At 64.1% G+C, this 56,493-nt stretch carries 57 protein-coding genes and 1 riboswitch (1 of these 58 only partly in view); of the genes, 13 read left to right on the top strand and 44 right to left on the bottom strand.

The window, feature by feature from the left end:
• On the top strand, nt 1–489 hold the 3' portion of the coding sequence (locus PQR32_RS28950) for a Do family serine endopeptidase (RefSeq protein WP_408235036.1). It extends 738 nt beyond the left edge of the window; 489 of the gene's 1,227 nt are visible here — the last part of the coding sequence; the start codon falls outside the window, past its left edge; it ends in the stop codon at nt 487–489.
• A 164-nt stretch (nt 490–653) separates the two neighbouring features.
• Here PQR32_RS28950 and tatC read toward each other — a convergent pair whose 3' ends face one another.
• The 29 genes from tatC to PQR32_RS28805 all read right to left on the bottom strand — a co-directional run bounded on the left by tatC (nt 654) and on the right by PQR32_RS28805 (nt 22,994).
• The gene (gene tatC, locus PQR32_RS28945; protein WP_408235033.1) at nt 654–1,433 is read right to left on the bottom strand and encodes a twin-arginine translocase subunit TatC; all 780 of its coding nucleotides are present in this window, start codon (nt 1,431–1,433) and stop codon (nt 654–656) included.
• 34 nt (nt 1,434–1,467) lie between these two features.
• Complete coding sequence (gene tatB, locus PQR32_RS28940; protein ID WP_408235030.1) at nt 1,468–1,995, bottom strand: Sec-independent protein translocase protein TatB; 528 nt, start codon at nt 1,993–1,995, stop codon at nt 1,468–1,470.
• A 39-nt stretch (nt 1,996–2,034) separates the two neighbouring features.
• A complete protein-coding gene (gene tatA / locus PQR32_RS28935) occupies nt 2,035–2,274 on the bottom strand; it encodes a Sec-independent protein translocase subunit TatA (protein WP_132376752.1) in 240 nt (79 codons plus the stop codon).
• A 228-nt stretch (nt 2,275–2,502) separates the two neighbouring features.
• Entirely contained in the window at nt 2,503–2,868 is a 366-nt protein-coding gene (locus PQR32_RS28930; protein ID WP_342960584.1) for a histidine triad nucleotide-binding protein, read from the bottom strand.
• A gap of 81 nt (nt 2,869–2,949) precedes the next feature.
• Nucleotides 2,950–3,345, bottom strand: coding sequence for a DUF4870 family protein (locus PQR32_RS28925; RefSeq protein ID WP_011489987.1), 396 nt, complete (start codon nt 3,343–3,345; stop codon nt 2,950–2,952).
• A 95-nt stretch (nt 3,346–3,440) separates the two neighbouring features.
• Nucleotides 3,441–3,836, bottom strand: coding sequence for a phosphoribosyl-ATP diphosphatase (locus PQR32_RS28920; RefSeq protein ID WP_408235027.1), 396 nt, complete (start codon nt 3,834–3,836; stop codon nt 3,441–3,443).
• Nucleotides 3,833–4,243 carry a phosphoribosyl-AMP cyclohydrolase gene (gene hisI, locus PQR32_RS28915; RefSeq protein WP_408235024.1) on the bottom strand — a complete coding sequence of 137 codons (411 nt, stop codon included), beginning with the start codon at nt 4,241–4,243 and terminating at the stop codon, nt 3,833–3,835. The genes PQR32_RS28920 and hisI overlap by 4 nt, the downstream gene beginning before the upstream one ends.
• A gap of 1 nt (nt 4,244) precedes the next feature.
• Nucleotides 4,245–5,018, bottom strand: a complete 774-nt coding sequence (gene hisF / locus PQR32_RS28910; protein ID WP_408235021.1) for an imidazole glycerol phosphate synthase subunit HisF — start codon at nt 5,016–5,018, stop codon at nt 4,245–4,247.
• Nucleotides 5,019–5,233: 215 nt separating this feature from the next.
• Complete coding sequence (gene hisA, locus PQR32_RS28905; protein WP_042329166.1) at nt 5,234–5,986, bottom strand: 1-(5-phosphoribosyl)-5-[(5-phosphoribosylamino)methylideneamino]imidazole-4-carboxamide isomerase; 753 nt, start codon at nt 5,984–5,986, stop codon at nt 5,234–5,236.
• Nucleotides 5,987–6,200: 214 nt separating this feature from the next.
• Nucleotides 6,201–6,842, bottom strand: a complete 642-nt coding sequence (gene hisH / locus PQR32_RS28900) for an imidazole glycerol phosphate synthase subunit HisH (RefSeq protein ID WP_408235018.1) — start codon at nt 6,840–6,842, stop codon at nt 6,201–6,203.
• Complete coding sequence (locus PQR32_RS28895; RefSeq protein WP_408235015.1) at nt 6,839–7,459, bottom strand: MarC family protein; 621 nt, start codon at nt 7,457–7,459, stop codon at nt 6,839–6,841. Before PQR32_RS28895 ends, hisH begins: the two co-directional genes overlap by 4 nt.
• Before the next feature lie 91 nt (nt 7,460–7,550).
• Nucleotides 7,551–8,138, bottom strand: coding sequence for an imidazoleglycerol-phosphate dehydratase HisB (gene hisB, locus PQR32_RS28890; RefSeq protein WP_064267519.1), 588 nt, complete (start codon nt 8,136–8,138; stop codon nt 7,551–7,553).
• Nucleotides 8,139–8,253: 115 nt separating this feature from the next.
• Nucleotides 8,254–9,324: a histidinol-phosphate transaminase gene (gene hisC, locus PQR32_RS28885; protein ID WP_408235012.1), complete on the bottom strand. Its 1,071-nt coding sequence runs from the start codon at nt 9,322–9,324 to the stop codon at nt 8,254–8,256.
• A 187-nt stretch (nt 9,325–9,511) separates the two neighbouring features.
• Entirely contained in the window at nt 9,512–10,834 is a 1,323-nt protein-coding gene (gene hisD / locus PQR32_RS28880; RefSeq protein WP_408235009.1) for a histidinol dehydrogenase, read from the bottom strand.
• Between the two features lie 53 nt (nt 10,835–10,887).
• Nucleotides 10,888–11,586, bottom strand: coding sequence for an ATP phosphoribosyltransferase (gene hisG, locus PQR32_RS28875; RefSeq protein WP_408235006.1), 699 nt, complete (start codon nt 11,584–11,586; stop codon nt 10,888–10,890).
• Nucleotides 11,583–12,845, bottom strand: a complete 1,263-nt coding sequence (gene murA / locus PQR32_RS28870) for a UDP-N-acetylglucosamine 1-carboxyvinyltransferase (RefSeq protein WP_494471424.1) — start codon at nt 12,843–12,845, stop codon at nt 11,583–11,585. The genes hisG and murA overlap by 4 nt, the downstream gene beginning before the upstream one ends.
• 111 nt (nt 12,846–12,956) lie before the next feature.
• On the bottom strand, nt 12,957–13,196 hold the full coding sequence (locus PQR32_RS28865; RefSeq protein WP_006052280.1) for a BolA family protein: 240 nt from the start codon (nt 13,194–13,196) through the stop codon (nt 12,957–12,959).
• 15 nt (nt 13,197–13,211) lie between these two features.
• A complete protein-coding gene (locus PQR32_RS28860; RefSeq protein WP_408235003.1) occupies nt 13,212–13,967 on the bottom strand; it encodes an ABC transporter permease in 756 nt (251 codons plus the stop codon).
• Entirely contained in the window at nt 13,964–14,896 is a 933-nt protein-coding gene (locus tag PQR32_RS28855) for an ABC transporter ATP-binding protein (RefSeq protein WP_408235000.1), read from the bottom strand. Before PQR32_RS28855 ends, PQR32_RS28860 begins: the two co-directional genes overlap by 4 nt.
• Nucleotides 14,897–15,162: 266 nt before the next feature.
• Nucleotides 15,163–15,465, bottom strand: coding sequence for an STAS domain-containing protein (locus PQR32_RS28850; protein ID WP_408234997.1), 303 nt, complete (start codon nt 15,463–15,465; stop codon nt 15,163–15,165).
• Nucleotides 15,462–16,094: an MlaC/ttg2D family ABC transporter substrate-binding protein gene (locus PQR32_RS28845; protein ID WP_408234994.1), complete on the bottom strand. Its 633-nt coding sequence runs from the start codon at nt 16,092–16,094 to the stop codon at nt 15,462–15,464. Before PQR32_RS28845 ends, PQR32_RS28850 begins: the two co-directional genes overlap by 4 nt.
• 114 nt (nt 16,095–16,208) lie before the next feature.
• Nucleotides 16,209–17,252, bottom strand: coding sequence for an MlaA family lipoprotein (locus PQR32_RS28840; RefSeq protein WP_408234991.1), 1,044 nt, complete (start codon nt 17,250–17,252; stop codon nt 16,209–16,211).
• A gap of 11 nt (nt 17,253–17,263) precedes the next feature.
• Nucleotides 17,264–17,818 (bottom strand): outer membrane lipid asymmetry maintenance protein MlaD, encoded by a 555-nt coding sequence (mlaD, locus tag PQR32_RS28835; protein WP_408234988.1) that lies wholly within the window; start codon nt 17,816–17,818, stop codon nt 17,264–17,266.
• A gap of 91 nt (nt 17,819–17,909) precedes the next feature.
• On the bottom strand, nt 17,910–18,677 hold the full coding sequence (gene mlaE, locus PQR32_RS28830) for a lipid asymmetry maintenance ABC transporter permease subunit MlaE (RefSeq protein WP_106284184.1): 768 nt from the start codon (nt 18,675–18,677) through the stop codon (nt 17,910–17,912).
• Nucleotides 18,674–19,495: an ABC transporter ATP-binding protein gene (locus PQR32_RS28825; RefSeq protein ID WP_132376737.1), complete on the bottom strand. Its 822-nt coding sequence runs from the start codon at nt 19,493–19,495 to the stop codon at nt 18,674–18,676. The genes mlaE and PQR32_RS28825 overlap by 4 nt, the downstream gene beginning before the upstream one ends.
• 94 nt (nt 19,496–19,589) lie before the next feature.
• Entirely contained in the window at nt 19,590–20,693 is a 1,104-nt protein-coding gene (gene thiE, locus PQR32_RS28820; protein WP_408234985.1) for a thiamine phosphate synthase, read from the bottom strand.
• Nucleotides 20,690–21,505, bottom strand: a complete 816-nt coding sequence (locus PQR32_RS28815; RefSeq protein ID WP_408234982.1) for a thiazole synthase — start codon at nt 21,503–21,505, stop codon at nt 20,690–20,692. Before PQR32_RS28815 ends, thiE begins: the two co-directional genes overlap by 4 nt.
• A gap of 89 nt (nt 21,506–21,594) precedes the next feature.
• A complete protein-coding gene (gene thiS, locus PQR32_RS28810) occupies nt 21,595–21,792 on the bottom strand; it encodes a sulfur carrier protein ThiS (RefSeq protein WP_408235168.1) in 198 nt (65 codons plus the stop codon).
• Between the two features lie 71 nt (nt 21,793–21,863).
• Nucleotides 21,864–22,994, bottom strand: a complete 1,131-nt coding sequence (locus PQR32_RS28805; RefSeq protein ID WP_408234979.1) for an FAD-dependent oxidoreductase — start codon at nt 22,992–22,994, stop codon at nt 21,864–21,866.
• A 222-nt stretch (nt 22,995–23,216) separates the two neighbouring features.
• A riboswitch (TPP riboswitch) is annotated at nt 23,217–23,340 on the bottom strand.
• Nucleotides 23,341–23,715: 375 nt separating this feature from the next.
• On the opposite strand from PQR32_RS28805, the gene PQR32_RS28800 reads away from it, so the two are divergent.
• The 5 genes from PQR32_RS28800 (at nt 23,716) to PQR32_RS28780 (ending at nt 28,592) form a co-directional block, all read left to right on the top strand.
• Nucleotides 23,716–25,467, top strand: a complete 1,752-nt coding sequence (locus PQR32_RS28800) for an ABC transporter ATP-binding protein/permease (RefSeq protein ID WP_408234976.1) — start codon at nt 23,716–23,718, stop codon at nt 25,465–25,467.
• Nucleotides 25,468–25,472: 5 nt separating this feature from the next.
• The gene (locus PQR32_RS28795; protein ID WP_408234973.1) at nt 25,473–26,273 is read left to right on the top strand and encodes an SDR family NAD(P)-dependent oxidoreductase; all 801 of its coding nucleotides are present in this window, start codon (nt 25,473–25,475) and stop codon (nt 26,271–26,273) included.
• Between the two features lie 317 nt (nt 26,274–26,590).
• Nucleotides 26,591–27,052 (top strand): hypothetical protein, encoded by a 462-nt coding sequence (locus PQR32_RS28790; protein ID WP_408234970.1) that lies wholly within the window; start codon nt 26,591–26,593, stop codon nt 27,050–27,052.
• A gap of 78 nt (nt 27,053–27,130) precedes the next feature.
• Nucleotides 27,131–27,772: a hypothetical protein gene (locus PQR32_RS28785; RefSeq protein WP_408234967.1), complete on the top strand. Its 642-nt coding sequence runs from the start codon at nt 27,131–27,133 to the stop codon at nt 27,770–27,772.
• A gap of 91 nt (nt 27,773–27,863) precedes the next feature.
• The gene (locus tag PQR32_RS28780; RefSeq protein ID WP_408234964.1) at nt 27,864–28,592 is read left to right on the top strand and encodes a response regulator; all 729 of its coding nucleotides are present in this window, start codon (nt 27,864–27,866) and stop codon (nt 28,590–28,592) included.
• A gap of 127 nt (nt 28,593–28,719) precedes the next feature.
• Here the strand turns inward: PQR32_RS28780 and PQR32_RS28775 are convergent, their stop codons facing one another.
• The 4 genes from PQR32_RS28775 to PQR32_RS28760 form a co-directional block, all read right to left on the bottom strand.
• Complete coding sequence (locus tag PQR32_RS28775) at nt 28,720–29,391, bottom strand: flagellar basal body L-ring protein FlgH (protein WP_408234961.1); 672 nt, start codon at nt 29,389–29,391, stop codon at nt 28,720–28,722.
• A gap of 75 nt (nt 29,392–29,466) precedes the next feature.
• Nucleotides 29,467–30,180 carry a hypothetical protein gene (locus PQR32_RS28770; RefSeq protein WP_408234958.1) on the bottom strand — a complete coding sequence of 238 codons (714 nt, stop codon included), beginning with the start codon at nt 30,178–30,180 and terminating at the stop codon, nt 29,467–29,469.
• 3 nt (nt 30,181–30,183) lie between these two features.
• A complete protein-coding gene (locus PQR32_RS28765) occupies nt 30,184–30,351 on the bottom strand; it encodes a DUF6726 family protein (RefSeq protein WP_308706150.1) in 168 nt (55 codons plus the stop codon).
• Between the two features lie 45 nt (nt 30,352–30,396).
• Nucleotides 30,397–30,579 (bottom strand): hypothetical protein, encoded by a 183-nt coding sequence (locus tag PQR32_RS28760; RefSeq protein ID WP_408234955.1) that lies wholly within the window; start codon nt 30,577–30,579, stop codon nt 30,397–30,399.
• A 418-nt stretch (nt 30,580–30,997) separates the two neighbouring features.
• Here PQR32_RS28760 and PQR32_RS28755 point away from each other — a divergent pair, with 418 nt between their 5' ends.
• Nucleotides 30,998–31,738: a response regulator gene (locus PQR32_RS28755; protein WP_408215273.1), complete on the top strand. Its 741-nt coding sequence runs from the start codon at nt 30,998–31,000 to the stop codon at nt 31,736–31,738.
• Complete coding sequence (locus tag PQR32_RS28750) at nt 31,735–33,006, top strand: ATP-binding protein (protein ID WP_408234952.1); 1,272 nt, start codon at nt 31,735–31,737, stop codon at nt 33,004–33,006. Before PQR32_RS28755 ends, PQR32_RS28750 begins: the two co-directional genes overlap by 4 nt.
• A 179-nt stretch (nt 33,007–33,185) precedes the next feature.
• Here PQR32_RS28750 and PQR32_RS28745 read toward each other — a convergent pair whose 3' ends face one another.
• Nucleotides 33,186–34,136, bottom strand: coding sequence for a tyrosine-protein phosphatase (locus tag PQR32_RS28745; RefSeq protein WP_408234949.1), 951 nt, complete (start codon nt 34,134–34,136; stop codon nt 33,186–33,188).
• Between the two features lie 335 nt (nt 34,137–34,471).
• Here PQR32_RS28745 and PQR32_RS28740 point away from each other — a divergent pair, with 335 nt between their 5' ends.
• Together PQR32_RS28740 and PQR32_RS28735 are read left to right on the top strand one after the other, a co-directional pair.
• The gene (locus tag PQR32_RS28740) at nt 34,472–35,731 is read left to right on the top strand and encodes an MFS transporter (protein ID WP_408234946.1); all 1,260 of its coding nucleotides are present in this window, start codon (nt 34,472–34,474) and stop codon (nt 35,729–35,731) included.
• A 17-nt stretch (nt 35,732–35,748) separates the two neighbouring features.
• The gene (locus PQR32_RS28735; RefSeq protein WP_408234944.1) at nt 35,749–37,023 is read left to right on the top strand and encodes a D-amino acid dehydrogenase; all 1,275 of its coding nucleotides are present in this window, start codon (nt 35,749–35,751) and stop codon (nt 37,021–37,023) included.
• Between the two features lie 164 nt (nt 37,024–37,187).
• Here the strand turns inward: PQR32_RS28735 and PQR32_RS28730 are convergent, their stop codons facing one another.
• The 3 genes from PQR32_RS28730 to PQR32_RS28720 form a co-directional block, all read right to left on the bottom strand.
• Nucleotides 37,188–38,657 (bottom strand): glutamate synthase subunit beta, encoded by a 1,470-nt coding sequence (locus PQR32_RS28730; RefSeq protein ID WP_408234941.1) that lies wholly within the window; start codon nt 38,655–38,657, stop codon nt 37,188–37,190.
• A 121-nt stretch (nt 38,658–38,778) separates the two neighbouring features.
• The gene (locus PQR32_RS28725) at nt 38,779–43,482 is read right to left on the bottom strand and encodes a glutamate synthase-related protein (protein ID WP_408234938.1); all 4,704 of its coding nucleotides are present in this window, start codon (nt 43,480–43,482) and stop codon (nt 38,779–38,781) included.
• Nucleotides 43,483–43,777: 295 nt separating this feature from the next.
• Nucleotides 43,778–44,485, bottom strand: a complete 708-nt coding sequence (locus PQR32_RS28720) for a transposase (RefSeq protein ID WP_007180173.1) — start codon at nt 44,483–44,485, stop codon at nt 43,778–43,780.
• Nucleotides 44,486–44,672: 187 nt separating this feature from the next.
• On the opposite strand from PQR32_RS28720, the gene PQR32_RS28715 reads away from it, so the two are divergent.
• Nucleotides 44,673–45,398, top strand: coding sequence for an OmpW/AlkL family protein (locus PQR32_RS28715; protein ID WP_408235165.1), 726 nt, complete (start codon nt 44,673–44,675; stop codon nt 45,396–45,398).
• 353 nt (nt 45,399–45,751) lie between these two features.
• Complete coding sequence (locus tag PQR32_RS28710; protein ID WP_168795416.1) at nt 45,752–46,132, top strand: ElaB/YgaM/YqjD family protein; 381 nt, start codon at nt 45,752–45,754, stop codon at nt 46,130–46,132.
• 124 nt (nt 46,133–46,256) lie between these two features.
• On the opposite strand, the gene PQR32_RS28705 is transcribed toward PQR32_RS28710, so the two are convergent.
• The 7 genes from PQR32_RS28705 to pilM form a co-directional block, all read right to left on the bottom strand.
• A complete protein-coding gene (locus PQR32_RS28705; RefSeq protein WP_408234935.1) occupies nt 46,257–47,462 on the bottom strand; it encodes a deoxyguanosinetriphosphate triphosphohydrolase in 1,206 nt (401 codons plus the stop codon).
• 71 nt (nt 47,463–47,533) lie between these two features.
• Nucleotides 47,534–48,619, bottom strand: a complete 1,086-nt coding sequence (gene aroB, locus PQR32_RS28700; RefSeq protein WP_408234933.1) for a 3-dehydroquinate synthase — start codon at nt 48,617–48,619, stop codon at nt 47,534–47,536.
• Nucleotides 48,619–49,170, bottom strand: a complete 552-nt coding sequence (locus PQR32_RS28695; protein WP_106284162.1) for a shikimate kinase — start codon at nt 49,168–49,170, stop codon at nt 48,619–48,621. Before PQR32_RS28695 ends, aroB begins: the two co-directional genes overlap by 1 nt.
• 106 nt (nt 49,171–49,276) lie before the next feature.
• Nucleotides 49,277–51,037 (bottom strand): type IV pilus secretin PilQ, encoded by a 1,761-nt coding sequence (locus tag PQR32_RS28690; RefSeq protein WP_408234930.1) that lies wholly within the window; start codon nt 51,035–51,037, stop codon nt 49,277–49,279.
• The gene (locus PQR32_RS28685) at nt 51,037–51,969 is read right to left on the bottom strand and encodes a hypothetical protein (protein WP_408234927.1); all 933 of its coding nucleotides are present in this window, start codon (nt 51,967–51,969) and stop codon (nt 51,037–51,039) included. Before PQR32_RS28685 ends, PQR32_RS28690 begins: the two co-directional genes overlap by 1 nt.
• Nucleotides 51,966–52,688, bottom strand: a complete 723-nt coding sequence (locus PQR32_RS28680) for a fimbrial assembly protein (RefSeq protein WP_408234924.1) — start codon at nt 52,686–52,688, stop codon at nt 51,966–51,968. Before PQR32_RS28680 ends, PQR32_RS28685 begins: the two co-directional genes overlap by 4 nt.
• On the bottom strand, nt 52,685–53,677 hold the full coding sequence (pilM, locus tag PQR32_RS28675) for a type IV pilus biogenesis protein PilM (protein WP_408234921.1): 993 nt from the start codon (nt 53,675–53,677) through the stop codon (nt 52,685–52,687). Before pilM ends, PQR32_RS28680 begins: the two co-directional genes overlap by 4 nt.
• Nucleotides 53,678–53,930: 253 nt before the next feature.
• Between pilM and PQR32_RS28670 the strand changes: the two genes are divergently transcribed.
• A complete protein-coding gene (locus PQR32_RS28670; protein ID WP_408234918.1) occupies nt 53,931–56,330 on the top strand; it encodes a penicillin-binding protein 1A in 2,400 nt (799 codons plus the stop codon).
• Nucleotides 56,331–56,493 lie beyond the last annotated feature (163 nt).

Genomic DNA, 56,493 nt, shown 5'->3' with positions numbered 1-56,493 from the left:
AACCTGCTCGGCATCAACACCGCGATCTATTCGCGCTCGGGCGGCTCGCTCGGCATCGGCTTCGCGATTCCCGTCTCGACGGCGCGCAGCGTGCTCGAGAGCATCATCACCACGGGTTCGGTCACGCGCGGCTGGATTGGCGTCGAACCGCAGGACGTCACGCCGGAGATCGCCGAATCGTTCGGGCTGGATCAGAAGTCAGGCGCGATTGTCGCTGGCGTGCTGAAGAACGGTCCCGCGGACCGCGCGGGCATCAAGCCGGGCGACATTTTGATGAGCGTGAACGGTCAGGAAATCACCGACACCACGCGTCTGCTGAATGTGATCGCGCAGATCAAGCCGGGCACGGCCGCGAAGGTGCATCTCGTGCGTAAGAGCCGCGAGATGGATCTGGACGTCACCATCGGCAAACGCCCGCCTCCGCCAAAGCAACCGGCCGAGGACAACGGTGGTGGCGGTGGCGGCGATCAGGACGACGACGGCGGCTGACGTAGCAAAGGGCGAAGAACGCAATCGCGACGGCAACGCCTCAGCGACAGCAATGCCTCAGCGGCAACAGCAAGCGCAAGCAACGCGCCGCGCATCAAGCAAAAAGGGCAGTCCATCACGGACTGCCCTTTTTGCTTTGCGTGAGTGGCCTAGGCGCTACGCCATCATTCCGACGGGCTCGCGTCTTCAATCACCACTGGCTGCTTGCCGACGATCAACCGCGCCGCGATGATCCCCGCCTCGTACAGCACGATCAGAGGGATCGCCAGAATCAGCTGCGAGAACACGTCCGGCGGCGTGACCACGGCCGAGATAACAAACGCGCCGACGATCACATACGGACGAATCTCCTTGAGCTTCTTGAGCGTCACCACGTTCATGCGCACCAGCAGCACCACGACAATCGGTACTTCGAACGTCACGCCGAACGCGATGAACATGGTCAGCACGAAGCTCAGGTAATTGTCGATGTCCGTGGTCATCTCCGCGCCGAGCGGCGCGTTGTAGTGCGCCATCACGCGGAAGATAGTCGGGAACACCACGAAGTACGCGAACGCCATGCCGCACAGGAACAGCGTGTAGCTGCTGCCCACCAGCGGCCCGACCAGCTTCTTCTCGTGCTGATAAAGACCCGGCGCGACGAATGCCCAGATCTGATACAGCACGATCGGCAGCGCGATCACGAAGGCGACCAGCATGGTCACCTTCATCGGCACGAAGAACGAGCCGGTGACGTCGGTGACGATCATCTTGCCGTCCTTCGGCAGGTTCTGCATCAAGGGCCGCGCCAGCAACCGGAAAATATCCGGCGCCCAGTACACGAGCCCGACGAACACCACGACGACGGCAAGGCCGGCGCGAATGATACGGTCGCGCAATTCAACGAGGTGGGAAATGAAGGTCTCTTCAGTGCCTTCGTCCTGGGTATGCTGGGGGTCGCTCACACCGGCCCTCGGTTAGAGATTGTCGTTCTGATCATCAGAAGAACCGCGTCGGACGACGCATGCTGGCCGGCGTATGCCGCGCCACGCGCGCCGCACCCGACTGCACACGCGTGCGGCGCGTAGTCGCGCGCTTGTACCAGGTGGGCATGGCCGTCTGCTTGACGCGCCAGTTCTTGCGTTTGGACGCTGCGGCCGGCGTGCTGCCCGGCCACGAGGTGTTGCCTGCATTGCCGACGTCTTCGAGCGCGCCGCCGGCAATGCTCGGCGACACTGACGTGCCGCTGTTCCACGCGTCGTTCAGTTCGGTCTCGTGCTTGCGCAGATTGTCCTTAACGGAGGTTTCGACGTTGGTCGCGGCCGCTTCGAACTCGCTTTTCATGCGACGCAATTCGTCGAGCTCGATTTCGCGTGTGACTTCGGCCTTCACGTCGTTGATATACCGCTGCGCGCGGCCGAACAACGCGCCGGCCGTGCGGGCGACGCGTGGCAGGCGCTCAGGCCCGAGTACGACCAGCGCGACGACGCCGATCAGCGCCATCTTGGTTAGACCGAGGTCCAGCATGAAGTGGAATGTCCGTCAGTAACGCGGTTGAGCCGCGGCTTAGCGGTAATCGCCCGAACGCGGCGTCTTTTCCTTCGCTTCCACATCCACGGCGCCGTTGCGCGGCAGTTCGCGCTGCTGCGCTTCGCCGCCAGGCGTTTCGGCTTCCTTCATGCCTTCCTTGAAGCCCTTCACCGCGCCACCCAGATCGGTGCCGATATTGCGCAGCTTCTTCGTGCCGAACACGAGCGCCACGATCAACAACACGATCAACCAATGCCAAATACTCAACGAACCCATGACTACTCTCCTTAACCCGACACCGCACCGTAGTGCGGCGAAACTCGTACGCCTTGCGGCATGAATCGAAGCGCGTACGCTTCATCTAAAACATTACCGCGAGCCCTTCCGATTCAACCCGCGACACGGTATGTCATTGTGACCAGACGATCGCGTCGGCGTCGTTACAATGCGGCAAAAACAACGGCCGCGGTATTGTGCGTGACCAAAACTCGCGGCGCTGCCGCGTCAGCCCATGCGCTGCCAGGGGCGCGGCCCCGCGAGAATGTGTGCGTGCAGGTGATACACCTCTTGCCCGCCGCCCGGCCCGGTATTGATTACCGTGCGAAAACCCGTTTCGCCGCCGGTGTACGCCACGCCCAGTTGATCGGCCAGACGTGCCGCCAAAACCAGCATTCTACCAAGCAGCGGAGCATCGCCTTCGGTGCAGTTCGACAGCGTGGCGATGTGCTTGCGCGGAATGACCAGCACATGCGTCTCGGCGGCCGGCCGAATGTCGCGAAAGGCGACGAATTCGTCGTCTTCGTGGACTTTGGTCGACGGGATCGCGCCGGCGGCGATTTTGCAGAAAAGGCAGTTCGGGTCGTGGCTCATCGTATTCCTGAGACAGTATGGCTGAAGCGCGAAGCGTACGCGGCGCGGTTCATGTCAGGCCCGGCAACTGTCGGACGAAACTCAGAACCAGCCACGCGGATTCGCGAGCGGCTTGTTATCGTACAGATACAGCCAGCCTTTGATAATACGGTACAACATCCAGATGCTCACGGCCCACAGGACCGGAATGCCGATCACCACGAACAGCAGCACGCCGCCGATCGCGTAACCCAGCAAGGCCATCCAGAAGGAGCGGATCTGCCACTCGAAATGGGCTTCGTACGGCGTGCCCACCACGTCGGGCCGCTTCACGTAGTTGATGATGATCGCGATCAGAATCGTCAGGCCGCCCGTCAGCCAGTGGACCGCATACAGCGCGTACAGAACGTGGGTGAGCGTGCGCAGGCTGCGCTCGCGCTCTGGCTCGATAGCATTGCGATAGACCGGCGGCGGATAGCTCTCGTGCGACTGTTCCATGCTTGCGTCCTCCCAAGGATGCGATCAGATGCGTTCAGTGCAATGTGGGCGCCGGTGCTCGCCACTTCAAGATGAGAAAAACCGATCCGCGGCGATCAGTCGCCGTTCTGCTCGCGGTCGCGGCTTTTGCGCAAGGCCTTTTCCTCGATACCCGACATGCCTTCGCGGCGTTCCAGTTCGGCGAGCACGTCCGCCGGGCTCAGATCGAAGTGCGACAGCATCACGAGGCAATGAAACCACAGGTCCGCGACTTCGCCGACCAGCGCCTTCGGCGCACCGCCGTGGCGTGCGTCCTTGGCAGCCAGCACGACTTCGGTGGCTTCTTCGCCGATCTTCTTCAGCACCGCGTCGTCGCCCTTGTGGAACAGGCGCGACACGTACGAAACGTCCGGATCGCCACCCTTGCGGCTGTCGATGATCGCCGCGAGGCGCAGCAGCGTGTCATTCGTGGTCGCGGGGTCGGCGGGCGTGGTTTGCGTGGATTGCGTCATTTGTAGATGTGTTCGGGGTCTTTCAGCACGGGATCGACGGCGACCCAGTCGCCATCGTCCACCGCGCCTTCGAATTTCTGGAAAAAGCACGAGTGGCGGCCGGTGTGGCAGGCAATGCCCGACACCTGCTCCACTTTCAGCAGCACGACGTCTTCGTCGCAATCGAGCCGTACTTCGTGCACATGCTGCACGTGGCCGGACTCTTCGCCCTTGAACCACAGGCGCTGACGCGAGCGCGAGAAATACACCGCGCGGTTCGTTTCGATGGTCTTCACCAGCGCTTCGCGGTTCATCCACGCGAACATCAGCACGTCGTTCGTCGACGCTTCCTGCGCGATCACCGGCACGAGGCCGTTCGCGTCCCACTTGACCTTGTCGAGCCAATTGACTGCCGAGGGATTCACCACGTCACAACCTCACCGAAATGCCCTGATCGGCCATGAAGCGCTTGGCCTCGCCCACGGTGTGTTCGCCGTAGTGGAAGATGCTCGCGGCGAGCACTGCGTCCGCGTGGCCGCTCTTGATGCCGTCGGCCAGATGCTGCAGGTTGCCCACGCCGCCCGAGGCAATCACCGGAATCGGCACGGCGTCGGACACCGCGCGCGTGAGCGCGAGGTCGAAGCCGCTCTTGGTGCCGTCGCGGTCCATGCTGGTGAGCAGGATTTCGCCGGCGCCGAGTTCGGCCATCTTGCGCGCCCATTCGACCGCCTCCAACCCGGTGGCCTTGCGCCCGCCGTGCGTGAAGACTTCCCAGCGCGGCACCTCGCCGTCCGCGGAGACGCGCTTTGCGTCGATCGCGACGACGATGCACTGCGAGCCGTATTTGTCCGTCGCGTCCTTCACGAGCTGCGGATTCGCCACCGCCGACGAGTTCATGCTGATCTTGTCCGCGCCCGCGTTCAGCAGGCGCCGCACGTCTTCGACGGCGCGCACGCCGCCGCCGACCGTCAGCGGAATGAACACTTGCGAGGCGACCGCTTCGATGATCGGCAGGATCAGATCGCGCTGATCCGAGGTCGCGGTGATGTCGAGGAAGGTGAGTTCGTCGGCGCCCTGATCGTCGTAACGGCGGGCGATTTCGACCGGGTCGCCCGCATCGCGCAGTTCGACGAAGTTGACGCCCTTGACCACGCGGCCAGCCGTGACGTCGAGACAGGGGATGATGCGTTTAGCTAGAGCCATGATCTTGCAATTCTGCCAATACCGCTGATGAGGCCGCTCGCCTGGGGCAAGCGGCGCAAGGTCGGCGCGGCCAGTCGCGCCGCCGGTGAGTCGCACGCAGGCGGCTTGAAACGCTATGCCGGTGCATGGCCGCGCTGCTCCAGCGCCGGTGATTCGTTCACCGCGACGCCGAAACACGAGGAAGCACGAGACGCGGGCGCCTCGCCTTCCCAGCCTTAAGCGTCGTCCGATTCGCGCAGCCGGTCCGCGAGGGTTTGCGCCGCCGCGAAGTCGAGATCGCCCGAGTAAATCGCCCGGCCGCAGATCACGCCTTCGATGCCTTCGTCTTCGACTTCGCACAGCGATTCGATGTCCGCGAGGTTCGACAAGCCGCCGCTCGCGATTACCGGAATCTTCACCGCGCGCGCGAGACGCACCGTCGCTTCGATGTTGATGCCCTGAAGCATGCCGTCACGGCCGATGTCGGTATAGATGATCGACTCGCAGCCGTAGTCCTCGAACTTGCGCGCGAGATCGGCCACTTCGTGGCCGGTCAGCTTGCTCCAGCCGTCGGTGGCGACCTTGCCGTCTTTCGCATCCAGCCCGACGATTATATGGCCGCCGAACGCCGTGCAGGCATCCTGCAGGAAGCCGGGATTCTTCACCGCCGCCGTGCCGATGATCACGTACGACAAACCGTCGTCCAGATAGCGCTCGATCGTATTCAGATCGCGGATACCGCCGCCCAGTTGAACGGGAATCTCGCCGCCGACTTCCTCGATGATCGCGCGAATCGCGTCTTCATTCTTCGGCTTGCCGGCGAACGCGCCATTCAGGTCGACGAGGTGCAGACGCCGGGCACCGCGATCGACCCAATGTCGGGCCATCGCCGCCGGTTCCTCGGAAAATATCGTCGCCTGGTCCATATCGCCCTGTTTGAGGCGTACACACTGACCGTCTTTCAGGTCGATGGCGGGAATCAGCAGCATAGCAATCGGGTGTTGTCTGGGAAGGGGTTGAAGGTCGGCGGCAGTGGCTGGTAGCTCAGCCCGCCCGGACGCCGTTTCGCTAGTTTAGTACAACTCTTTCGACGCCCTTGCACAGCGTCGTGGGGCAGCGAAATCGTGATGTTGCGATTGCGGCGCGCGGCACACGTTCCGCTTGTGGCGGAACGGCGCACGGCAACAGGATGAAGAAAGGCGCTCACGGGTTCCAGTGCACGAAGTTGCGATACACGCGCAGCCCCGCTTCAGCGCTCTTTTCCGGGTGGAATTGGGTCGCGAAGATGTTATCCCGCGCCACCGCCGAGGTAAAGGGCACACCGTACACCGTTTCGCCCGAAGTATGGGCGGCATTGTCCGGCACCACGTAATAGCTGTGCACGAAATAGAAGAACGCGTTGTCCGCGACGCCGTCCCACAGCGGATGCGGCTGCGCCTGACGCACGCGGTTCCAGCCCATTTGCGGGACTTTGAAGCGCGAACCGTCGTCCTGCACCTGGCCTTCAAGGTCGAAGCGCAACACTTTGCCGGGCAGCAGGCCCAAGCCGGGCGTGCCGCCCTCCGCACTCCAGTCGAACAGCATCTGCTCGCCGACGCATACGCCCATCAGCGGCTTGCTGCGCGACGCTTCAATCACCGCTTCCTGCAGGCCGGACTCGGCCAGACTGCGCATGCAGTCGGGCATCGCGCCCTGGCCGGGCAGCACGACGCGGTCGGCCGCGCGAATCGCCTCCGGCTGGTCGACGATCGCCACGTCCGCTTCCGGCGCGGCTTTGCGCAGTGCCTGGGCCACCGAACGCAGGTTGCCCATTCCGTAATCCACAATCGCTATCGAAGTTTTCATTTCAAGTTAGGCAGCAATGCCTTCAATCCGTCGACGATGAATTCCACCGCCAGCGCCGATAACATCAAACCCATGAGCCGCGTTCCGATGTTGATACCCGTGCGACCAACCCAACGCGCAATCGGTTCGGCAAGGCGCAGCGAAAAAAAGCAGATCGCCGCCAACACCGCGCCGATCGCGACGAGGCTGATCCGGTCGTACCAATGCGCCGATCCGGCCGCGTAGATGATCGTGGTGCTGATCGCGCCCGGACCGGTCAACAGCGGAATCGCCAGCGGCACGACCGCGATGTTGTCCTTCTGCTCGGCTTCATGGCGCTCTTCCGGCGTCGAACGGCTGTTGCCGATCTGCGCGTTTAGCATGTTGATCGCCATGAGCAGCATGATGATCCCGCCGCCCACTTCGAGCGAGCCGACCGAAATACCGAAGAAGCTGATGACCTGCTGCCCGAGCAGCGTGGTGATCGCGATCACGCAGAACACCGAAATCGCCGCGATCCGGATGGTTCTACGCCGCTCGGCATCGCTCTGATTCGCCGTCAGGCTCATGAAGAACGGGATAGCGCCGACCGGGTTGATCAATGCCAGCAGCGAAATAAACGACTTCAGAATGTCCATCGCACACCGGGCGCGAGCGCAATCGGCGCTGGCCCCGGTCCTGGTAAGTGAGTCGGCCAATGAGCCAGCCAACAAGCCGGCTAATGAGCGCTTAAAGGCTGCCCTTGGTCGACGGAATCTGTCCCGCCGCGCGTTCGTCCAGTTCGGTGGCCATGCGCAACGCACGCCCGAACGCCTTGAACACCGTTTCCATCTGATGGTGAGCGTTCAGGCCGCGCAGGTTGTCGATATGCAGCGTGACGCCGGCATGATTCACGAAGCCGCGGAAAAATTCGATGGACAGATCGACGTCGAACGTGCCGATGCGCGCGCGCGTGAACGGCACATGGAATTCGAGGCCCGGACGGCCGGAAAAATCGATCACGACGCGCGACAGCGCCTCGTCGAGCGGCACGTAGGAATGACCGTAGCGGCGGATGCCCTTGCGGTCGCCGATCGCTTTCGCGACGGCCTGGCCGAGCGTGATGCCGGTGTCTTCGACCGTGTGGTGGTCGTCGATATGCAGGTCGCCATGCGCTTCGATTTCGAGGTCGAACAATCCATGCCGTGCGATCTGGTCGAGCATGTGGTCCAGAAACGGCACGCCGGTGGCCAGCTTCTGCTGACCGGTGCCGTCCAGATTGATCTTCACACGGATCTGCGTTTCGCTGGTGTTGCGAACGACTTCCGCAAGGCGCATGGTAATTCCTCGAATCTAGCTAGAAAGCGATAGGTAGGTGGGATGGGAAAACGGCGGGCCACGCGCGCTTTTCCGCAATATGGGAAAACGCTTGCGCGGCCATTCGGCACGCCGTTCAGTTCAGCACGAGTTTCAGTCCAGCGAGCAATTGGGCGTTTTCTTCCGGCGAACCGACGGTCAAACGCACGCAATTGGCCAGCAATGCATGCATTTTACTCACGTTTTTGATCAGAACCCGCGCCGTCAGTAGCGTTTCGAACAGAACGGACGCGTCGGGCACGCGCACCAGCAGGAAGTTGCCCGCGCTCGGGAACACTTCGGCGCCCGGTAATTGGGACACCGCGTGCGCCAGTTTTGTCCGTTCGTCGCGCAATTGCGCGGCTTGTGAGTCGAACACGTCGATGTGGTCGAGCAGGAAATCGGCGGCGGCTTGCGTGAGCACGTTGGTGTTGTACGGCGGCCGCACTTTGTCGAATTCGGTCAGCCAGGCCGGTTTGCCGACCAGATAGCCGAGACGGATGCCGGCCAGGCCGAGCTTGGACACCGTGCGCATCACGACGACGTTGTCGAACGCGTCGGCGCGCGGCAGCCAGCTTTTCTGCGCGAACGGCTGGTAAGCCTCGTCGATCACCACGAGGCTCCTTTTTGCCGCGGCGATGATGCGCTCCATGTCGGCGTCGTCGTACAACGTGCCAGTCGGGTTGTTCGGGTAGGCCAGATAGATGATCGCCGGTTGATGCTCGGCGATGGCGGCCAGCATCGCTTCGGTGTCGAGGGTGAAGTCCGCTTTCAGCGGCACGCCGATGAACTCGAGATTCGCCAGCTTCGCCGACATCTGATACATGACGAACCCCGGCACCGGCGCGAGCACCTTTGCGCCGGGCTGCGCGCACGCGACCGACACCATGCTGATGATTTCATCCGAGCCGTTGCCGAGCAGCACGTCGCAGCCGGCCGGCACTTGCATCACGCGCTTGATCTTCTCGATCAGCGCATCCGGACGCGGCGCCGGATAGCGGTTCAGCGCGACGCCGGCCAGGTGCTCGCCAAGATGCGCGGCCAGCACTGGCGGCAGCGTGAACGGATTTTCCATCGCGTCGAGCTTGATGTAGCCCGTGGCGTCCGGAACCGGATAGCTCGTCATCGCGAGCACGTCGCGGCGGATGATGTCTTGAGGTGTCGTCATAGGTCGGTGAAGCGGGCCGCGAGGAGAACGCCGGCCCGGCGTCGGCGGCATGCGGGCCGCCCTTGGTTGGTCTGTGCTGTCTTTATTAAACGCAGAAGCTTAAACGCAGAAGCGCGCGCAATCCGTCGCTGGTGTTCGCGGGCATCGGAACGATGCCCGCTCGGCCTTAGCTCTGGAACAACCGCGCTCAGCCGTTTTGCCGCATCCGGTATTCGGCGCTGCGGGCATGCGCCTGCAGGCCTTCGCCGTAAGCGAGCTCGGCGGCGATCTCGCCGAGCGTCTGCGCGCCTTCCGCGCTGACTTCGATCACGCTTGAACGCTTAAAGAAATCATAGACGCCCAAAGGAGACGAGAACCGTGCGGTACGAGACGTAGGCAAAACGTGATTCGGCCCCGCGCAGTAGTCGCCGAGGCTCTCGCTGGTATAGCGGCCGAGGAAGATCGCGCCGGCATGGCGGATCAGCTGGCCCCACTGATGTGGCTCCAGCGCGGAAATTTCGAGGTGTTCCGGGGCGATGTCGTTGGCGATCGCGCAGGCTTGCTCCATGTCGCGCACCTTGACCAGCGCGCCGCGGCCTTCCAGCGACGCGCGGATCACGTCGCGGCGCGGCATGGTGGGCAGCAGTTCGTCGATCGCGTCTTTCACGCGGCCGATGAACGCGTCGTCCGGGCACAGCAGGATGGACTGCGCGAGCTCGTCGTGCTCGGCTTGCGAGAACAGGTCCATCGCGACCCAGCGCGGGTCCGTGGTGCCGTCGCACAACACGAGGATTTCCGACGGCCCGGCGATCATGTCGATGCCGACCGTGCCGAACACCCGGCGCTTGGCCGACGCGACATACGCGTTGCCGGGACCGCAGATCTTGTCGACCGCAGGAATGCTTGCCGTACCGTATGCCAGCGCGCCGACCGCCTGTGCGCCGCCGATCGTGAACACCCGATCCACGCCGCCCAGTAGCGCGGCCGCCAGCACCAGCGGATTCTTCACACCGTCCGGCGTCGGCACGACCATGACGATTTCGCGCACGCCGGCCACCCGCGCCGGAATCGCGTTCATCAGAACCGACGACGGATACGCCGCCTTGCCGCCCGGCACGTAGATACCCGCGCGATCCAGCGGCGTGACCTTCTGGCCGAGCACGGTGCCGTCGGCTTCCGTGTATTGCCAGCTATGGCTGCCGCATTCGATCTTCTGCTTCTCGTGGTAACCGCGCACCCGCGCCGCCGCCGCTTCGAGCGCCGCACGGCGCTTCGGCTCGAGGCTCTCGAGCGCCGCTTCCAGTTCCGACATCGGCAATTCGAGCGCGTCGACACTCTTCGCCTCGACACGGTCGAAGCGCTTCGTGTACTCGAGCACCGCGGCGTCGCCGCGCGCCTTCACGTCGTTCAGAATCTGCGCGACCGAGCGCTCGATTGCTTCGTCTTCGCTCGCCTCGAACGCGAGCACCGCGTGCAGCGACTTCTGGAAGTCGCGAGCGGTGGAATCGAGTTTGCGAATCTTGATAGACATACGGGTATCCGTTTCGGTAAGGCGCGCTTTAGAACGTGGTCACACTGACACTATCAGGCCGTCGTGGCGCCGGCTTTCGACGCGCGTTCGAACGCGTCGAGAATCGGCCGCAACGCGGCGCGCTTGAGCTTCAGCGCCGCCTGGTTCACAACGAGGCGCGACGAAATCTGCATGATCTCCTCCACCTCGACCAGATTGTTGGCGCGCAAGGTATTGCCCGAGCTCACCAGGTCGACGATCGCATCGGCGAGACCGACCAGCGGCGCCAGTTCCATCGAACCGTACAGCTTGATCAGATCGACGTGCACGCCCTTGGCGGCGAAATGCTCACGGGCGGTTTCAACGTACTTGGTGGCCACGCGCAAGCGGGCGCCCTGGCGCACGGCGTTCGCATAATCGAAACCGGCGGCGACCGCGACCGACATGCGGCAACGCGCGATATCCAGATCGACCGGCTGATACAGGCCGCTGCCGCCGTGTTCGAGCAGCACATCCTTGCCCGCTACGCCGAAATCGGCCGCGCCGTATTCGACATAGGTCGGCACGTCAGTGGCACGCACGATGATCACGCGCACGTTCGCGTCGGTGGTCGGCAGGATCAGCTTGCGCGAGGTTTCCGGGTCTTCGGCCACTTCGATGCCGGCTGCAGCGAGCAGCGGCAACGTCTCCTCGAAGATACGCCCTTTCGACAACGCCAGCGTGAGCGGCGCGCTCACCGCTGGCGACGACGAAGTTTGCGGCATGGCGCTCATGCCTGGCTCCCCGAGACACGGCGCACCTTCGCGCCGATGGCGGTGAGCTTGGTTTCCATCCGGTCGTAACCGCGGTCGAGGTGATAGATCCGGTCGATCAGCGTTTCACCGTCGGCGCGCAAAGCGGCGATCACAAGACTCGCGGACGCGCGCAGATCGGTCGCCATCACCTTCGCGCCGGAAAGCTGGTCGACGCCGGTCACGAGCGCGGTGTTGCCGTCGATCGTGATGTTGGCGCCGAGGCGGTTCAGTTCCTGCACGTGCATGAAGCGGTTTTCGAAGATCGTCTCGACGACCTGCGAGGTGCCGGTCGCGATCGTGTTCAGCGCCATGAACTGCGCCTGCATGTCGGTCGGGAACGCCGGGTATTCGGACGTGCGGAACGTGACCGCGCTCGGACGCTTGTCCATGCGCACGCGCATCCAGTCGTCGCCCTCTTCGATCGTGACGCCGGCTTCGCGCAGCTTTTCAGTGACCGCTTCGAGAATCAGCGGACGCACTTTACGCAACGTGACGTCGCCACCGGCTGCCGCCACCGCACACAGGAACGTGCCGGCTTCGATCCGGTCCGGAATCACCGTGTGCTTCGCGCCGTGCAGCTTGTCGACGCCCTGAATGACGAGCCGATCCGTGCCGATGCCTTCGATCTTCGCGCCCATTGCGACCAGCAGATGCGCGAGGTCGCCGACTTCCGGCTCACGCGCCGCGTTCTCGATGACGGATTCGCCTTCGGCCAGCACGGCGGCCATCAGCAGGTTTTCGGTGCCGGTCACGGTGATCATGTCGGTGACGATACGCGCGCCCTTCAGACGCTTCGCGCGTGCTTCGATGAAGCCGTGCTCGATCGTGATCTCGGCGCCCATGGCCTGCAGGCCCTTGATGTGCTGATCCACCGGACGCGCGCCGATCGCGCAGCCACCCGGCAGCGAAACACGCGCGTGACCGAAGCGCGCGACCAGCGGGCCGAGCACGAGGATCGACGCGCGCATGGTCTTCACCATTTCGTACGGCGCGACGAGGTTATCGACCTTCGACGCGTTCAGCGACACACGTCCGGCGCCGCTCTCGATCTGCACGCCCATCTGGCCGAGCAGCTTGAGCATCGTGCGCACGTCCTGCAGGTCGGGCACGTTTTCCAGATGCACCGGCTCCGCGCTGAGCAGACTCGCGCACAGAATCGGCAACGCCGCATTCTTCGCACCCGAGACGACGACTTCACCCGACAGCGGGTAGCCACCTTCAATGACGAGTTTATCCATGCCTGTCAGTTCCTGATTGACCCGGACTTCGGCCGGGGCTGCTTTGACTGTGTTCGACGCGCCGCTACCGGCGTCGCGCCCTTCTTGAGTAATTCGCACTAAATTTCCAGATTACGCGTTCTGCCATTCGGCGGGCGTCAGCGTCTTCATGCTGAGCGCGTGGATTTCTTCGCGCATGCGGTCGCCGAGCGCCGCATACACGAGTTGATGTCGCTGGATCAGACGCTTGCCTTCGAAGCTCGGCGAAACGATGGTCGCAAAGAAATGCTGGCCGTCGCCTTCGACTTCGAGATGCTGGCAGGCGAGGCCAGCCGCGATGTATTGCTTGACCTGTTCGGGAGTCGGCAACATGAGAGAAGCTCCTGATCAGTGGCGCAGTTTGTAGCCGGAAGCGAGCATGCGCATCGCCACCACGGCCAGCACCACGAAGAAACCGGCAACGATCGCAAGGCTCGCGAGCGGATTGATATCCGACATCCCGAAGAAACCGTAGCGAAAGCCGTCGATCATGTAGAAAAAGGGATTCAGCCGCGACACTTCGCGCCACACCGGTGGCAACGTGTGAGTCGAGTAGAACACGCCCGAGAGGAATGTGAGCGGCATGATCAGAAAATTTTGAAACGCGGCGAGCTGATCGAATTTGTCGGCCCAGATACCAGCGATCAAACCGAGCGTACCGAGAATCGCCGCGCCGAAAATCGCGAACGCAATGATGTAGAACGGCGCGTTGAAACTGACCGGCACGAACCAGATCGTCACGATGAATACGCCGAAACCGACCGCCAGGCCGCGCGCCACGGCCGCGAGCACATAGGCGCCGAACATCTCGTAGTGCGACAGCGGCGGCAGCAACACGAACACCAGATTGCCTGTGATCTTGGACTGGATCAGCGAGGACGAGCTATTGGCAAACGCATTTTGCAACACGCTCATCATCACGAGACCCGGAATCAGGAAACTCGTGTATTCGACGCCCGGATAGACCTGCACATGGCCGCGCAAGGCGTGGCCGAAAATCGTCAGATACAGGAGCGCGGTGATGACCGGCGCCAGCACGGTCTGGAACGCCACCTTCCAGAAACGCAGGAGCTCTTTGTAAAACAGCGTACGGAAACCGCTCATGCAAGCCCCTCGATCACTTCCGGACCGTTCATCACCTGAACGAACACATCTTCGAGGTCGGCTTTGCGGACCTCGATTTCTTCGAATATGCAGCCCGCTGCGCGGCACTGCGCGAGAATTTTTTCGACGTCGTCGTAGCTTGTCAGACGCAGCAGATGCTGACGACCATTGCCGTTGCCCGTGCCGCTGTCCACTTCGAGCGGACGCAGTTCAGCCGGCAATACGCCTTGCGCGAAACGCAGGAACAGTTGCATGCCGGCAAAGCGTTGCAGCAGCGTGCTGGTGCGCTCGAGCGCCACGACTTCGCCGCGACGCAGCATTGCGATGCGGTCGCACAGCGATTCCGCTTCTTCCAGGTAGTGCGTGGTCAGCACGATGGTGTGGCCTTCGCGGTTCAGGCGCGAAATGAATTTCCACAGCGTTTGCCGCAATTCGACGTCGACGCCCGCGGTCGGCTCGTCGAGTACGATCACCGGCGGCCGGTGCACCAGCGCCTGCGCGACCAGCACGCGGCGCTTCATGCCACCGGACAGCGCGCGCATGTTGGCGTCGGCTTTGTCGGTGAGGTCGAGATTGGCCATGATCTCGTCGATCCACGCGTCGTTGTTGCGCAGCCCGTAGTAGCCGGACTGGATGCGCAAGGTTTCGCGGACCGTGAAGAACGGATCGAACACCAGTTCCTGCGGCACCACGCCGAGCGCGCGGCGCGCATCGCGGAAATCGCTGACGACGTCGTGGCCACGCACCGCGATGCTGCCTTCATCGGCGCGCGCGAGCCCGGCGAGGATGCTGATGAGCGTCGTCTTGCCCGCGCCGTTCGGACCAAGCAGTCCGAAGAACTCGCCTTCTTCAACTGTGAGGCTGACGCCCTTGAGCGCCTGCAAATCCTTGTAGCGCTTCTTGACGTTACGAATTTCTATGGCTGACATGACTGTGGGCCGCGTGCGTCGCGGCGCCTAAAGGAGCCCTGAGGGGGCGCGCAAATGCTGGAAGGAACGGAATTGGGGCCGGTTATGCGCCCCAAAAAACGTTTGATTATAGGGCAAAAATCAGCGGCCCTATCTCAGTAGGAGGGGTTGGAACTGACGCGTCAGAGCGTCAATGTCGCGCCGCGCAACAAAGTTGCGTGGGACCGGAGCACTCTGCATGGGCCCGAAGTAAGTGCTGAAGCACTAACTTCGGATCGACATAAGCGCTAAAGCGCCAGCTCCGGTCGACACAGCAGGGTATCGACGCCGTAGGCTTGCGCAAGGCTGGCGAGACCAGCCGGCAGATTGACGATCTCGAACGCGGCGCCGCGTGCCTGGGCGGCACGCTGCCACGCGAGGAGGACTGCGAGCGCGGACGAATCGAACTGCGCGAGCGGTGCGCAGTCCACGCTGTTCGCGCCCGCCGCGATACGCTGCAAACCCGCCGCGAGCGCTGCATTCGCGCTTGCGTGCGTCAGCGTCGCGCCGCTCTCGAAGCGGCTGGCGACGGGGCTCAGCACTTCGCTCACGACTGCTTGCCCGCGGCGAGTTGCTGGTTGCGCTGCGTGAGGAACTGGATCAGTCCGTCCACGCCCTTCTGCTGGATCTGCTCGTTGAACTGCTGCTGGTACGCCTGGATCAGCCATGCGCCGAGCACGTTGATGTCATACACGCGCCAGCCTTGCGGCGTCTTGTACAGACGGTAGTCGAGTTCGATCGGCGAGCCGTTGTTCATCACCACCGAGCGCACCACGGTGTCGGTGTCGTCCGGGTTCATGCGGAACGGCTTGTACTGGATCTGCTGATCGCGTACCTGAGCCAGCGCGCCCGAGTACGTACGGATCAGCAGCATCTTGAACTGTTCGACCACCGCGTTTTGCTGCTCCGGCGTAGCCGTGCGCCAGTTGCGGCCCATCGCCAGTTGCGTGGTGCGGCGGAAATCCGTGTACGGCAGGATCTTTTCGTTGACCAGCTTCGTGATGTGCGAGATGTCGCCTTGCTGGATCGACTTGTCTGCACGAATTGCGTCGATCACCTGCTGGGTGACCGTCTTGATCAAGGCGTCGGGCGAATTGCTGTCGACCGTTTGTGCCGATGCGCCGGCACTGACAAACGAGAACAGCGCGGCGAACAGCGGAATCAGGAAGAATTTTTTCATTTGGAGCCTTGCCTTAAAAATAGTGCAACCGTTTGAACCGACATTAGCACGCGAGTTCAGCGGCAATCCATGCGCAAACTGCGAGAGTCGTATCGATCTGTTACGGCCGCACGATCAACGCAATTTGAATGACGGAAAGTTGAAACGCGACGGCGGGACCAGTTGGCCGGCCGGGATCTGCGTCGTTTCGGGACCGCCGTTCAGGTCGAGCGGCGGCGACTCAGCCGAGCCCGACGCGGCTTCAGGCGCAGCCGCCGTGCCCGACGCCGCTTGCGGCGGCGTTGCCGCTGTCGCACCCGAAGCCGGCGCAGCCTTCGCGGCAGCAGCACCCTGCGTGCCCGCCGCGCCCGCCGTGCCGGTCACGGCGCCTGCCGGCGCACCCGCTGCGCCGCTGTCGACGTCGTCATACTTCGGCAGCGGCGCTTCGTCGCCGTAGTTGGGCAGCGCCGCCGACTGCTTGCCATCCGACAGCAGATACTGACGGCGTTGCAAATACGCGCTACGCACGAACGAGTATTTGTCGAGCGCGGCGCCTTCCAGCACATCGCTCGCGTTCAACAGATTCGCGCGCGTGTTGACGATGTTCAGGCCGTACAGCGCCCAGCTCAGACCATCCGGATGAATGTAGCTCAGCGGATTCACATAGTAATTGCCGATCGAACCGACCGCGTCGCGTACGGTGCTCGGCCCGAACAGCGGCAGCACGAGATACGGGCCCGCCGGCACGCCGTAGTGGCCGAGCGTGAGGCCCAGGTCGTTATCGTGCTTGGGCAGCTTGGCGAGCGTCGCCACGTCGAACAGACCGCCTACGCCGAACACCGTGTTGATGACGATCCGCATGATGTCTTCGACACCGTCGGTGATCTTCAACTGCAGCAGGTTGTTTGCCGCAATGTAGACGTCGCCGATGTTCGAGAAGAAGTTCGTCACGCTGTCGCGCACCGGCTGCGGTGTGATGAACACGTAGCCCTTCGCCACCGGCTTGAGCGCGTACTGGTCGAGCTTGTCGTTGACGGTGAAGATGGTGCGGTTCAAGCCTTCGAGCGGGTCGCCCTTGGTCGGCGTCTGCACCGTCGAACAGCCGGCGAGCAGCGCCGCGGCTACCGCCAGTTTGCCGACCTGGAAAGTGCGCGCGCCGCTGATGCGTATGGTCTGCATTCTTGTTCTCCTTATTGAGCCGCCGCGCCGGAGGCGGGCAGGCTCGGCGCCGCCGGCGCCGCTGCGGGCGCGGGCGTGCCCGTCGCCGCGCCAGGTTTGGACGCACCCGAATCCGCGGCCTTGCTGTACAGAAATTGGCCGATGAGGTTTTCCAGCACGATCGCCGATTGCGTCATGGAGATGGTGTCGCCCGCCTTGAGCATTTCGGTGTCGCCGCCGGGTTCGAGCCCGATGTATTGCTCGCCGAGCAGACCCGAGGTCAGGATCTTCGCCGAGGTGTCTTTCGGAAACTGATATTGCTTGTCGAGGTCGATCGTGACGACGGCCTGGTACGAATTGCTGTCGAAGCCGATCGAATCGACGCGGCCAACCGTCACACCCGCGCTCTTCACGGGCGCGCGCGCCTTCAGTCCGCCGATATTGTCGAACTTGAGCTTGACCGGATAGGTTGCCTGGAACGACAACGAGCTCATGTTGCCGGCCTTCAGCGCGAGAAACAGCAACGCCACGAAACCTAACACCACGAACAGGCCGACCCAGAAGTCGAGAGCAGCAGTCTTTTTCATCGTCATCCCAAAGTGAATCCGCCACGCCGTCGATACGTCCCGCCGCGCGCGCCCAGTGACGCGCCGCCGGCGGAAAACGTGCAGCGCAGTCTTAGCTGAACATCAATGCGGTCAGCAGAAAATCGAGGCCGAGCACTGCAAGCGACGCGTACACGACCGTCTTGGTCGTGGCGCGCGACACGCCTTCCGGCGTCGGCTTGGCTTCATAGCCTTGAAACAGCGCAACGAACGTCACCGCGAGCCCGAACACCACGCTCTTAATGACGCCAGCGCCGACGTCGCGCCAGACATCGACGCCGCCTTGCATCTGCGACCAGAACGCGCCGGCATCGACGCCGATCAGCAGGACGCCCACCACATAACCACCGAACACGCCGACCGCGCTGAAAATCGCGGCGAGGATCGGCATCGAAATAATGCCCGCCCACAGGCGCGGCGCAACCACCACTTTCACCGGGTCGACGGCCATCATTTCCATCGCGGTCAGCTGCTCGCCCGCCTTCATCAGGCCGATCTCGGCGGTTAGCGACGTCCCGGCGCGCCCGGCGAACAGCAGCGCCGTGACCACCGGGCCGAGTTCACGCACGAGCGACAGCGCGACCAGCAGGCCGAGCGCCTGCTCGGAGCCGTACCGGTTCAGCGTGTAGTAACCCTGCAGGCCGAGCACGAAGCCGACGAACAGGCCCGACACGGCAATGATCACCAGCGAATAGTTACCGACGAAGTGGATCTGCTTCGTGACAAGACGCGGACGGCGCAACAACGGGAAAAATTCGAGCAGCAGCCGGAAGAAAAACCGCGTGGCGTAGCCGGCCGTGCCCAGCCCGTCGATCACCGAGCGGCCGATCGCACTGATCATGACTGACCTCCGCCGATGCCGAAGTCCGCCGCGAGCGGCGTCTTGCTGGGATAGTGAAATTTGAAGGGGCCGTCCGGCGCGCCGTCGATGAACTGGCGCACGGTGGCATCGGTCGACGCGCGCAGCTCGGCGGGCGTGCCTTCGGCATGAACCCCTCCGTTGGCGAGGAAGTAGACGTAATCGGCGATGGCGAACGATTCCGGCACGTCGTGCGTGACGAGGATCGAGGTGGCGCCGAGCGCCTGATTGAGCGCGCGAATCAGGTTCGCGGTGATGCCGAGCGAGATCGGATCGAGACCGGCGAACGGCTCGTCGTACATCATCAGTTCGGGATCGAGCGCGATGGCGCGCGCCAGCGCCACGCGCCGCGCCATGCCGCCCGAGATCTCCGACGGCGCCAGGTCGCGCGCGCCGCGCAGACCGACCGCGTTGAGTTTCATCAGCACGAGATCGCGGATCAGTTCTTCAGGAAGGTCGGTGTGCTCGCGCAGCGCGAAGGCGACGTTTTCGAACACGGACATGTCGGTGAACAGCGCGCCGAACTGGAACAGCATGCCCATCTTGCGGCGCAGCGCGTACAGGCCGTCGCGCGTTTGCCGGCCGACGTCCTGGCCCTGGAACAGGATCTGGCCGCGCTGCGCGCGCACCAGGCCGCCGATCAGACGCAGCACCGTGGTTTTGCCGCAGCCGGACCCGCCCATGACCGCGACCACCTGGCCGCGCTTGAAGCGCAGATTCAGGTTCGACAGAACGAGCCGGTCGCCGTAACCGAAGTCGACGTCGCGCAACTCGAGTAAGGTCTCGGGGGAGGAAGACACGAAACTGACAGTCCTTTTACACGGAAGGCGAATTATAGGGCCACCGTGCAAAAGTTGCCTTGAGGCTGCCCTGTCCCTTAACCAATCATGACGATTATTGCGTAAACGCTTGTTGCAGTGCGGAAACGGCGGCAGCGGGATCGGCCGCCTCCGTCACCGCCCGCACCACCGCCGCGCAGCCGATACCCGTCGCCAGCACGTCGGGCAGTACCTGCAAGTCGATGCCGCCGATCGCCACCATCGGCACGACGCCGTCGAGCAAGCGCACGTAACGGGCCAGACGCCTGACGCCCTGCGGCGCGGTCGGCATGACCTTGGTGGTGGTCGGAAACACCGCACCTAGTGCAATGTAGCTCGGCCGGAAATGCAGCGCTTTCAGAATCTCGTAGAACCCGTGCGTCGATAGCCCCAGCCGGACGCCGCCCGCCGCGAGCGCGGCGAGGTCGGCCGTGTGCACGTCTTCCTGGCCGAGGTGGACGCCGTATGCGCCGGCTTCGAGCGCGGCCTGCCAGTGGTCGTTGATGAAGACCTGGGCGTCGTGCTCGCGGCCGGCGGCCACGCAACGGGCGACTTCGCGCTTCAGTTCGTCAGCGGGTTCGGCCGATTTGCGGCGCAACTGCACCGTCTTCACTCCGAAGCCCACCACGCGTTCGACCCATTCCGCCGTCGGCAAAACCGGATAGAGACCGAGGCGGTCCGGGCAGCGCGCGAACGCCTGCGCCGGCGCGTCGGGCAAGCCAGCGAGACGCGGGAAATGGTTGAGATCGGCGGGAAAGGCGTCGTCGGCGCGGGTTTCGTCGCCGTCGCGCCAAGCCAGCGCCAGCACCAGTGCGTCATGCGGGTCGAAGCCGCAGTCGAGGAACGCCGCCAGCGCGGCAATCCAGTCTTCCGCCAGATGACCTTCGAGGCGGTATTTTTCGCCGCCCAGATGCAGCGTGGCTTTATCCTCGGCGGCTTCGATCACGCCGGCGCCCCTGACCAGCCAGCGCGCCACTTGCTCGCCATGCTGCTGAGCGTCGGCGATGACGACGAGGTCGCCGCCATTCGGTTCGTCCGGCGCGGTCAGGCAGATGCGCCACGGCGCATGTGTCGGCGGCCAGTCGCCCAGCCGGGCGCGGATGCGCTCGGCGGCTTCGGTGAGTTCGTCGGCGGGCGGCCAGAAAAGGTCGCGGTCCTTCAAGGTCAAAGTCTGCGTCATGCGGCGCTCCCGTCTTGATGCCAGAACGGCATGCCGACCACCGGCGTGCTCGCGTGCGCGCTTTCGCGCTCGGCCATCGGCCCCGCCAGAAACGCCTGGCGGCCCGCTTCGACGCCCAGCGCGAAGGCGCGCGCCATCGCGTCCGGGTGGGTGGCCTGCGAAACGGCCGTGTTCAGCAGCACGCCATCGAAACCCCATTCCATGACCTGCGCCGCGTGCGACGGCACGCCCAGGCCCGCGTCGACGATCAGCGGCACGTCCGGCAGCCGCTCACGCAACACGCGCAAGCCATACGGATTGATCACGCCCTTGCCCGTGCCGATCGGCGCGCCCCACGGCATCAGCGCCTCACAACCGGCGTCCAGCAGACGGCGGCCGATCACCAGGTCTTCGGTGCAATACGGCAGCACCTTGAAGCCGTCCTTGACCAGTTGCGCGGCCGCTTCGATCAGGCCGACCGGGTCGGGCTGCAGTGTGTAGTCGTCGCCGATCAGTTCGAGCTTGATCCACTCGGTGTCGAAGATTTCGCGCGCCATATGCGCAGTCGTCACCGCTTCGCCGACCGTCAGGCAGCCGGCCGTGTTCGGCAGGAGCGGCACGCCGTGGCGCTTGAGCAGGTCGAAGAAGCCGGCTTCCGCGCCGCCTTCGTTCATCTGCCGGCGCAGCGCGACGGTCACCATGCCGGGCCGCGCCGCGTCGATCGAATCGGACAGCGATTGCAGCGACGGATAGCGCGAGGTGCCGAGCAGCACGCGGCTCGCGAAGGTCTGGCCGTAGAGCGTGAGCGCGTCGGCGGTTTGGGGGGAAGTCATTTGCATAATCCTGTTTGTCTCCGGCAATCCGGCGTTCCGGCGTTCCGGCGTTCCGGCGTTCCGGCGTTCCGGCAAGGCGTGGCGGGCGTTCAGCCGCCGGCCACGGGTTGCACGACATCGAGCTTGTCGCCCGCCCGCAGCGCACGCGCGGCATGCTGGGTGCGCGCCACGAAGTCGCCGTTCAGCGCGACCGCGAACGGCGGACGCGCGCCGAACACGGTGAGCGCGTCGGCGACAGTCGCGCCTTCGGGCAGCGACAATGGCTTCTGATTGATATGAATGTCCATGGTGTTCGAATACGTTTCAGTCGATGGCGAAAGCGGCGTGGCGTGGCGTGCAGTGATGGATCGCGCAACGCTCATGCCGGCTCCCGCGCGGAATCCAGTTGAAAGAGCTCGCTCCAGCGCGCATCACGCTGCCAGTCGGCGAAGGCATCGGCGTCGCCGATGCGACCGTCGAGCAGCGCCGCGGCGAAGCGCACGGCTTCGTCGGCGACTTCGGGCACGATCATGTAGCCGTGCCGGTACAGGCCGTTCACGCGCAGAGTCTGCGCGCCGTCCCACAGCAAGGCCGGACGGTGGTCCGGCAAAGTTGGGCGGCACTGCGAATTCAATTCGAGGATGCGTGCCTCGCCGAAGCCGGGATGCACGGAAAACGCCGCGCTCAGCAGCTCGAGCGCCGAGCGCACGCTGACGGGCGACATGTCCTCACCTTCGACTTCAGTGGCGCCGATCACGTAGAGATCGTCCTGTTTCGGCGCGATGTAGAGGGGATAGCGGGGATGCAGCAGCCGCACCGGCCGCGTCAGCTTGATACCGGGCGCATGCACGCGCGCGACTTCGCCGCGAATCCCGCGTAACGTGGGCAGCACGGGCTTCGCGCCGAGGCCGCGGCAGTCGATCGTAATGCGGGCGGGCGGCAGCGCGCGATCGTCGACAGCAGTGTTCCAGTGCGTTTCGACACCGCGTTGCGCGAGGCCCGCAGCCAACGCGGTAAGCACCTGACGGTTATCCAGCTGCCCTTCACGCGGCAACAGCCAGCCCTGATTAAAGCGTCCCGCCAACGCGGGCTCGGCGGCGCCGAGCTGCGCGCCTGCCAGCGTGACGAAGCCGCCATCCAGCAATTCAGCCGGGGCATTCGAGCGCACCCGGCGCTCGAACAGCGGTGCTTCGGTGCGGTCAGCGTGATGCCAGACGACCAGCGTGCCATTGCGCTGGAAGAACACCGGCTCGGGCAATTCGGCCAGCACTTGCGGCCAGGTCTCGAGCGAACTCGCGCCGAGACGCGTAATCAGCAGTTCGGCGCTGGCAGCTTCCGCGAGCGGCGCCAGCATGGCCGCGGCGACCCACGCGGCGGATTGCGAACCGGCGGCATCGCCACGTTCGTAGAGCGCCACGTGATGTGCCTGGCCGGCGAGACGCCACGCCACCAGCCGCCCGCACAGGCCACCGCCGAGCACGGCGAAATCGGGTTGAGCAGGACGCGTCATCGCGCACGCTCCGTTTCAGGATGGCAAGCAAAGCTAAAGCAGCACGGCGCGCCAACGACGGCGGCGTGACGAAGAGCAAAACACATATCTGAAGAATAGGCGGTCATCGAGTCCTTTCCGTACGGCAAAAAAACGCACGTACCCAGGACGAAACCGGCGGGTGAGGCCGGCCGGACAATGCGCGTTCCAATGACGGACGCTGCCCGGCGGGGAATGGAAGACTGGCTGCTTCCGGAAACTTCCCGCGCCGGTATTACCCGGATCGGGTGCAAAGGGTGTCTCTCAGCCTCGCCGCTGCGCCATGAAAACCATGCCGCCTGTGCGCGAAGCACCCCTGTTTCGTCGAAGGTCATTAGACCATAAAAGGCGCGGCGCCCGCAAACCAGCGGCTGGCCGCGTCGCGCGCGATTTGATCCGGCACCATCTTTCACGTTATCAATACGGCCGACGGCGGCGCTCTGGCACAATGCCAGCACAGGATGCCGCACGAACGCGGCGCGGGCGGCACGCCGTCCCGCCATGTTCGCAACGGCATCGGCGCGGCCTCGCGGCGCAAATTAATTTTCGCTTAAGGGCTTCACGCCAGAATCTGACGCTCACCCGGGCGTGCGTTCGTCGAGCACGACGCCCGGGCATGTACCGCAAACCCGCCGCAGGGCAGCCCGCAGACGGGCTGTCCCCGTGGGTCAGCCCAATGGGCCAGCACTACTTCAGGATGCTCATGACACCGAATACCTCTGCCAGCCCCGTGCTGCCGCCAGACGAACAAGTCTCCGCCTGGAGCCTGATCAAACCCTACTGGGTTTCCGAAGAACGAAAAACGGCATGGGGCCTGCTCATCGCGATCATCGTGATGAATCTGCTCGTGGTGTGGATCAACGTGCGCCTGAACCGCTGGAGCGCCGACTTCTACAACGCGCTGCAAACCAAGAACGTGCACGATTTCCCGCACCTGCTGATGGTGTTCTCGGGGCTCGCGTTCGGCTTCATCATTCTCGCGGTGTACGGCCGCTACCTGCGCCAGATGCTCGGCTTCCGCTGGCGCCAGTGGCTGACCACGCGCTACCTGAACGAGTGGCTGAAGGACAGCGCGTTCTACCGGATCGAACGCGACCGCCTCGCCGACAACCCCGACCAGCGGATCAGCGACGACCTGCAATCGTTCGCCACCAGCACGCTCTCACTGACGCTCGACCTGCTGTCCACCGTCGTCACGCTGGTGTCGTTCATCACGATCCTGTGGTCGCTCGCCGGCGCGCTGACCATCTCACTCGGCGGCATGCCGATCGAGATTCCCGGCTACATGGTGTGGGCCGCGGCGCTGTACGCCGTGGTCGGTTCGCTGATCATCCAGAAGGTCGGCCATCCGCTCGTGCCGATCAACTACCAGGCGCAGAAAGTCGAGGCGGATTTCCGTTTCGGCCTGATCCGTCTGCGTGAAAACGCTGAGCAGATCGCCTTCTACAACGGCATGGACACCGAGAAGAAGAACGCGCACTCGCTGTTCGGCCGCATCCGCGACAACTGGTGGCAGGTGATGAAGTACACCAAGCGGCTCACTTTCGTGCTGAGCTTCTACGGCCAGATCGCGATCATCTTTCCGCTGGTGGTCGCCGCGCCGCGCTATTTCGCGGGCGCCTTCACGTTCGGCGTGCTGATGCAGATCTCCAGCGCATTCGGCACCGTCAGCGATTCGTTCTCGTGGTTCATCAACAGTTACGGCACCTTGGTCGAATGGCGCGCCACCGTGAACCGGTTGCGTGAATTCAAGCGCGTCGTACGCTCGCCGCATCTGAAGGAATCGGTCTCGCCGGCTACCGCGCATGGCGGCATCAATCTGCATTTCGTCGACGAGGACAAGCTCACCACCGACGGCCTCAAGCTCGCCCTGCCTAACGGCAACCCGCTGTCGCGCATTCGCGATGTCGCGATTCAACCGGGCTCGCGCTGGCTGGTGCGCGGTCCGTCGGGCTCGGGCAAGAGTACGCTGATGCGCGCGCTCGCCGGCTTGTGGCCGTTCGGCGACGGCTCGATCGACGCGCCGGTCAACGCGCGCATGATGTTCATTCCGCAGGTGAGCTATATGCCGATCGGCACGCTCAAAGCGGCGCTCGCTTACCCGTCGGCCGCCGACACCTACACCGACGACGAATGCCGCGAAGCACTCATCGTGTGCCATCTGTCGGAATATGCGGACCGTCTGCAGGAATCGGGACACTGGACCCGCATTCTCTCGCCGGGTGAGCAGCAGCGCCTTGCCGCCGCGCGCGTGCTGCTGCACAAGCCGGACTATCTATTCCTCGACGAAGCGACCAGCGCGCTCGACGCGGAAAACGAAGCGCGTCTGTATCGCCTGTTCACGGAGCGGCTGCCGAAGGCGGCGATTGTCAGCGTTGCGCATCGCGAGTCGCTGGCCGCGTTCCATGACGAGACGCTCGACGTCGAGCGCTCGGGCGAAGCGGTCGCGGCATGAGCGACATGAGCGACGTGGACGCGCTGAACGACGCCGGCAGCGCCGGATTTGAGCGTGTCGTGGTGATCACCGGCGCGGGGTCCGGCATCGGCGCCGCGCTGGCCCGGCGCATCGCCGCGCCGCGCTCGGCCTTGATGTTGCATGCACGCGGCGCCGATCAGGAAGCGCGTGAACGGCTCGCGCAAGTCGCCACCGATTGCAGCGCGAACGGCGCACGTTGCGCGACGGTGTTCGGCGACCTTGCCGAACGTGGCGCCGCGGAACATGTGATTCATCAAACGCTGGCGAGCTTCGGCGCACTCGATCAACTCGTCGCCAACGCGGGACACGCGCAGCGCCAAACGCTGAATGCGCTCGATCCCGACGCGCTCGGCGCAGCCTTCGCCGCGATGCCGGCCGCGTTCGCGGCGCTCGTCAAACGCGCGACGCCCGCGCTGGAAACCTCGAAACGCGGCCGCGTGGTTGCGCTCAGTTCGTTCGTCGCGCACCGCTATCGCGCGGACGCGCCGTTTGCCGCGACGGCCGCCGCGAAAGCAGCGCTCGAGTCGCTGGCGAAAACCGCAGCCGCCGAACTTGCGCCGCACGGCGTGACGGTCAATTGCGTGGCGCCCGGCTATACGCGTAAAGATCGCGGGCCGAGTGCCGATAATGCATCGGTGTGGAGTCGCGCCGCGGAGGCGACGCCGCTCGGCCATGTCGCCGAACCCGCGGATGTCGCCGCGCTGATCGCGTTCCTGCTCTCCGACGAAGCGCGGCATATCACCGGCCAGGTGATTCATGTCGACGGTGGTCTCACGCTCGGGTGAGTGACAGGCGAACTGCGCCACGCCGACCGTAACAGCCACAGGCGTGGCCACTCAGCCGCAACACTCGCTCACGCCGCACCGCTTCACCACATCACCGCCTCACCCAGCCACGCCAGATCGCAGCGGCGCCCCGCCACATCCCTTCGCGATCCCAGGCAATACCCCGCAACATCCCGAAACACGTGAGAAGAGTTCGAAAGCATTTGCGAAGCGGGCAAGCTGTTCCGCGCTTTGGAAATGCTTCCCAGCGGCGACGATAGTCGTGCGGGCCGTACCACGTCCTGCCCCGTCATTCATCGCTACTGGATTCTCCGCCCATGTCATTCGATCGCCGCTCCCAACCTTTGACCCAGCGCCTCGCGCTAGCTCTCGGCGCTGCGCTGCTCGTCACGAGCGTTGCGCACGCAGCCCAGGTTAACCCAGCCAACGAGCCGGCCGACGTTTGCCCGGCGCTCAAGCACATCGTCGACGCCGCCGATTTCCGGCAGTTGCAAACCCAAACCGCCGCGCGACTGCCGGGCACGTCGAGCGCCGACGACTGCCGCGCCAACGCGCACGCGTACGATTGCCACTGGCGCGCGCACTGGCAAGCTGACGGCGTCGTCACCGATCCACTCGAAGAATTCGGCGCCGATATCGCTGCCTGCTTCCCGAACGTCGTGCACGACCTCAACACGCCGACGCGCCAGCATTTCATCGTCACCACCGCCGAGCGGCGCGTGAGCGTCACGGCAAGCGTGCAAGGGCAAAACGAACTGCGCCTGCGCGTCACGCGCTGAGGGTAATCCTGCTCGCAGCTGCCCGCGGTGATTCGCTGTGATTCACCGCATCCACCGACCGCCACCAGGCACCGCCTCATGACCTTCATGCCGAGCATGCGTGCTTATGCTTTCACGCGAGCCTCACGGGCCGCGTGGGTCACGTTGCGGCGTCCCTGCGCGTGGCTCGCGGTCTCCGCCACGCTGGCGGTCGGCCTGAACGGTTGCGCCTGGACGCTGATCCAGGCCGCCGATGCCACCGGCTCCGTCATTCAGGCGGGCTACGCAATCGCGGCGAACTACTCGTCGCCGACCTTCGTCAACGGGCGGCCGGCAAAGGTGAGTAACGTCTGCATCGAAGTGAACCAGAACGTGTCGGTCGGCGATTTCGTGCCGGCGCTGCAACTCGCGCTCGACCGGCGCGGCATTCGTTCGGATGTCTACAATCCGGGCACCTCGCCCGCCGGCTGCGAGGCGCGCCTTGTCTACAACGCCGCGATCGATTACGGCCGCCGCTCGTTCAGCGACGAAACGATCCAGTATCTGTCGATCATCGACCTGACGCTGATTCAGAACGGCCGCATTCTCGTCACAGCCCGCTATCAGACCGGCGGTCTGAACACGGACCGCTTCTCTTCGGCTTCGACCAAGCTCAACGGCCTGATCGAGCGAATGGTGGTCGATCGAGCCGACTTCGCGCGGCAGCCGCCGCAGACCATTCAGACCTCCCAGGCAAACTAGGCACGCGGGCTCTTGCTTTCTCTTACACGGGAAAGGATTCGAAAGCGTTGTGCGCTTTGCTCCGCGCGCGTCGTTCTCTAAGATGACCTGAATGAACCAATCCATTCTGGTCGTCGACGACGACCCCGTCGTACGTGAGCTCGTCAGCGGCTATCTGCAAGGGCGTGGCTTCAAGGTTGACACGCTCGAGCACGGCATGGCGCTGCAGCGTCGCTTGCAGGACGAGCGTCCCGCGTTGATCGTGCTCGACATCATGATGCCGGAGCTCGACGGCATCAGCGCGCTGCGCGCCTTGCGCGTGGCCGGCGACGACATTCCCGTGATTCTGCTGACCGCGCGGTCCGATCCGATCGACCGCGTAATCGGCCTCGAACTCGGCGCGGACGACTATCTCGGCAAGCCCTTCGAACCGAGCGAACTGGTCGCGCGGATTCGCACCGTGCTGCGCCGTCGCGGCACGATTGCGCCGAGCGCGCCGGAGCAGCGCGCGCCGTACCGTTTCGGCCGTTTCGAAGTGAATTTCCCGGCGCGCGAATTACGCCGGGACGGCGAGCGCATCACGTTGCGTTCGAGCGAATTCGCCATGCTCAAGGTATTCGTCAGCCACGCGATGACCGTGCTCACACGCGCGCAGTTGCTGGAGAAACTGCACGGCAATAGCGAGCTGCATCGCAATCGCAGCCTGGACGTCTCGATCTGGCGTTTGCGCCGGCTGATAGAAGTCGATCCGTCCGAGCCGCGCTATGTGCAAACCGTGTGGGGACGCGGCTACGTGTTCGTGCCGGACGGTGAAATCGGCGCGGCCGAACGCAGCGCCTGACGGGTGCATGAAGTGCGATGCAGATCCCACTTCATGCGTCTCCTGCGTCTGCTGCGTCTCCGGCATCTCCGGCATCTCCGGCAGCTCCGGCAGCTCCGGCAGCTCCGGCATTCAACGCGTCGCCGGCTCAGAACGTCAGCACGCTCATGAACATTCTCTGCAGCCAGCCCATCGTCGTGGAGTCGGACACCATCCCCACACCGGCCTGTTCGATGCGCGCGTTCGCGACCTTGCTCGACGCCACGTAATTGCCCGCTTCGATATCCTTAGGATTGACGATGCCCGACAGGCGCAGCCGGTCGCGGTTGCCGCTCATCGCAATGACCTTCTCGCCCGACACCACGAGATTGCCGGTCGACATCGTGCCGATCACGGTGACGGCGAGCGTGCCGGTCATGCCGCTGATGTCGGTGATATTGCCCTGCCCTTTGTATTCCGTGCTCGCCGAGCCGATGTTGAAGAGTCGCGCGAGCCGCGCGGCGGCGTTGGTGGAATGGTCGGCGGCGTCGGCGGTAATGCTGCTCGAACGGCTCGCCGCCGCAGTCGCGCTGTTGTTGCCGCTATACGATTCCGCGAGACGGATGGTCAGCACGTCGCCGATATGTTGCGCGCGCGGTGTTTCATACAGCAGCAGCGGCGTGCCGGCCTGATAGATCGCACCTTGCGTGTTGACGTTCAGCGGCGCCGAGGCGAGCGGCGGCGCCATCGGCGTATCGACGATCGAGTTTTGCTGGTGGCTCGCGCAAGCCGCGAGGCAAGCCGCCGCGCTTAGCGCGACAGTCAGACGTAGCGCAGTCATGCATGCTCCTTGTTCGAAACGGGCCTGACGGCCACGCTCATTGGCCCACTCATCGGCCACACTCAATGCCGCGCATCAACCCGCCTCCGCGCCGCTCGCCTGCCATTGCCGCACGACCGACTTCACCCACGCATCCGAGCCCTTCAGCAAATAAGTGAGCGTGCCGTTGCGCGTGCCCGGCAGAAAGCACAACGTGATGGAACTCACCGCGTTTTCCCAGACGTACGTGGGCATCGCGCCCGTCGCCGACACGTTCTGCGTCGCGAGACGCGGCGGCCCGTAGCGGTCCCCGAGCGCGTCGCGCAAGTCCTCGGCGGTGATCTCGTCGATCACGAAAGAAATCTCGTACAGATGCAGTGCGCTTTGCCCATCCACGCGCGCGAAGCGCAGCACGTGCTCCAGCGCGGGCGCGCCGTCGACCACCGCTTGCGACACCGCCCAGCCGTTGTCCGAGCGATGCGCCCAGCGGCAGGCCACCGTCAGACTGTCGTGCGACTTGAGCCGCATGCCGAGCGCGCCCGCCTGTACGTCCGTCTCGCAGACGGGCACGCTGCCGAGCGGCGTCGCCCGCACGCTCGAGCCCGCGCGGAATTCGTCGAGCGTGATGCCGAGCGCGATGCCACGGAACGCGAACGGCGCGTCTTGCGGGCGCCGCCGCGCATCGGCGGAAGAGTCTCTCGATGCGGCGCTCGCCGCACTCGCGTCGCGCGCGGGCGGTTGCGCTTCAGCGCTCAACGCGAACACGCCGCCCAGCAACGCCAGCGCGCAGGCAATCCGTTTGAGTGTCATGATTCAATCGATGGCGGATGAACACATGTCGAACGGCGAGGCCGCGGCATGGCCGACGACCGGGATGATTTTCAGCGTGGCCGAAGTCAGCCGGCACGGCAGCGCGGCGACGGCGCAGCCACCCAGTGGCAGCAGCGCCGCGCCGAGCGTCAACCACGCAACGACACGCATGAAGCGGTGGAGAATTCTCGGAGTCGACACGTGGGCCTCGGTACGTCAGGCTGTCGTATTGACGTGGTGCCCGACGAGCCCGGTGGGCAGCGATGGCTGCGCCTGGGTGGCGGACTCCCTGGTTTGCGCGGTAGCGCCCGGGTTGTTGGCGGCTGCGGGCCTTTCCGCCGGCGGCGTCGGCGCCAGAGAAGAAAAGCGGGTTGAAGTGAGATTGCTGGGAACGGTCATGATGAGCCTCGCGTGGAGCTGGGTTTCGATTTCACGCCGCCTGCCGTGGGCCCAAGGCGTTAGGCTGTTTTCAGCATGCGGCGCAACGTACTGCACGACGAATCATCGCGCCGACCATGTGGTGCCGATGCACGAAGGAAAGCGCGCTTTCCGCCGGTTCTTACGACCCGTTCCTACCTGTTCCGACCTGTTTCGACCGGTTCCAGATGTGCGCAAATTCTTTCTTCGGAGGGATGTGCGCGATACGAAACGAATTCGACGCCGCTGCGCGCGTCGCCAGATATGGCGCCGCTGAAATATGCCGCGAACCTTACGTGGCGGGCCTGACAAGCGAACCGCCCGAAGCGCGCGGCATGACGTAAGCATTGGTAAGAAAACAGTCGGCCGCGCGTCACACGCGTCAGTCTAAAATTTCGCCATGAATCCACAGGTCCTCATCGTCGACGACGATCCGGTCGTACGCGATCTGCTTTGCAAGTTTCTGCAGTCGAACGGCTTCGACGCGTCCGTGCTCCACGACGGCACGCATCTCCAGCGCCGCCTCGAACGCGAACGGCCGTCCGTCGTCGTGCTCGACATCATGATGCCGAACACCGACGGCCTGCGCGCGCTCACCGCGCTGCGCGCCGCCGGCGACGACATTCCGGTGATCTTCGTGACGGCACGCGGCACGGTGGCCGACCGCATCGTCGGGCTCTCGCTCGGCGCGGACGATTACCTGACCAAGCCGTTCGATCCGCGCGAATTGCTGGCGCGCATTCACACAGTGCTGCGCCGGCGTGGGCCGTCCACCACGAGCGCGCCGGAAGCCCGCAAGCCGTATCGCTTCGGCCCGTTCGAGCTCGACTTCGCCACGCGCGCACTGTGCCGCGACAACTCGAAGCTGCCGCTGCGCGACAGTGAGTTCGCGCTCCTGAAGATCTTCGTCAACAATCCGTACAAGGTGCTGTCGCGCGTGCTGATTCACGATCTCGTGCATCGCGACAATCTCGCCTTCCGCGACCGCAGCCTCGACGTGCCGATCTGGCGCCTGCGCCGCGTGATCGAAGACGACCCGTCGAATCCCTGCTACGTGCAGACGGTGCGCGGCAAAGGCTACGTCTTCGTGCCCGACGCCGACGGCACGCCCTTCGCCGACGAGGCCGCTTCAAGCGCATGAAAAACCCGCTGAACACGCTGTTCGGCAGAATGGCGTTACTCTCGGCGGCGGTGTTGTTCGCAATTCAGGCCGGCTGGTTCGTGCTGGTGGTGATGCAGCCGCCGCGCCATGAAATCGACGGCTTCGCGCGCGGCATCCTGCTGGTGCTGCAAGCCATCAACGGCGAGCCGATGAAAGGCGCGGCGCTCGCGCCCGCCATGCGCGTGCACCTCGTGCCCACCTGGAACATGCCGGCGAGCGTGCATCTGCACAAGCCGACTCAGCGTCCGCTCGAAGAACTGAGCCGGCATCTGCGCGAGAACCTGCCGCCCGGCACGCAGATCGCCGTCGACGATCTACGGCCGCCGCAGCTATGGGTGCTGTTTCCCGGCAAGTCGAACTGGGTTGTGGTGCCGGTCGACGTGCCGCCGCGCCCGCGCTTTCTGATCGAGTCGATCTCGATGCTGCTCGCCGCGCTGATCCTCTCGCTGTTCGCGGTCTGGCAGATGCAGCGGCCGCTCTCGCGCGTCGCCGATGCCGCGCGTGCGTTCGGCTCGGGCGGCCGGCCGGAGCCCGTGACGGTGCAAGGCCCGCGCGAGCTGCGCGATCTGATCGGTTCGTTCAACGACATGATGCGGCGTCTGAACGAAGCCGGCGACGACCAGGCCGTGATGCTGGCCGGCGTCGCGCACGATCTGAAAGCGCCGCTCACGCGCCTGAAGTTGCGCGCGAGCGTGCTGGTGGCGGAAAACGAACGCGCCGGTCTGATCCGCGATGTCGACTCGCTCACCAACATCGTCCAGCAGTTTCTCGAATTCGCGGGCCAGTCCGCCGACACCGGGCCGCCGGTCGAAGTCGACGACTTTTTGCAGGAACAGTTCTCCGCCAGCGACAGCACCGAAACGCCGCTCTTCACGCTCGATCTGCGCGCCGGTTCGTCGTTCAAGCTGCCGCGTACGCTGCTGGACCGGCTGGTCACGAATCTCGTCGATAACGCGCTCGAACACGGTGCGCCGCCGGTCGATATCACCACCGCGCGCACTGACGGCCATTGGGTGATCAGCGTGCGCGACCACGGTCCCGGCATCCCCGACGACCGTATCGCCGCAGCGATGAAGCCGTTCGTCCGGCTCGACGCCGCGCGTGGTGGCGAAGGCCATTGCGGCCTCGGCCTCGCGATCGTCGCGCGACTCGCGCACGATCGTGGCGGGCGGTGTCACGTGCGTAATCACGCGCAGGGCGGCCTGGAAGTGCGGATCGAATTGCCGGTGGTGCCGGCGCTGACGTGAGAGAAGTTGGGCGGGCGCTTACGCGGCCTTACTGCATGAGCCATCGCGGGCGCGGCGGCTTTATAGTCGCCCCCGGCAACCTCGATGCCGCCCTTCTCTGTCCGCCCAGTCATTTGGGGCGGACTTTTTTTTGCCCGCTTTTTTTGCGCGTCAAACGCGCGGCTCGCGGCGTTGACATCTCAGACCACCAGGCGGCTGTGCAAGGTGTCGATGGTCGTCTGCGAGACGCCGAGGCCTTGCGTCAGATAGCTCACCATCGTGCCGTAGCTCGCCTGCACCTGGTCGAAGCCGGCCTGCAGATAATTTTCCTGAACATTCATCAACGGCGCTTCGGCGGAAGCGACGGCGTCGCCATCCTGCGTGCGCAGCGTGTCGGTTTGCGCCTTGATCGACGGCGCCAGATAGACGTTGCTCAGCAGATAGTCCTGCATGATGACGTCGAGCGGAACGTTCGCAATGCTGAGCAGAAGCGCCGCGACCCAGCCGGCGCGGTCCTTGCCTGCGTTGGAGTGAAAGAGTTGCGCGCCGGGTCCGTCGGCGAGACTCGTCAGCAGCGCACCGTAAGCGGCGCGCTGGGCGGCGCCGGTGACGTGGCCGCGCGCCTGCGCCTCCATGAACGCGACAGCGGCACCCGCCGTGTCGAAGGGCGGCGCCACGAAGTCCGTGATGCCCAGCACGTTGAGCGTCTGGGTGGTCGCGTTGCTCGGCAAGATATCGGCGGTGCGCGCGATTTCACCGGGCGTGCGCAGATCGTAGACCGAGGCAATGCCGAGCCGGTCGATCGTGGCCTGGTCGGCGGCATTGAGCGTCAACGCGTTCGCGCGATAGAACGCGCCTCGGCGCATCTGCTTTCCATCGACGGTCGGATAACCCGCGGCCGCTCCCGCCAGATCGCGGAAGTTATCGACCGACGCAAGGCGCGGCGTGGGCGGCTGATCGGCGCCGAGATTACCGCCGCCGCACGCGGACAGCAGCGAGCTGCCCACGCCGGAGATCAGCAGTACGCAGGCCGAGCGCTTCAGAAAGGTCCGGCGCGATGCAAGCGGCGCCTCGTCTGAGAACTGGCTTGCCCGCGGGAACGTGCTCGCGGAGCGACGGGATGGCGAGCAGGTTTTTGCGGTAGCGGGCATTCGGCGTGGCTGGCGCGGGCGTGAGTGGATTAGTCGCAGCATCGGCGCTGCGAGCGCAGTTTAACCACGGCAAATAATGTTTGGGTTACACGGTAGTAGTTGGTAAGGGAAAAGATGTTCGCGCGCATCGCCCGTGCAGCGCGATTGCCAGCCTGGCGACGGCTTTGGCCTCTCCCCGGCCTGATTTCCGTGGCTTTTCTTCTCTTATCGGTTTCTTGCCGTTCCCTGCCATTTTTGACCACAACTGGCCCCACGACGCCCCATCCCCGTAGAATACAAAGACCCCACATTCGAGCCGACGGCTGGCCAACAAGCCCTGGAGACCACAACAAAACATGCCTTCTCTCCAATGGTTCACCGAACTGACCCAGCGCGAACGCCGCACGCTCTACGCCGGCTTCGGCGGTTACGCGGTCGACGCCTTCGACTTCATGATCTACTCCTTCCTCATTCCGACGCTGATCGCGACGTGGGGCATGACCAAAAGCGAAGCCGGCATGATCGCCACCAGTTCGCTGATCTCGTCGGCGGTGGGCGGCTGGCTCGCCGGCATTCTCGCCGACCGCTATGGCCGCATTCGCGTGCTGCAATGGACCATCGCCACCTTCGCGCTCTTCACCTTTCTGTCCGGCTTCACGCACTCGTTCTGGCAACTCCTCACCACACGCACGCTGCAAGGCATCGGCTTCGGCGGTGAATGGTCGGTCGTGACGATCATGATGGCCGAAACCATTCGCTCGCCTCAGCATCGCGCGAAAGCCGTGGGTACCGTGCAAAGCAGTTGGTCGTTCGGTTGGGCGGCTGCGGCGATCATTTACTGGGCGTTCTTCGCGCTGCTGCCGGAGCAGTACGCCTGGCGCGCCTGCTTCTGGATCGGCCTGCTGCCCGCCGCGTGGATCATCTACATTCGCCGCAACGTGAGCGATCCCGAAATTTTTCTCGAAACGCGCCGGGCCCGCGAAAGCGGTTTCGATACGTCGCATTTCCTGCAGATCTTCTCGGGCGATCACCTCAAGACCACCCTGCTCGGCAGCGCGCTGTGCACCGGCATGCTCGGCGGTTATTACGCGATCACCACCTGGCTGCCGACGTATCTGAAGACCGTGCGCCATCTGTCGGTGTTCAACACGAGCGGTTATCTGATCGTGTTGATCGTCGGTTCGTTCACCGGGTATATCGTCGGCGCGATTCTGTGCGACAAGATCGGCCGGCGCGCTTCGTTCGTGCTGTTCGCGATCGGCTCGTTCGTGCTCGGCATGTTCTACACCATGCTACCCATCACCGACGGCATGATGCTCGCGCTCGGCTTCCCGCTCGGCATCGTGGTGCAAGGGATTTTCGCGGGCGTGGGCGCTTACTTGTCGGAGCTTTATCCGAATGCGATACGCGGCTCGGGACAAGGGTTCTGCTACAACCTCGGGCGCGGACTCGGCTCGTTCTTTCCGATTCTGGTCGGTACACTGTCGCAAACCATGACGCTGGTGAAGGCGATGGGCATCGTGGCCGGCTCGGGTTATCTGCTCGTGATCGTCGCCGCGTTGTGTCTGCCCGAAACCAAGGGCAAGGTACTCGGCGCGACCCGCCCTGCCGCCTGAATCCGCCGTACACACACATGAAAACGATTGTTCTGGGCGGCGGCGTCATTGGCGTCGCCACCGCTTTTTACCTGCGCCAGCAGGGCTGCGAAGTCACCGTGATCGAGCGCGAGCCGGACGTCGCGCTCTCCACCAGTTTCGGCAACGCTGGCGTGATCGCGCCGGGCTATGTGACGCCCTGGGCCGCGCCCGGCATGCCGACGAAGATCCTCAAATACCTGTTCAAGCCGGCCTCGCCGTTCATCTTTCGCCCGACCTTCGATCCGGCTCAGTGGCGCTGGATCGCGCGCTGGCTGCGTGAATGCGATCTCGAACGGTTTCGCGTCAACAAGCAGCGCATGCAGCGCATTGCTTACTACAGCCGCGACTGTCTGCACGAATTCCGTGGCCGCCATCCGTTCGACTACGGCCGCAGCCAAGGCTATCTGCAATTGTTCCGCAGCGAGTACGACGTCGAACTCGCGCAGCCGGCGCTTGCCGTGTTGCGCGACGCGGGCATCGTACATCGTGAGGTTAGCGCGGCGCAGTGCGTCGAGATCGAACCGGGTTTGCGCTGGGCGCGTCAGGCGCCGCTCTCGGGCCTCTATCTACCCGACGACGAAGCCGGCGATTGCGCCCGCTTCACCCGCGAACTGCGCGCGATCTGCGAGCGCAACGACGTGCGCTTTCGCTTCGACACGCAGGTGACATCGCTCGATGTGCAAGGCGGTGCGGTGCGCGCGGTGAGTATCGAGAGCGAACACGGCGCCGAGATGCTGCATGCGGATGCCGTGGTGGTGGCGCTGGGCGTCGACAGTGCTGCGCTGCTCGCGCGGCTCGGCGTGAAGGTGCCACTTTATCCGGTGAAAGGCTATTCGGCGACGCTGCCCGTCACCGACGAAGAAAAAGCCCCGCGCGCCGCGCTGATGGACGAATCGCTGAAAACCGCGATCACGCGCTTTGGTAACAACCTGCGGGTGGCCGGCACTGCGGAACTCGGCAATCGGCAGATCACTTTGCGAGAACAGGCCCTGCAAACGCTGATGAAAGTGTTGAGCGACTGGTTCCCTCACGCGGCTAATCCCACGTCGGCGCATTTCTGGGTCGGCCGCCGTCCGATGACGCCCGATGGCGCGCCGCTGCTCGGTCCGTCGGGCGTGGACAAACTGTGGTTGAATCTCGGGCACGGTTCGACGGGCTGGGCGATGTCGATGGGTTCGGGACGCGTAGTCGCGGACCTGATCACGCACCGCAAACCGGAGATCGATCTCGATGGGTTGACGTTGGCGCGGTACGGTAGGTCACACAGCTAGCGCAACGGAACGCGGACATTAAAAAGCCGGGTCACCCTCTCAGGTGCCCGGCCTTGTTTTTTTACCGCCTGATGCGCCGCTGACGCGGCACATTGTCGTCTCCACCTCTTCCTGCAAGCAGTCGCCGGTTTCCGCACACAGGCGCGAAAACCGGCCGGAGACGTTTAACGCGGCAGTTCCGAATGACCCATCAGGAATGCGTCGACGGAACGCGCGCACTGACGGCCTTCACGAATCGCCCACACCACCAGCGATTGACCACGGCGCATATCGCCCGCGGTGAACACCTTGTCCACCGACGTGTAATACGCCTTGTCGCCTTCGGTCGACGCCCGCACGTTGCCGCGATTGTCCTTGTCGACGCCGAACGCTTCGAGCACCGGCGACACCGGCTGCGTGAAGCCCATGGCGAGCAGCACCAGGTCGGCCTTCATTTCGAACTCGGAATCCGGCACTTCCTGCATCTTGCCGTCCTTCCATTCGACGCGCGCCGCGATCAGCTTCTCGACCTTGCCGTTTTTGCCTTCGAGGCGCTTGGTCGCGACCGCCCAATCACGCGAGCAGCCTTCGTCATGCGACGACGACGTGCGCAGTTTGATCGGCCAATACGGCCACACGAGCGGCTTGTTCTCTTCTTCCGGCGGCTGCGGCAACAGTTCGAATTGCGTGACGCTCTTCGCGCCATGACGATTCGACGTGCCCACGCAATCCGAACCCGTATCGCCGCCGCCGATCACGACGACATGCTTGCCTTTCGCGAGCAGTTGGTTCGCGACCTTGTCGCCGGCATTGACCTTGTTTTGTTGCGGCAGGAATTCCATCGCGTAGTGGATGCCTTCCAGCTCGCGGCCCGGCACCGGCAGATCTCGCGGTGTTTCTGAACCGCCAGCGATCACCACTGCGTCGAACTCTTCCTTCAGTTGCTCCGGCGTGATGGTTTCCTTCGCCGTGTTGCCGATGTGAGCCGGCAGCGAATCCGGCTTGCCGATGAACACGCCCGCGCGGAACGTCACGCCTTCGGCTTCCATCTGGCGCATGCGGCGATCGATCAGCCACTTCTCCAGCTTGAAGTCGGGAATGCCATAACGCAGCAAACCGCCGATGCGATCGTTCTTTTCGAACACCGTGACATCGTGCCCCGCGCGCGCGAGTTGCTGCGCGACGGCCAAACCAGCGGGGCCGGATCCGACCACGGCGACCTTCTTGCCGGTCTTGTGCTTCGGCGGTTGCGGAGCAACCCAGCCTTCGGCCCATGCCTTGTCGATGATCGCGTGCTCGATCGACTTGATGCCGACCGGGTCGTCATTGATGCCGAGCGTGCACGCCGCCTCGCACGGCGCCGGGCAGATGCGGCCCGTGAACTCGGGGAAATTGTTGGTCGAGTGCAGCACTTCGATCGCGTTCTTCCAGTCCTGATGGAACACCAGGTCGTTGAAGTCCGGGATGATGTTGTTCACCGGGCAGCCGTTGTTGCAGAACGGAATGCCGCAGTCCATGCAACGTGCGCCTTGAATCTTCGCTTCGTCGTCGGTCAGTGCGGCGACGAACTCCTTGTAGTGCTTCACACGCGTGAGCGGAGCTTCGTACGCCTCGTGGCGGCGTTCGAACTCGAGAAAACCGGTTGCCTTGCCCATGTGGTTCTCTTCTCTATCTAATCAGGTGGGGTGATCTACACCCGCCGCGCGGCACCGTGGATCGGTCACACGCGGCGGGTACGGCTAAAGGTGACGTCTTGCTGATGAACAGCGTTGCGAATCAGGCGGCGAGCACTTCCTTGTTCGCCTTCTTCGCGGCCATTTCGCCCAGCGCGCGCTTGTATTCGGTCGGGAACACCTTCACGAATTGACGGCGCGACGCATCCCAGTTTTCGAGCAGCGCCTTGGCGCGCGGCGAACCCGTGAACTGGAAGTGACGCTCGATGAGTCCCTTGAGCAGCGCTTCGTCGGTCGTGCCGGAGTGCCACAGGCCCTTGTCGACCGTGCGTTCCTGTTCGGCCGTTTGCAGGACCGGATCGAGCGCAACCATCGACTTGTTGCACTTGCCCGCGAACGTGTTGTCCGGATCGAACACATAGGCGACGCCGCCCGACATGCCGGCCGCGAAGTTACGGCCCGTTTCGCCGAGCACGATTACCGTGCCGCCCGTCATGTATTCGCAGCCGTGGTCGCCGGTGCCTTCGACAACCGCCGTCGCGCCCGAGTTACGCACGCAGAAGCGCTCGCCCGCGACGCCACGGAAGAATGCTTCGCCTTCGATCGCGCCATACATCACCGTGTTGCCGCAGATGATGTTCTCTTCCGACTTGCCGCGGAAATCGTTGGTCGGACGGATGATGATGCGGCCGCCCGACAGGCCCTTGCCGACGTAGTCGTTGCCGTCGCCGACCAGATCCAGCGTGATGCCCTTGGCGAGGAACGCGCCGAAGCTCTGGCCCGCGGTGCCCTTCAACTGGATATGGATCGAGTCGTCGGGCAGGCCGTCGTGGCCGTACTTCTTCGCGATCGTGCCGGACAGCATCGCGCCGACCGTCCGGTTCACGTTACGCACCGGCTGGATGAACGAGACGTGCTCGCCCTTCTCGATCGCCGCCTTCGCCTTCTCGATCAGCGTGTGGTCGAGTGCCTTGTCCAGACCGTGGTCCTGCACGTCGACGTGCTTGCGCGCCACTTCAGCCGACACTTGCGGCAGATAGAACACGCGCGAGAAGTCGAGACCCTTCGCCTTCCAGTGCTCGATGCCCTTCTTCATATCGAGCAGTTCGGCGTGACCGATCAGGTCGTCGAACTTGCGGATGCCCAGTTGCGCCATGATTTCGCGCGCTTCTTCCGCAACGAAGAAGAAGAAGTTCACGACGTGTTCCGGCTGGCCCTGGAACTTCGCACGCAGCACCGGATCTTGCGTCGCGACGCCGACCGGGCAGGTGTTCAGATGGCACTTGCGCATCATGATGCAGCCTTCGACGACGAGCGGCGCCGTTGCGAAACCGAACTCGTCCGCGCCGAGCAGCGCGCCGATCACGACGTCGCGGCCGGTCTTCATCTGACCGTCGGCCTGCACGCGGATACGGCCGCGCAACTGGTTGAGCACGAGTGTTTGCTGCGTTTCGGCGAGACCCAGTTCCCACGGCGTGCCGGCATGTTTCACCGACGACAGCGGCGACGCGCCCGTGCCGCCGTCATGGCCGGCGATCACGACGTGATCGGCCTTCGCTTTGGCGACACCCGCGGCGACCGTGCCGACGCCCGATTCCGACACCAGCTTCACCGAGATGCTGGCCGCCGAGTTCGCGTTCTTCAGATCGTGGATCAGTTGCGCCAGGTCTTCGATCGAGTAGATGTCGTGGTGCGGCGGCGGCGAAATCAGGCCGACGCCCGGCACCGAGTAACGCAGCTTGCCGATGTAGTCCGACACCTTGTGGCCCGGCAACTGACCGCCTTCGCCCGGCTTCGCGCCTTGCGCCATCTTGATCTGGATCTGATCCGCGGACGCGAGGTATTCCGCGGTCACGCCGAAACGGCCCGACGCCACCTGCTTGATCTTCGAGCGCAGCGAATCGCCTTCCTTCAACGGAATGTCGACGATCACTTCGTCGCCGATCACCGACTTCATGGTGTCGCCGTTCTTGATCGGAATGCCGCGCAGTTCGTTGCGGTAACGGTTCACGTCCTCGCCGCCTTCGCCCGTGTTCGACTTGCCGCCGATGCGGTTCATCGCGACCGCCAGCGTGGCGTGCGCTTCCGTCGAGATCGAGCCCAGCGACATCGCACCGGTGGCGAAACGCTTGACGATGTCTTTCGCCGATTCGACTTCGTCGAGCGGGATGGCCTTGGTCGGATCGAACTTGAATTCGAACAGGCCGCGGAACGTCATGTGACGCTTGGTCTGATCGTTGATCAGATGCGCGTATTCCTTGTACGTCTGATACGAGTTGCTGCGTGCCGAGTGTTGCAGCTTGGCGATCGCATCCGGCGTCCACATGTGTTCTTCGCCGCGCACGCGGTAAGCGTATTCACCGCCCGCGTCGAGCATGTTCGCGAGAACGGGGTTGTCGCCGAACGCGTCGCGATGCAGGCGGATCGCTTCTTCCGCGACGTCGAACAGGCCGATACCGCCCACCTTCGACGACGTGCCCTTGAAGTACTTCACCACCAGATCTTCAGCGAGACCGACGGCTTCGAAAATCTGCGCACCGGTGTACGACATGTAGGTCGAAATGCCCATCTTGGACATGACCTTCATCAGGCCCTTGCCGACAGCCTTCGTGAAGTTGTAGACCGCCTTCTCCGCCGACAGGTCGCCCTTCAGGCCGGCCGCGAGCTGGCTCAGCGTTTCCATCGCAAGGTACGGGTGCACGGCTTCCGCGCCGTAGCCCGCGAGCAGCGCGAAGTGGTGCGTTTCGCGCGCCGAGCCGGTTTCGACGACGAGGCCCGCGCTCGTGCGCAGACCATGCTGCACGAGGTGCGTGTGGATCGCGGCGGTCGCGAGCAGCGCCGGAATCGCGACGTTGTCGCGGTCGGTCTTGCGGTCCGACACGATCAGCATGTTGTAGCCGGACTTGACCGCATCCACGGCTTCCGCGCACAGCGAGGCGAGGCGCGCTTCGATGCCTTCCTTGCCCCACGCCACCGGATAGCAGATGTTCAGTTCATAGGAGCTGAATTTGCCGCCCGTGTACTGATCGATCGCGCGGATCTTCGCGATGTCCTTGAAGTCGAGCACCGGCTGCGACACTTCGAGACGCATCGGTGGGTTGATGTTGTTCGTGTCCAGCAGGTTCGGCTTCGGACCGACGAACGACACCAGCGACATCACCATGTTTTCGCGGATCGGGTCGATCGGCGGGTTCGTCACTTGCGCGAACAGCTGCTTGAAGTAGTGGTAGAGCGTCTTGTTCTTGTTGGACATGACTGCCAGCGGCGAGTCGTTGCCCATCGAGCCGACCGCTTCTTCACCGGCTTGCGCCATCGGCGCCATCAGGAACTTGAGGTCTTCCTGCGTGTAGCCGAAAGCCTGCTGGCGATCCAGCAAAGCGGCGGCTTCCCGGCGCTCCGTCACGACGTCTTCGGCCTTCGGCTCGATTTCGTCGAGCTTGATGCGCACGGCGTCGATCCAGCTCTTGTACGGCTTGGCATTCGCGAGGTTGTCCTTCAGTTCCTTGTCGTCGATGATGCGGCCGTGTTCCATGTCGATCAGGAACATCTTGCCCGGCTGCAGACGCCACTTCTTGACGATCTTCGACTCAGGGATAGGCAGCGTGCCGGCTTCCGACGCCATGATGACCAGGTCGTCGTCCGTGACGATGTAGCGCGCCGGACGCAGGCCGTTACGGTCGAGCGTGGCGCCGATCTGGCGGCCGTCGGTGAAGGCGATCGCAGCGGGGCCGTCCCACGGCTCCATCATCGCGGCGTGGTATTCGTAGAACGCGCGGCGGTTGTCGTCCATCAGCGTGTGCTGTTCCCAGGCTTCCGGGATCATCATCATCATCGCGTGGACGAGCGGGTAGCCGGCCATCACCAGCAGTTCGAGACAGTTGTCGAACGAGGCGGTGTCCGATTGGCCCGGATAGATCAGCGGCCAGAGCTTCGGCAGATCGTCGCCGAGCACGTGCGACGCGATTGCGCCGGTACGGGCGTTCAGCCAGTTGACGTTGCCCTTCACCGTGTTGATTTCGCCGTTGTGGGCGATCATGCGGTACGGGTGAGCCAGTTCCCACGCCGGGAACGTGTTGGTCGAGAAGCGTTGGTGCACCAGCGCCAGCGCCGACACCGTGCGCTCGTCCTGCAGGTCGCGGTAATACACGCCGACCTGGCCGGCCAGCAGCAGCCCCTTGTAGACGACCGTGCGCGCCGAGCACGACGGCACGAAGTATTCCTTGCCGTGCTTGAGCTTGAGCGCCTGGATGCGGTGGCTCGCGGTCTTGCGGATGATGTACAGCTTCCGCTCGAGCGCGTCCGTCACCATGATGTCCTTGCCGCGGCCAATGAAGATCTGGCGGATCAGCGGCTCGCTCGCCTTGACGGTGGGCGAAATCGGCATGGTGTGGTCGACCGGCACGTCGCGCCAACCCAGCACGACCTGGCCCTCGGCCTTCACCGTGCGTTCCAGTTCCTGTTCACAGGCCAGACGCGAGGCGTGTTCCTTCGGCAGAAAGACCATGCCAACGCCGTATTCGCCGTGCGGCGGCAGCACCACGCCCTGCTTCGCCATTTCCTCGCGATAGAAGCCGTCCGGAATCTGGATCAGGATGCCCGCGCCGTCGCCCATCAGCGGATCGGCGCCGACGGCGCCCCGGTGGTCGAGGTTCTCGAGAATCTTCAGGCCCTGCTCGATGATCTCGTGGCTTTTCTTGCCCTTGATGTGAGCGACGAAGCCGACGCCGCAGGCGTCATGCTCGTTTTGCGGGTCGTACAGACCTTGCGCGGCGGGAACCGGGTGAGTCGGTTGCTGGTGGTCGTTCATGGGGACACCGTCTGTGAGGGGCCGGACAGGCCGTTAAACCGTTTTTTCTATTGCCGCAGTGCGATTCACAACCGCGACGGCGCGCTCAACGCTCGATGCTACGCGCGTCAAAAAGCGCCGGAATTCGGAATATACGCGACGAATCAATGGAATAGCAAATAAAACGTGATCATCGAACCCCAATTATCAAGTTGGTGCATTGCACCTTATTTTTATTGGTGCCATATCAAAATCGTGCAAAAGAAAACGGCATGCGAAGATGCCGTTTCGATGCAGCCCTTTGATGCGAAACGCTTTATTGCTGCTGCGGCGTCTCGCGCACCTTGCGCGGCCGTCCGCGTGGCAGCGGCGACACACGCCGGTTGGCGGCCCGCGCCGCCCATTCGCGGTACGTATCACTCCCCAAAACCCAGCCCTTCAGGGTGGCCTGCTGAAGCTGGCTGGCTTCGCGTTCGTCGAGCGGCTGCTCGCACAGTTCGCGATACGCACGCTGTCGTTCGAACGGCGTATTGCCGAGCGACCAGTACAGCGGGTGGTCCGTAATCAGGCTGTCGAGCGTCAGGCCGATGTGATGGCGATAGCTCGACCAGCGGTAGTCTTCCGGCGCGCTCACGAGCCCCGCGCGCACCGGACACATCTCGACGACGCGGCTCGCCAGCAGGAAGTAGCGCTCGCCTTCGATCACCGTGGCGCGGTAGCGGCCTTCCCACAAGGTGCCGCGGCGCGCGTAGCGCCGGTTGAAGTGCGCCACGTAGCGGCGCCCGACCGCCTGCATCGCCTTCGGCAGACTCGACTCCTCGGTCGGCGTGACGAGCAGTTGCACCGCGCCCGGCATCAACGCGTATGCGTGGATGGATAAGTGATGGTCGCGCGAAGCCGCTTTCAAACAATCGATGAAGAGCTCGTAGTCCTGGTCGTCGACGAATGCGGGCTGCTGATCGAGCCCGCGGAGGATGACGTGCTGCGGCTGGTCAGGGACATAGAGACGTGCAAGCCGTGCCATGCTGGAGTATCCGATAGTCGCGTTGGTACATACCCGAAGGTCCGAAGAACCGCATGCGCCAAAGGTTCGGCGCGGCGCGGCAGAGCCAGAAACCGCGCGGAGCTTAGGGAGAAAGCTCTAACCGCCGCGTATGGTTTGTTTCAAACGTTGTCGTCATAATGAGCGGGCCTTTTTTGGAGGAGCACATATGAAATTAAAACAGGCCGTAACGGGGATCGCGGCGCTAGCCTGCATGACAACGGCAGCGCATGCGCAATCGGCCGGTAGCTTTTTCGTCACAACAGGCTGGTTCCATCTTGCGCCTCAATCGAGCAGCGAACCGTTGAAAGTGACAAGCATTGGTGGCAGCCCGACCAACATCACCGAAGCCAACACCGGCGCAACACTCAGTTCAGCCGACACTCTCGGCTTCACCGCCGGCTACTTCATCACCGACCACATCGCAACCGAGTTCGTGATTGGCATCCCGCCTTCGTTCGACCTGGAAGGCTCTGGCAGCCTCGCCCAATTCGGCAAGCTAGGCCAGGCAAAACAGTGGAGCCCGACTCTGCTGTTCAAGTACTACTTCAATGCCCCGACTGCCGCTTTCCGCCCGTATCTCGGCGTTGGCGTGAGCCGCATCTGGTTCACCGACGAAAAGATCTCCAACAGTGCATTCGAGGCAAACGTACTGCATGGTCCGACCAGCGTCACTACGGATAGTTCGTGGGAGCCGGTGTTTAATGCCGGCTTCACTTACGCCTTCAACCAGCACTGGTTCGCCGGCTTTTCCGTTTCCTACCTGCCGCTCAGCACGACTGCCAAGCTGAACACCGCTGCGAACACGCCAGTCGGCACGCTGAACGTGCAATCTGAAACCAAGATCAAGCTGAACCCGATCGTTACCTACGTCAACATCGGTTACCGTTTCTAACGCTTCGAGAAAATTAGGGGCCGTAGAGTTAGGGTAGTCGAATTTTCGTGGCTTGGACAACGCCGTCATGCATCCAATGGCGGCGTTTTTATTTTTGTGCGCGCTTCATGGAGGCCCGTTGAGCGCTCATGGAAGCCAAGCGCCGACCGGCTGTCGGCGTTTGTAAATTTGACCCGGAATCGCGCCAGCCAGTGCAATATGTGCTGACAAATCTGCGTCCGTGTCACGGCGGGTGGGGCCTGCGGGGTTTGGCACCGAAGTTGCGTTCGCATGGTGTTTCCCGCGTCGCGACGTAAATTTGCGTCTTCGTGACAACGCGCGGGACCCTTTTTCACCTCATCGACGGAGCGACCATGACTGCACTTCCGAATACGCGAGACGCCCTCGGCGAATCCTGGACCAGCACCAGCCGCCGTGCGCGGCGTATCGCTCGCCACAGCCGCCACGCGGCCGAAGACATCGCAGGCGAACTGCGCACGCTAATGTCGGAACTCGAATCCACTTTGGCGGACGGCACCCAGGCCGACGCGGTGGCGTTGCGCAGCAAACTTCGCAAACAACTCGAGGTTGCGCGCGCCCGCCTGAACGATACGCGCGAAGCCGTGCGTGAACGCGCCCAGGTGGCGGTGGCCGATGCGGACGATTACGTGCATGAAAATCCGTGGCAGACGATTGCGATCGTCGGCGGCGTCGCGCTGATTGCGGGCGCGTTGTTCGCGTCGCGACTGCGCTGATCAAGGCGCGACAGCGCTGGACGCGGCGTCGGCCCGGCGGTTGCTGCAAGTGCTCTGAACCGGTGCCTCGCACTGGCGCCGGCTCGCAGGCCGTCCGGGCCGGCGCAGCTTCGTGCCGCGCTGCTCAGTTGTCGTCGATCACGAACAACCGCTGGTACTCCTTGACCGCGTAGCGATCCGTCATGCCCGCGATGTAGTGGGCGATCAGGCGCGGTTGCTGCGTCGCGTCGCTCGACTGGTAGCTCGGCGGCAGCAGCCGCGGATCGTCCGTGAACGCGTCGAACAGACCGGCGACGACGCGGCGTGCCTTGTTGGCCATGCGCATCACGCGGTAATGGCGATACAGGTTCCTGAACAGAAAGCGCTTGAGCGTCGCAGCCTGCGCGGCAATCGTCTCACTGTGCGCGACGAGTGCGGGCGATGAACGCACGGCATCCAGCGACGCCGGCGCGTGCCGGTCCAGATTCAGCTTGGTCGTGTCGATCAGATCGACGATCAGCGTATTGATGATGCGGCGCACCGTTTCGTGAATCAGCCTGCGTCCTTCGATCTGCGGAAAATCGCTGCGCGCCGCCTCGTAGTGCACCTGCCACAACTCCACTTCGGCGAGCTGCTCGACGGTGAGCAGGCCCGAGCGCAACCCGTCGTCGACGTCGTGATTGTTGTACGCGATCTCGTCGGCGACATTCGCGATCTGCGCCTCGATGGACGGCTGCCGCCCTTCCAGAAAGCGCTCGCCCAAAGTGCCGAGCCGCCGCGCGTTCTCGCGCGAGCAGTGCTTGAGAATCCCTTCACGCGTTTCGAAGCAAAGGTTCAGGCCGTTGAACGCGCCGTAGTGCTCCTCCAGATCGTCGACGACCGCCAGGCTCTGCAGATTGTGCTCGAAGCCGCCATGCTCGCGCATGCATTCGTTGAGCGCGTCCTGCCCGGCATGGCCGAAAGGCGTATGGCCTAAATCATGGGCGAGCGAAATGGCTTCGACGAGATCTTCGTTCACCCGAAGATTGCGTGCGACCGACCGCGCGATCTGCGCGACTTCCAGGCTGTGAGTCAGACGCGTGCGAAACAGGTCGCCCTCGTGGTTCACGAACACCTGAGTTTTGTACTCGAGTCGGCGGAATGCCGTCGAATGGACGATACGGTCGCGATCGCGCTGGAATTCGGTGCGCGCGCTGGGGGCCGCTTCCGGATAGCGGCGGCCGCGCGATTGCGCGGAGTGGGCCGCGTACGGCGCGAGGTGCGCTTCGAGTGCTTCCTGCGAAGGCACGCCGATCGTCGCCGTGCCTGCCGTCGGGTCATGCTTTACATCGTCGCTGCGCCTGTCAGTCACCGGGTTCTCCGAAACATGGGCGGCGCCTCGTGACGCTGGTACATGCTGCGTTGCTGGACGCCCCGCGAGATTCAGACGGCGGCGGCCAGCGTGGCATGCACCTCGGCGTCGGGCGCCTGGGTGATGAGCGTCTCACCGAAACGCTTCAGCAGAATGAATTTGATCGCGCCGGCTTCCGCCTTCTTGTCGACCCGCATGAGTTCGACATAACGCGAGTCGCCAAGAGCGGGCGCCCGGGTCGGCAAATGCGCGGCGACGATCACGTCGACCAGACGCTTGCGTGCGGCTTCATCGAGATAGCCTAAACGCACGGACAGATCCGCCGCCATTACCATCCCGCAACCGACCGCCTCGCCGTGGAGCCACTCGCCGTAGCCGAGGCCGGCTTCGATCGCATGGCCGAAGGTGTGGCCAAAATTGAGGATGGCGCGCAGTCCGCCTTCGCGCTCGTCCTGCGCGACCACCGACGCCTTGATTTCGCACGACCGCTTGACCGCCTCAGCTAGCGCTTCGGGTTCGCAGCGGTTCAATGCTTCGATATTGGCTTCGATCCAGCTGAAAAAACCCGCGTCGGCGATGGCGCCGGTCTTGATCACTTCGGCGACGCCCGCGGCCAGTTCACGCGCCGGCAGCGTGCGCAGCGCGCCGATGTCGGCGATCACGGCCTGCGGCTGGTAGAACGCGCCGATCATGTTCTTGCCGAGCGGGTGATTGATGCCCGTCTTGCCGCCCACCGACGAATCGACCTGCGACAGCAACGTGGTCGGCACCTGAATGAACGGCACGCCGCGCATGTAGCAGGCGGCCGCAAAACCCGTCATGTCGCCGATCACGCCGCCGCCCAGTGCGATCAGCGTGGTCTTGCGATCGGCGCGGCCGCCGAGCAGCGCGTCGAAAATCAGGTTCAGCGTTTCGAGGTTCTTGTACGCCTCGCCGTCCGGCAACACGACCGTGGACACCTGCTTGCCGAGCGGCGCCAGCGCGGCGCGCAGCTTGTCGCCGTACAGCGGGTCGACGGTGGTATTGGTGACGATGGTGACCGAGCTGCCGGCGATATGCGGCGCGAACAGTGCCGTCTGGCTAATCAGATCGGCACCGATATGGATGGGGTAGGCGCGTTCGCCCAATTCGACGTTGACGGTAATCATACGGTCCATTATGACGCAGGATGTTTGGCGACGCCGGCCATCTCGAGCTGCATCAGAACCATGTTGACGAGTCCGTTGACCGAAGGCCGGCCGGTTTCGATCACGAAATGCGCGCATTCCCGGTACAACGGGTCGCGCACTTCATACAGTGCTTCGAGACGCGCTTTGGGGTCTTCGGTCTGCAAAAGCGGGCGATTTTTGTCGCGCCGGGTGCGCAGCCACAGATCGTGCGGATTGGCGCGCAAATAGATCACCACCCCGCGATTCTGCAGTGCTTCGCGGTTTTCCGGCCGCAGTATCGCGCCGCCGCCGGTCGCGAGCACGATATTGTCGCGCCCGGTGAGGTCGGAAATCACGCTGGCTTCGCGCTCGCGGAAGCCCGCTTCGCCCTCCAGCTCGAAGATCACCGGGATGCGCGCGCCCGTGCGCGCCTCGATTTCATGGTCGGAATCGAAGAACGGGCGATCGAGACGGCGCGCAATGGCCCGGCCCACGGTGGTTTTCCCTGCCCCCATGAGCCCTACAAAAAATACATTGGCGTGTGCGTCCCGCGCTTGCAACGGTGTCCTCTGGCTAATCCGGTATGGTTCGTGCCGCAGCTTACTGGCAAAGCGGCTGCCTTGTCGAGCCTGCGCGCCCCCGCTCGCAAGCGGCGGCAGCATGCCCCTAATTTGTCTGAACGACGCGCGGCGTGATGAAAACAGCCAGTTCGCTGCGCTGGTCGCGATGAGCCCGATGGCGGAAAAGCGCACCTAAAATCGGTATTTTGCCCAGGACCGGGACCCGCGTCACATCGTCCCGGTCGTCGGTCGCATAAATTCCGCCGATCGACACCGTACCACCATCCTCGACTTCGACGCGCGTTTGCACGTGCTTGGTGTTGATCGCGGGCCCGGCGTCGGTCTGTTCGCCGACGCTGTCCTTGGCGACGTCGAGGTCCAGCACCACCCGGCCGTCCGGCATGATTTGCGGCTCGACCTCCAGTTTGAGCGTGGCGCGGCGAAACTGCACGCCCGACACGCCCTGCCCGACTTTCGCCTGATACGGCAGCTCGGTGCCCTGCTCCACCACCGCTTTCATCCGGTCGGCCGTGACCACGCGCGGACTCGAAACGATTTCGCCGCGCCCCTGTGCTTCGAGCGCGCTTAACTCGATGTTCAGCAGCCGCGTCGCGCCGGCGGCGAACAGGGTCAGGCCGGCGGTCGCCGCGTCGAAGCCAGAAATCGGGCGGGCAGACAGATCGTAGCCGGCGTCGGTCAAGCCTTTCGCGGTGCCGTCGGCGTTCGTGGCCGCCATGGAGAGCTTCACGCCGAGATTGCGCGAAAACCCATGTTCGCCCTCGACGATACGCGCTTCGATCAACACCTGGCGCGTCGGCCGGTCGACGGAGGCTAGCAGCGCGGCAATCTGCGCGAGGCGCCCTTCGAGATCGGTCACGAACAGCAGATTGGTGCGCGGATCGGCAGTCGCGGCACCGCGCTTGGACAATACACGCTGCGCGCCCGAACCGGTCAGCAGACGCCTGACGTCTTCGGCGTGCGCGTAGTGCAACTCGAACGTGCGGCTCGCGAGTGGCTCGAGATCGGCGGCCCGGGCGTGCGCTTCGAAGCGCTGCCGTTCGCGCACGGCCAGATCCGCGCTCGGTGCGACCCAGATCACGTTGCCGTGGCGCTCCATCGCCAGGCCGTTGACGTCGAGCAAGGTGTCGAACGCGGTGCGCCACGGCACTTTGTCGAGCTTCAGCGACACGGCGCCGCGCACTCGTTCGTTCGCGACGATGTTCAGGCCGGTGAATTTGGCGAACGCATTGAGGACGGCGCCGAGTTCGGCGCGCTGGAAATTCAACGAGATCGGTTTGTCGTCGGGCGCGAGGGCTGCGTCGGCGGCACTGCGTGGTGCGTTGCTCAGACGAGCGAGCGGCGGCAGTGGCACCGGCGGGCCTTCGAGCGCGGCGGTGCCGGCGGCATCGACGCGAACTGCGGCGGCGGATTGTCTTCGCAGCGGAACGGAGCCGTCGGAGCCATCAGCGTCGGCGTCGCCGAGAGCCGGAGCGGCGGATTGCTTTCGCAACGGCAGTGAGCCGTCGGCGGTGTCGGCGGCAGGCTCGTCCGTGCCTGCGTTGGCCGCCGTCGGGTTCACACGCGATGCGTCTGGATCGTCTGCTGCATCTTGACGAAACGGGTTGGGCACTTCGGCCGAAACGTCGCGTGGCAGCGGCGGTGTGTCGCCATACGGAGCGTCGCGCGCCGGTACCGCGTCGTCGAGTGGCATGTAGGCAGGCAGCGGCGGCAGCGGTGGAGTCGACGCATGCGTGACGCTGGCGCCCAGCGCCGCGCTGAGATACAGGCCGAGACACACCTTGAGGCGAGGCGACGCACGCGAATCGACGCCCGACAATGCAAAGGGAAATGGCTTCGCCAGTCTCATCAGGAAGCCTCCGTCATCGCCAGCGTGCGTGTCGCACCGCCCTTCGCGAGCGTAATGCCGGATGCGTCCAGCTTCGTGACACGCTCGGCGCCGATCCGCTCTCCCGACTCGACGGTTGCCACGCCCTCCGGTGTATCGAGCAAGGCCAATCCACGCGTACGATCGCTGAGCAATCCGACCAGACGCAGTTGCGAGAGGTCGGGCAGATCGCCGGCAGCCTGCATCCGCGGCTGCGAAAATGGATCGAAGAAGACGATGTCTTCATCGTCGTCCGAGTCGAGGCTGTCGTCGGCGAATGCGTCCGCGGAGGCTGTCGATGGCGCCGGCCGCAATGCGTCGAACACGTGCAGCGTGGCGCTCATCGACAACGCCGCGGCATCCCGCTTGACGGTCACGTCGACAGGCACGATAAGCACCGGCAGATCGGACAGTCCGCGCAGAAATGCCATCAGGTGAACAAAGTCCGTACGCGCGGTCAGTCGCAGCGGACGCATGCTTTCAACACCCGTGCCGCTGAGCGCGCCGGGTTCCACCGCCAGCAACGCGACGCTATTTTGCGCGGCCAGTTCGGAGACGATGCGCACGACGTCGGCCGAACTCCACGACGCGGATGAGCGCGTGGCCGAAGCAGCAACCGGCACGGCGGCGGCATCGCGGCGCAGCGCGGGCAATTGCGCAAGCGCGCGTCGCGCGTTCGCGAGACGCAGGCTGCTGGCTTCCAAAGCCGCCCGGCTCGCCTCAACGCCACCGAAATCGGTTACCACCCAGCCATGCGCGCCCAGGCCGAACACTAACGCGGCAATCAGCAACGCGACCACCCAGCGGCGGCGGCGGCTCCATGCGTCGAGCGGCAAGCGCACGCGCTTGATCCAATGGGAAAGAGAAAGCCGCGCGTTTGCCCCGCCGCCGAACTCGACAAAGATCGTACTCATTTCGCACCTCTTGATTGTTCAGACTTCACAGGACGTTGCGTCGTGGACCCAGCCGGGCGAACCGTTTTCTGCGCCGCCTCGTTCCACCGCAGATTCGCACCGAATTCGATCGGACCGGCGACGCTCGCCTGCGCCGCACCCGCACCGCCGCGCGAAACCGAACGATGCAGATCGTTCACCTCCGCCCCCTTCACCCCACGGATCGCACTCAAGCGCTTGAGCCACTCAGCCGAAGCGAGATGTCCACGCGATGTCGCCAGCAACTCCGTCTCGTCCTCACGGTGGCGCAACTGCTGCAGCACCACGCCGTCGCCCGGTTCGAAACTCAGCGCGTCAAGCAGATCGCGTAGATGCGTGAGCGGCTCAGACACGCTCTTTGCGCGTGCGGCGTTGAGGCGCTGTTCGTCTCGCGCGCGCAGCAATTCCGCGTGCTCCGCGAGTGGCGCCGATAGTTGTGTGAGCGTGCGTTCGATCGACACGCGCTGCGCATCGAGCCGCGCCCTCTCGATTGCCTGCCAGCCGGCCAATGCGAAAACGGCGGCGCAACCGGCGCAGACCGCGGCAATCCATTCGAGCACGCGCCGCCGGCGCGCGAGCCGCGCATTGCGTTGCCGGTAAGGCAGCAGATTGAAACCGCCGAGCCATGATCGCGCGAAGCGCGTGCCGCGTACCGGCGCCCGAGTGTTGGAGGCCGCGGCGTGCAGCAGGCCGCCCGTCATTCGAACACCCCGCGCAACGCAAGCCCGAACGCGACCGCGCCGGACGGTTCGTGCAACAGCGAATCGTCCAACGGTCGAACGAGACCGCCCAGCGCCGCGCATTCGAACGGCAGCACCGTGCAGCTCAACACGTCGGCAATATCCGCGCTCGAGAAACCCACACCGTCGAGCAGATCAACCTCGCCGCTCAACAACGCGCAGTCGAGTTCCGGGCCTTCGGCCAGGTCGCGCAATGCATCGGCGAGATCGGCGTGTTCCGGTGCGGGATAGCGCATTTCGCGGCAGATGACGTCGTCCACGATCCGCCAGCCGTAGACGCCGTCGGTGCCGATCCACAACGCGATATACGGCTCGTGCGGATCGAGTTCGTAACTCGCCGCATAGCGCATGGCGCGCAACGCCGCATGCGGCTCACCGTCGATGGCGGTGAGCGAGATGCCCGCAATCGCCGCGCATTCGATTCGCGCTTCGAGATGTTGCCGCGCGGTGGCGGCAATGGTCACGGAGCGGACCGGCGAATACGTTTCGTCCAGATACCAATCGACGGCGAGAGCATGCCGCTCGAGACCGGCAATGCGCTCGACCTCGCTCATCACCGCCGGCTCAAGTTCGGCCAGTTGATATCCGCCGTCTTCCGCGCAACCGCTTTGCGCGGCAAGCCGCGTGAGCGGCACCGTGGTGGTCATGGTGGCCGACGCGGGCAGCGCCATCGCGCATCGCAAGGCATGTGTCGCGCACGCGCGCGGCAGACCGGCGAACGCCTCGCGCAACGCACGCGCCACCGCGTGCCGGTCGGCAATCTCGCTGCCAGCCATAGCACCGGCGACAAGCGGAACGGTGCTCACGTATTCGATATGCAGCGCGCCGGGTGAGCGCACGCGCTGACTCAGCACGATCAGACGCACGGTCTGCGAGCCAACATCGATCCCCGCAGCAAAACGCTGCGCACCGGGTTGCACTGCCTCAAGCCAAGATCTTTTCAACGCCATGACGCCCTCCCTCTGACTCACGCGACGAACCATTCGAACGCGAGTGATGAGGAAGAATTGTGCGTAGCCGCGGCGCCGCGCGACACTCAGCCAAACGGCTAACGTTGAGCAACGCACGTCCTGTACGCCATCAAAGGGACTACAGTGAAGTCATTCCCGTGCGGCGCGCAGACTTGTCAAGAAGTGTCAGTAAGCATGCCGAAAGCTGAAAAGCGAGGCGGCTATAATCGCGGGACTGCTTTTTGGTGCCTATATGCAATCCACGTCTCCTACGTCCCCGCCGCCCGCGCCGCAGAGGCGCAAACGCCCGTTGTGGCTGAAGCTCATCCTGGGCTTCGTGGGTCTGATCGTCGCAGGCATTCTGTGCGTGCTGCTGGTGCTCGGCTATGCGCTCGTCGTCGCCACGCCCAACCTGCCGTCGCTCGATGCGCTGACCGACTACCGGCCGAAGGTGCCGCTGCGCATCTATACGGCCGACCATGTGCTGATCGGCGAATTCGGCGAAGAACGGCGCGACATCGTCCATATTCAGGACGTGCCCGATCATCTGAAGAAGGCGATCCTCGCCATCGAAGACGCGCGCTTCTACGATCACGGCGGCGTCGACCTCACGGGCATCGCGCGCGCGGGCTTCGTCGCGCTGACCAATGGCCACGCCACGCAGGGCGCAAGCACGATCACCATGCAGGTGGCGCGCAACTTCTTCCTTTCCAGCGAGAAGACCTATACGCGCAAGATCTACGAGATGCTGCTCGCCTACAAGATCGAGTCGAAGCTGTCCAAAGATCAGATTCTCGAGGTGTACATGAATCAGATCTATCTCGGTCAGCGCGCCTACGGTTTCGCGAGCGCCGCGCGCGTGTACTTCGGCAAGGATCTGAAGGATCTGACGCTGGCGGAATCGGCCATGCTGGCCGGCTTGCCGAAGGCGCCGTCCGCGTATAACCCGGTCGTCAATCCGAAGCGTGCGAAGGTGCGTCAGGAGTACATCCTGCAACGCATGTACGAGCTGCACTACATCACCCAGGAACAATACGACGAAGCGAGCAAACAGCCGCTCGTGGTCAAGGGCGCGGGCAAGGAATTCAGCGTGCACGCGGAATACGTCGCGGAAATGGTGCGTCAGATGATGTACGCGCAGTACCGCGAAGAAGCCTACACGCGTGGCCTGAACGTGGTGACCACGATCGATTCGGCGGATCAGGACGTCGCTTACCGGGCGCTGCGCAAAGGTCTGATGGACTATGAACGGCGCCACGGTTATCGCGGCCCGGAGGCGTTCATCGATCTGCCGTCCGACGCCGAGGATCGCGAGCAGGCCATCGACGACGCGTTGCTCGAACACCCGGACAACGGCGAGATCATTGCCGCCGTGGTCACCGCGGCGAGTCCGAAGCAGGTGCAGGCCGCTTTCATCGACGGCAATGTCGCGACGATCCAGGGCGACGGCCTGCGCTTTGCGCAGTTCGCGCTCGGTCCGCGCGCGCAGCCGAATCAACGCGTGCGGCCCGGCGCGGTCATCCGCCTCGTCAAGAACGACGACGGCAACTGGTCGATCACGCAATTGCCGCAAGTGGAAGGCGCGTTCATTTCGGTAATCCCGCAAGACGGCGCGATTCGCGCGCTGGTCGGCGGTTTCGACTTCAACAAGAACAAGTTCAATCACGTGACTCAGGCGTGGCGTCAGCCGGGGTCGAGCTTCAAGCCGTTCATCTATTCGGCGTCGCTCGAAAAGGGACTCGGACCGGCAACCGTGATCAACGACGCACCGCTCTTCTTTAGCGCCGCGGAAACCGGTGGCCAAGCGTGGGAGCCGAAGAACTATGGCGGCGGCTTCGACGGCCCGATGACCATGCGCACCGCGTTGCAGCGCTCGAAGAACCTGGTGTCGATTCGTATCCTGAACCAGATCGGCACGAAGTACGCGCAGCAGTACATCACGCGATTCGGCTTCGACGCGGATCGTCATCCGGCTTATCTGCCGATGGCGCTGGGCGCCGGTCTCGTCACGCCCTTGCAGATGGCGGGTGCGTTCTCGGTGTTCGCCAACGGCGGCTATCGGATCAATCCGTATCTGATCGCCGAAGTCACGGATCAACGCGGCATGGTGGTCGCGCACGCACAACCGCTGGTGGCCGCGCAAAGCGCGCCGCACGCGATCGAGCCGCGCAATGCGTACGTGATGAACAGCCTGCTGCAAAGCGTCGCGCAACGCGGCACGGGCGCCAAGACCAACGTCCTGAAGCGCACCGATCTCGGCGGCAAGACAGGCACGACCAACGATTCGCGCGATGCGTGGTTCGCCGGTTATCAGCACACGCTCACCGCGATCGCGTGGATCGGCTACGACAACCCACGCAGTCTCGGCGACAAGGAAACCGGCGGCGGCCTGGCGTTGCCGGTGTGGGTCGAATACATGGGCCGCGCGCTCAAGGGCGTGCAGGAGTACAAGATGCCGAAACCCGAAGACGTCACGGAAATCGGCTCGGAGCTTTATTTCGACGACTTCACGCCGGGGCACGGTTTTGTCGCCACTGTCGGCATCAGTCAGGCGGCGCTCGACGCCGAGGCTAGCGGCGCGTCGGCGGCAGCGCCTGAGCAGGTCGGCGAGCAGGAGAAGCAGGACATCATGAATCTGTTCCGCGGACACTGACGCGCTCGTACAGTGCCTTTGAAGCAAAACGGGGGCGCCGGTGGGCGCGGGCGGGGTGGTGGTTGGGGGGGGGGGGGCCGCGCCCCCCCCAAACCCCCCCCCGCCCCCGCCGCCGAAGCACCGTGAAACCGATGGTCCCCACCACGCTGGCGAGCCGTAATAT

It is taken from the genome of Paraburkholderia dipogonis (assembly GCF_046027395.1).
In the GTDB taxonomy this organism is placed as follows: Bacteria; Pseudomonadota; Gammaproteobacteria; order Burkholderiales; family Burkholderiaceae; genus Paraburkholderia; species Paraburkholderia dipogonis_A.
Note: the sequence above shows the minus strand (reverse complement) of the source record. Positions and strands in the feature narration are given on the sequence as shown.

Coding starts and splice junctions, on each gene's coding strand:
- PQR32_RS28690 (WP_408234930.1), bottom strand. CDS start 51,037: ATGAGACTGGCGAAGCCATTTCCCTTTGCATTGTCGGGCGTCGATTCG.
- PQR32_RS28740 (WP_408234946.1), top strand. CDS start 34,472: ATGCCTTCTCTCCAATGGTTCACCGAACTGACCCAGCGCGAACGCCGC.
- tatA (WP_132376752.1), bottom strand. CDS start 2,274: ATGGGTTCGTTGAGTATTTGGCATTGGTTGATCGTGTTGTTGATCGTG.
- PQR32_RS28685 (WP_408234927.1), bottom strand. CDS start 51,969: ATGAGTACGATCTTTGTCGAGTTCGGCGGCGGGGCAAACGCGCGGCTT.
- thiS (WP_408235168.1), bottom strand. CDS start 21,792: ATGGACATTCATATCAATCAGAAGCCATTGTCGCTGCCCGAAGGCGCG.
- PQR32_RS28755 (WP_408215273.1), top strand. CDS start 30,998: ATGAATCCACAGGTCCTCATCGTCGACGACGATCCGGTCGTACGCGAT.
- PQR32_RS28785 (WP_408234967.1), top strand. CDS start 27,131: ATGACCTTCATGCCGAGCATGCGTGCTTATGCTTTCACGCGAGCCTCA.
- PQR32_RS28865 (WP_006052280.1), bottom strand. CDS start 13,196: ATGTTGCCGACTCCCGAACAGGTCAAGCAATACATCGCGGCTGGCCTC.
- PQR32_RS28670 (WP_408234918.1), top strand. CDS start 53,931: ATGCAATCCACGTCTCCTACGTCCCCGCCGCCCGCGCCGCAGAGGCGC.
- PQR32_RS28920 (WP_408235027.1), bottom strand. CDS start 3,836: ATGACGCAATCCACGCAAACCACGCCCGCCGACCCCGCGACCACGAAT.
- PQR32_RS28735 (WP_408234944.1), top strand. CDS start 35,749: ATGAAAACGATTGTTCTGGGCGGCGGCGTCATTGGCGTCGCCACCGCT.
- hisF (WP_408235021.1), bottom strand. CDS start 5,018: ATGGCTCTAGCTAAACGCATCATCCCCTGTCTCGACGTCACGGCTGGC.
- murA (WP_494471424.1), bottom strand. CDS start 12,845: ATGGATAAACTCGTCATTGAAGGTGGCTACCCGCTGTCGGGTGAAGTC.
- PQR32_RS28925 (WP_011489987.1), bottom strand. CDS start 3,345: ATGGAACAGTCGCACGAGAGCTATCCGCCGCCGGTCTATCGCAATGCT.
- PQR32_RS28855 (WP_408235000.1), bottom strand. CDS start 14,896: ATGTCAGCCATAGAAATTCGTAACGTCAAGAAGCGCTACAAGGATTTG.
- aroB (WP_408234933.1), bottom strand. CDS start 48,619: ATGGACCGTATGATTACCGTCAACGTCGAATTGGGCGAACGCGCCTAC.
- tatB (WP_408235030.1), bottom strand. CDS start 1,995: ATGCTGGACCTCGGTCTAACCAAGATGGCGCTGATCGGCGTCGTCGCG.
- PQR32_RS28725 (WP_408234938.1), bottom strand. CDS start 43,482: ATGAACGACCACCAGCAACCGACTCACCCGGTTCCCGCCGCGCAAGGT.
- PQR32_RS28730 (WP_408234941.1), bottom strand. CDS start 38,657: ATGGGCAAGGCAACCGGTTTTCTCGAGTTCGAACGCCGCCACGAGGCG.
- PQR32_RS28790 (WP_408234970.1), top strand. CDS start 26,591: ATGTCATTCGATCGCCGCTCCCAACCTTTGACCCAGCGCCTCGCGCTA.
- PQR32_RS28780 (WP_408234964.1), top strand. CDS start 27,864: ATGAACCAATCCATTCTGGTCGTCGACGACGACCCCGTCGTACGTGAG.
- PQR32_RS28760 (WP_408234955.1), bottom strand. CDS start 30,579: ATGACCGTTCCCAGCAATCTCACTTCAACCCGCTTTTCTTCTCTGGCG.
- pilM (WP_408234921.1), bottom strand. CDS start 53,677: ATGGCGTTGAAAAGATCTTGGCTTGAGGCAGTGCAACCCGGTGCGCAG.
- PQR32_RS28795 (WP_408234973.1), top strand. CDS start 25,473: ATGAGCGACGTGGACGCGCTGAACGACGCCGGCAGCGCCGGATTTGAG.
- PQR32_RS28715 (WP_408235165.1), top strand. CDS start 44,673: ATGAAATTAAAACAGGCCGTAACGGGGATCGCGGCGCTAGCCTGCATG.
- PQR32_RS28845 (WP_408234994.1), bottom strand. CDS start 16,094: ATGAAAAAATTCTTCCTGATTCCGCTGTTCGCCGCGCTGTTCTCGTTT.
- PQR32_RS28770 (WP_408234958.1), bottom strand. CDS start 30,180: ATGACACTCAAACGGATTGCCTGCGCGCTGGCGTTGCTGGGCGGCGTG.
- PQR32_RS28745 (WP_408234949.1), bottom strand. CDS start 34,136: ATGCCCGCTACCGCAAAAACCTGCTCGCCATCCCGTCGCTCCGCGAGC.
- PQR32_RS28720 (WP_007180173.1), bottom strand. CDS start 44,485: ATGGCACGGCTTGCACGTCTCTATGTCCCTGACCAGCCGCAGCACGTC.
- PQR32_RS28775 (WP_408234961.1), bottom strand. CDS start 29,391: ATGACTGCGCTACGTCTGACTGTCGCGCTAAGCGCGGCGGCTTGCCTC.
- PQR32_RS28800 (WP_408234976.1), top strand. CDS start 23,716: ATGACACCGAATACCTCTGCCAGCCCCGTGCTGCCGCCAGACGAACAA.
- mlaD (WP_408234988.1), bottom strand. CDS start 17,818: ATGAAAAAGACTGCTGCTCTCGACTTCTGGGTCGGCCTGTTCGTGGTG.
- PQR32_RS28765 (WP_308706150.1), bottom strand. CDS start 30,351: ATGCGTGTCGTTGCGTGGTTGACGCTCGGCGCGGCGCTGCTGCCACTG.
- hisC (WP_408235012.1), bottom strand. CDS start 9,324: ATGACGACACCTCAAGACATCATCCGCCGCGACGTGCTCGCGATGACG.
- PQR32_RS28895 (WP_408235015.1), bottom strand. CDS start 7,459: ATGGACATTCTGAAGTCGTTTATTTCGCTGCTGGCATTGATCAACCCG.
- PQR32_RS28860 (WP_408235003.1), bottom strand. CDS start 13,967: ATGAGCGGTTTCCGTACGCTGTTTTACAAAGAGCTCCTGCGTTTCTGG.
- PQR32_RS28680 (WP_408234924.1), bottom strand. CDS start 52,688: ATGACGGGCGGCCTGCTGCACGCCGCGGCCTCCAACACTCGGGCGCCG.
- hisB (WP_064267519.1), bottom strand. CDS start 8,138: ATGCGCCTTGCGGAAGTCGTTCGCAACACCAGCGAAACGCAGATCCGT.
- hisG (WP_408235006.1), bottom strand. CDS start 11,586: ATGAGCGCCATGCCGCAAACTTCGTCGTCGCCAGCGGTGAGCGCGCCG.
- hisH (WP_408235018.1), bottom strand. CDS start 6,842: ATGAAAACTTCGATAGCGATTGTGGATTACGGAATGGGCAACCTGCGT.
- hisD (WP_408235009.1), bottom strand. CDS start 10,834: ATGTCTATCAAGATTCGCAAACTCGATTCCACCGCTCGCGACTTCCAG.
- thiE (WP_408234985.1), bottom strand. CDS start 20,693: ATGACGCAGACTTTGACCTTGAAGGACCGCGACCTTTTCTGGCCGCCC.
- PQR32_RS28930 (WP_342960584.1), bottom strand. CDS start 2,868: ATGAGCCACGACCCGAACTGCCTTTTCTGCAAAATCGCCGCCGGCGCG.
- PQR32_RS28750 (WP_408234952.1), top strand. CDS start 31,735: ATGAAAAACCCGCTGAACACGCTGTTCGGCAGAATGGCGTTACTCTCG.
- hisA (WP_042329166.1), bottom strand. CDS start 5,986: ATGCTGCTGATTCCCGCCATCGACCTGAAAGACGGTCAGTGTGTACGC.
- PQR32_RS28840 (WP_408234991.1), bottom strand. CDS start 17,252: ATGCAGACCATACGCATCAGCGGCGCGCGCACTTTCCAGGTCGGCAAA.
- PQR32_RS28815 (WP_408234982.1), bottom strand. CDS start 21,505: ATGACTTCCCCCCAAACCGCCGACGCGCTCACGCTCTACGGCCAGACC.
- PQR32_RS28805 (WP_408234979.1), bottom strand. CDS start 22,994: ATGACGCGTCCTGCTCAACCCGATTTCGCCGTGCTCGGCGGTGGCCTG.
- PQR32_RS28710 (WP_168795416.1), top strand. CDS start 45,752: ATGACTGCACTTCCGAATACGCGAGACGCCCTCGGCGAATCCTGGACC.
- mlaE (WP_106284184.1), bottom strand. CDS start 18,677: ATGATCAGTGCGATCGGCCGCTCGGTGATCGACGGGCTGGGCACGGCC.